General features: G+C 71.0%; 46 protein-coding genes and 1 pseudogene (1 of these 47 only partly in view). 24 read left to right on the top strand and 23 right to left on the bottom strand.

Features of this window, described 5'->3' with window-relative positions; genetic code table 11:
- Positions 1-9 precede the first annotated feature (9 nt).
- Positions 10-435: an organic hydroperoxide resistance protein gene (locus WMF24_RS01275; protein WP_437734503.1), complete on the top strand. Its 426-nt coding sequence runs from the start codon at positions 10-12 to the stop codon at positions 433-435.
- A gap of 46 nt (positions 436-481) precedes the next feature.
- Here WMF24_RS01275 and WMF24_RS01270 read toward each other — a convergent pair whose 3' ends face one another.
- From WMF24_RS01270 to WMF24_RS01260, 3 genes are all read right to left on the bottom strand, one after another.
- On the bottom strand, positions 482-2,341 hold the full coding sequence (locus WMF24_RS01270) for an ABC transporter ATP-binding protein (protein WP_437738949.1): 1,860 nt from the start codon (positions 2,339-2,341) through the stop codon (positions 482-484).
- 89 nt (positions 2,342-2,430) lie between these two features.
- Positions 2,431-4,374, bottom strand: coding sequence for an ABC transporter ATP-binding protein (locus tag WMF24_RS01265; protein ID WP_437734502.1), 1,944 nt, complete (start codon positions 4,372-4,374; stop codon positions 2,431-2,433).
- 118 nt (positions 4,375-4,492) lie between these two features.
- Positions 4,493-6,049, bottom strand: coding sequence for a hypothetical protein (locus tag WMF24_RS01260; protein WP_437734501.1), 1,557 nt, complete (start codon positions 6,047-6,049; stop codon positions 4,493-4,495).
- Positions 6,050-6,768: 719 nt separating this feature from the next.
- On the opposite strand from WMF24_RS01260, the gene WMF24_RS01255 reads away from it, so the two are divergent.
- Positions 6,769-7,680 (top strand): LysR family transcriptional regulator, encoded by a 912-nt coding sequence (locus WMF24_RS01255; RefSeq protein ID WP_437734500.1) that lies wholly within the window; start codon positions 6,769-6,771, stop codon positions 7,678-7,680.
- Positions 7,681-7,798: 118 nt separating this feature from the next.
- On the opposite strand, the gene ilvE is transcribed toward WMF24_RS01255, so the two are convergent.
- Positions 7,799-8,689: a branched-chain-amino-acid transaminase gene (gene ilvE, locus WMF24_RS01250; RefSeq protein WP_437734499.1), complete on the bottom strand. Its 891-nt coding sequence runs from the start codon at positions 8,687-8,689 to the stop codon at positions 7,799-7,801.
- A 5-nt stretch (positions 8,690-8,694) separates the two neighbouring features.
- The gene (locus WMF24_RS01245; protein ID WP_437734498.1) at positions 8,695-9,408 is read right to left on the bottom strand and encodes an IclR family transcriptional regulator; all 714 of its coding nucleotides are present in this window, start codon (positions 9,406-9,408) and stop codon (positions 8,695-8,697) included.
- A gap of 274 nt (positions 9,409-9,682) precedes the next feature.
- Here WMF24_RS01245 and WMF24_RS01240 point away from each other — a divergent pair, with 274 nt between their 5' ends.
- The 5 genes from WMF24_RS01240 to WMF24_RS01220 all read left to right on the top strand — a co-directional run bounded on the left by WMF24_RS01240 (position 9,683) and on the right by WMF24_RS01220 (position 14,719).
- Positions 9,683-10,393 carry an alpha/beta hydrolase gene (locus WMF24_RS01240; protein WP_437734497.1) on the top strand — a complete coding sequence of 237 codons (711 nt, stop codon included), beginning with the start codon at positions 9,683-9,685 and terminating at the stop codon, positions 10,391-10,393.
- Between the two features lie 343 nt (positions 10,394-10,736).
- Positions 10,737-10,865, top strand: coding sequence for a hypothetical protein (locus WMF24_RS01235; RefSeq protein WP_437734496.1), 129 nt, complete (start codon positions 10,737-10,739; stop codon positions 10,863-10,865).
- Between the two features lie 22 nt (positions 10,866-10,887).
- On the top strand, positions 10,888-11,697 hold the full coding sequence (locus tag WMF24_RS01230; RefSeq protein ID WP_437734495.1) for a class I SAM-dependent methyltransferase: 810 nt from the start codon (positions 10,888-10,890) through the stop codon (positions 11,695-11,697).
- 112 nt (positions 11,698-11,809) lie between these two features.
- Entirely contained in the window at positions 11,810-13,111 is a 1,302-nt protein-coding gene (locus WMF24_RS01225) for a hypothetical protein (RefSeq protein WP_437734494.1), read from the top strand.
- Between the two features lie 477 nt (positions 13,112-13,588).
- Positions 13,589-14,719 (top strand): sugar ABC transporter substrate-binding protein, encoded by a 1,131-nt coding sequence (locus WMF24_RS01220; RefSeq protein ID WP_437734493.1) that lies wholly within the window; start codon positions 13,589-13,591, stop codon positions 14,717-14,719.
- Between the two features lie 57 nt (positions 14,720-14,776).
- Here WMF24_RS01220 and WMF24_RS01215 read toward each other — a convergent pair whose 3' ends face one another.
- The 3 genes from WMF24_RS01215 to WMF24_RS01205 form a co-directional block, all read right to left on the bottom strand.
- Positions 14,777-16,117 (bottom strand): hypothetical protein, encoded by a 1,341-nt coding sequence (locus tag WMF24_RS01215; protein WP_437734492.1) that lies wholly within the window; start codon positions 16,115-16,117, stop codon positions 14,777-14,779.
- A gap of 24 nt (positions 16,118-16,141) precedes the next feature.
- Positions 16,142-16,780, bottom strand: coding sequence for a peroxiredoxin (locus WMF24_RS01210; protein WP_437734491.1), 639 nt, complete (start codon positions 16,778-16,780; stop codon positions 16,142-16,144).
- 226 nt (positions 16,781-17,006) lie between these two features.
- Positions 17,007-18,332 carry a S41 family peptidase gene (locus WMF24_RS01205; RefSeq protein WP_437734490.1) on the bottom strand — a complete coding sequence of 442 codons (1,326 nt, stop codon included), beginning with the start codon at positions 18,330-18,332 and terminating at the stop codon, positions 17,007-17,009.
- Positions 18,333-18,687: 355 nt separating this feature from the next.
- Here WMF24_RS01205 and WMF24_RS01200 point away from each other — a divergent pair, with 355 nt between their 5' ends.
- Positions 18,688-19,629, top strand: a complete 942-nt coding sequence (locus WMF24_RS01200) for a LysR family transcriptional regulator (protein ID WP_437734489.1) — start codon at positions 18,688-18,690, stop codon at positions 19,627-19,629.
- Here the strand turns inward: WMF24_RS01200 and WMF24_RS01195 are convergent.
- A complete protein-coding gene (locus tag WMF24_RS01195; RefSeq protein ID WP_437734488.1) occupies positions 19,587-20,804 on the bottom strand; it encodes an L-dopachrome tautomerase-related protein in 1,218 nt (405 codons plus the stop codon). The two genes, WMF24_RS01200 and WMF24_RS01195, sit on opposite strands and share 43 nt — an antisense overlap.
- A gap of 136 nt (positions 20,805-20,940) precedes the next feature.
- Positions 20,941-22,542 carry a S28 family serine protease gene (locus tag WMF24_RS01190; RefSeq protein ID WP_437734487.1) on the bottom strand — a complete coding sequence of 534 codons (1,602 nt, stop codon included), beginning with the start codon at positions 22,540-22,542 and terminating at the stop codon, positions 20,941-20,943.
- Between the two features lie 124 nt (positions 22,543-22,666).
- Here WMF24_RS01190 and WMF24_RS01185 point away from each other — a divergent pair, with 124 nt between their 5' ends.
- A complete protein-coding gene (locus tag WMF24_RS01185; protein ID WP_437734486.1) occupies positions 22,667-24,181 on the top strand; it encodes a S10 family serine carboxypeptidase-like protein in 1,515 nt (504 codons plus the stop codon).
- 286 nt (positions 24,182-24,467) lie between these two features.
- On the opposite strand, the gene WMF24_RS01180 is transcribed toward WMF24_RS01185, so the two are convergent.
- From WMF24_RS01180 to WMF24_RS01160, 5 genes are all read right to left on the bottom strand, one after another.
- Complete coding sequence (locus tag WMF24_RS01180; RefSeq protein WP_437734485.1) at positions 24,468-25,820, bottom strand: LLM class flavin-dependent oxidoreductase; 1,353 nt, start codon at positions 25,818-25,820, stop codon at positions 24,468-24,470.
- 78 nt (positions 25,821-25,898) lie between these two features.
- The gene (locus tag WMF24_RS01175; protein ID WP_437734484.1) at positions 25,899-26,672 is read right to left on the bottom strand and encodes an ABC transporter ATP-binding protein; all 774 of its coding nucleotides are present in this window, start codon (positions 26,670-26,672) and stop codon (positions 25,899-25,901) included.
- A complete protein-coding gene (locus WMF24_RS01170) occupies positions 26,648-27,667 on the bottom strand; it encodes an ABC transporter permease (RefSeq protein ID WP_437734483.1) in 1,020 nt (339 codons plus the stop codon). The genes WMF24_RS01175 and WMF24_RS01170 overlap by 25 nt, the downstream gene beginning before the upstream one ends.
- Positions 27,664-28,935, bottom strand: a complete 1,272-nt coding sequence (locus tag WMF24_RS01165) for an ABC transporter substrate-binding protein (protein ID WP_437734482.1) — start codon at positions 28,933-28,935, stop codon at positions 27,664-27,666. Before WMF24_RS01165 ends, WMF24_RS01170 begins: the two co-directional genes overlap by 4 nt.
- Positions 28,936-29,176: 241 nt before the next feature.
- A complete protein-coding gene (locus WMF24_RS01160) occupies positions 29,177-30,121 on the bottom strand; it encodes a LysR family transcriptional regulator (RefSeq protein ID WP_437734481.1) in 945 nt (314 codons plus the stop codon).
- Between the two features lie 159 nt (positions 30,122-30,280).
- Between WMF24_RS01160 and WMF24_RS01155 the strand changes: the two genes are divergently transcribed.
- From WMF24_RS01155 to WMF24_RS01145, 3 genes are all read left to right on the top strand, one after another.
- Positions 30,281-31,096 carry a dioxygenase family protein gene (locus tag WMF24_RS01155; protein ID WP_437734480.1) on the top strand — a complete coding sequence of 272 codons (816 nt, stop codon included), beginning with the start codon at positions 30,281-30,283 and terminating at the stop codon, positions 31,094-31,096.
- A 21-nt stretch (positions 31,097-31,117) separates the two neighbouring features.
- A complete protein-coding gene (locus WMF24_RS01150) occupies positions 31,118-31,774 on the top strand; it encodes a YceI family protein (protein ID WP_437734479.1) in 657 nt (218 codons plus the stop codon).
- A 798-nt stretch (positions 31,775-32,572) separates the two neighbouring features.
- Positions 32,573-34,666, top strand: coding sequence for a PQQ-dependent sugar dehydrogenase (locus tag WMF24_RS01145; RefSeq protein ID WP_437734478.1), 2,094 nt, complete (start codon positions 32,573-32,575; stop codon positions 34,664-34,666).
- Positions 34,667-34,763: 97 nt separating this feature from the next.
- On the opposite strand, the gene WMF24_RS01140 is transcribed toward WMF24_RS01145, so the two are convergent.
- Both WMF24_RS01140 and WMF24_RS01135 read right to left on the bottom strand, forming a co-directional pair.
- On the bottom strand, positions 34,764-36,077 hold the full coding sequence (locus WMF24_RS01140) for a cytochrome P450 (RefSeq protein WP_437734477.1): 1,314 nt from the start codon (positions 36,075-36,077) through the stop codon (positions 34,764-34,766).
- A 49-nt stretch (positions 36,078-36,126) separates the two neighbouring features.
- Positions 36,127-37,161 carry a zinc-dependent alcohol dehydrogenase gene (locus WMF24_RS01135; protein ID WP_437734476.1) on the bottom strand — a complete coding sequence of 345 codons (1,035 nt, stop codon included), beginning with the start codon at positions 37,159-37,161 and terminating at the stop codon, positions 36,127-36,129.
- 135 nt (positions 37,162-37,296) lie between these two features.
- On the opposite strand from WMF24_RS01135, the gene WMF24_RS01130 reads away from it, so the two are divergent.
- Positions 37,297-38,814 (top strand): xylulokinase, encoded by a 1,518-nt coding sequence (locus WMF24_RS01130; protein WP_437734475.1) that lies wholly within the window; start codon positions 37,297-37,299, stop codon positions 38,812-38,814.
- Positions 38,815-38,994: 180 nt separating this feature from the next.
- Positions 38,995-40,689, top strand: coding sequence for a recombinase family protein (locus WMF24_RS01125; protein ID WP_437734474.1), 1,695 nt, complete (start codon positions 38,995-38,997; stop codon positions 40,687-40,689).
- Between the two features lie 1,146 nt (positions 40,690-41,835).
- On the opposite strand, the gene WMF24_RS01120 is transcribed toward WMF24_RS01125, so the two are convergent.
- The gene (locus WMF24_RS01120; RefSeq protein WP_437734473.1) at positions 41,836-42,624 is read right to left on the bottom strand and encodes a DUF2971 domain-containing protein; all 789 of its coding nucleotides are present in this window, start codon (positions 42,622-42,624) and stop codon (positions 41,836-41,838) included.
- A 777-nt stretch (positions 42,625-43,401) separates the two neighbouring features.
- Here WMF24_RS01120 and WMF24_RS01115 point away from each other — a divergent pair.
- The 3 genes from WMF24_RS01115 to istB are packed head-to-tail and all read left to right on the top strand — an operon-like array spanning position 43,402 to position 46,062.
- On the top strand, positions 43,402-43,773 hold the full coding sequence (locus WMF24_RS01115; RefSeq protein ID WP_437730021.1) for a hypothetical protein: 372 nt from the start codon (positions 43,402-43,404) through the stop codon (positions 43,771-43,773).
- Positions 43,770-45,269, top strand: coding sequence for an IS21 family transposase (gene istA / locus WMF24_RS01110; RefSeq protein WP_437730020.1), 1,500 nt, complete (start codon positions 43,770-43,772; stop codon positions 45,267-45,269). Before WMF24_RS01115 ends, istA begins: the two co-directional genes overlap by 4 nt.
- A complete protein-coding gene (gene istB / locus WMF24_RS01105; protein WP_437730019.1) occupies positions 45,256-46,062 on the top strand; it encodes an IS21-like element helper ATPase IstB in 807 nt (268 codons plus the stop codon). Before istA ends, istB begins: the two co-directional genes overlap by 14 nt.
- 219 nt (positions 46,063-46,281) lie before the next feature.
- Here istB and WMF24_RS01100 read toward each other — a convergent pair.
- Positions 46,282-46,431: pseudogene (locus WMF24_RS01100) on the bottom strand (tyrosine-type recombinase/integrase); the annotation flags it as partial.
- A gap of 134 nt (positions 46,432-46,565) precedes the next feature.
- On the opposite strand from WMF24_RS01100, the gene WMF24_RS01095 reads away from it, so the two are divergent.
- A complete protein-coding gene (locus WMF24_RS01095) occupies positions 46,566-46,712 on the top strand; it encodes a hypothetical protein (RefSeq protein ID WP_437734472.1) in 147 nt (48 codons plus the stop codon).
- 592 nt (positions 46,713-47,304) lie between these two features.
- A complete protein-coding gene (locus tag WMF24_RS01090) occupies positions 47,305-48,300 on the top strand; it encodes a hypothetical protein (protein WP_437734471.1) in 996 nt (331 codons plus the stop codon).
- A gap of 376 nt (positions 48,301-48,676) precedes the next feature.
- Here the strand turns inward: WMF24_RS01090 and WMF24_RS01085 are convergent, their stop codons facing one another.
- Positions 48,677-49,435 carry a hypothetical protein gene (locus WMF24_RS01085; protein ID WP_437734470.1) on the bottom strand — a complete coding sequence of 253 codons (759 nt, stop codon included), beginning with the start codon at positions 49,433-49,435 and terminating at the stop codon, positions 48,677-48,679.
- A gap of 146 nt (positions 49,436-49,581) precedes the next feature.
- On the opposite strand from WMF24_RS01085, the gene WMF24_RS01080 reads away from it, so the two are divergent.
- On the top strand, positions 49,582-49,710 hold the full coding sequence (locus WMF24_RS01080; protein WP_437734469.1) for a hypothetical protein: 129 nt from the start codon (positions 49,582-49,584) through the stop codon (positions 49,708-49,710).
- Between the two features lie 90 nt (positions 49,711-49,800).
- Here WMF24_RS01080 and WMF24_RS01075 read toward each other — a convergent pair whose 3' ends face one another.
- Both WMF24_RS01075 and WMF24_RS01070 read right to left on the bottom strand, forming a co-directional pair.
- Positions 49,801-50,001 carry a hypothetical protein gene (locus WMF24_RS01075; RefSeq protein WP_437635562.1) on the bottom strand — a complete coding sequence of 67 codons (201 nt, stop codon included), beginning with the start codon at positions 49,999-50,001 and terminating at the stop codon, positions 49,801-49,803.
- Positions 49,998-50,558, bottom strand: a complete 561-nt coding sequence (locus WMF24_RS01070; RefSeq protein WP_437734468.1) for a sigma-70 family RNA polymerase sigma factor — start codon at positions 50,556-50,558, stop codon at positions 49,998-50,000. The genes WMF24_RS01075 and WMF24_RS01070 overlap by 4 nt, the downstream gene beginning before the upstream one ends.
- Before the next feature lie 494 nt (positions 50,559-51,052).
- Between WMF24_RS01070 and WMF24_RS01065 the strand changes: the two genes are divergently transcribed.
- Positions 51,053-51,271: a hypothetical protein gene (locus tag WMF24_RS01065; protein WP_437734467.1), complete on the top strand. Its 219-nt coding sequence runs from the start codon at positions 51,053-51,055 to the stop codon at positions 51,269-51,271.
- Between the two features lie 353 nt (positions 51,272-51,624).
- Here the strand turns inward: WMF24_RS01065 and WMF24_RS01060 are convergent, their stop codons facing one another.
- On the bottom strand, positions 51,625-52,743 hold the full coding sequence (locus tag WMF24_RS01060) for a sigma-70 family RNA polymerase sigma factor (RefSeq protein WP_437734466.1): 1,119 nt from the start codon (positions 52,741-52,743) through the stop codon (positions 51,625-51,627).
- Positions 52,744-52,970: 227 nt separating this feature from the next.
- Between WMF24_RS01060 and WMF24_RS01055 the strand changes: the two genes are divergently transcribed.
- The 3 genes in view from WMF24_RS01055 to WMF24_RS01045 are tightly spaced (at most 37 nt apart) and all read left to right on the top strand, a layout consistent with a single transcriptional unit that may run on beyond the window.
- Entirely contained in the window at positions 52,971-54,149 is a 1,179-nt protein-coding gene (locus WMF24_RS01055; protein WP_437734465.1) for a hypothetical protein, read from the top strand.
- Positions 54,143-55,804: a hypothetical protein gene (locus tag WMF24_RS01050; RefSeq protein ID WP_437734464.1), complete on the top strand. Its 1,662-nt coding sequence runs from the start codon at positions 54,143-54,145 to the stop codon at positions 55,802-55,804. The genes WMF24_RS01055 and WMF24_RS01050 overlap by 7 nt, the downstream gene beginning before the upstream one ends.
- A gap of 37 nt (positions 55,805-55,841) precedes the next feature.
- Positions 55,842-56,769, top strand: partial view of a hypothetical protein gene (locus WMF24_RS01045; RefSeq protein ID WP_061605869.1) — the 5' portion only. Its footprint extends 611 nt past the window's final position; 928 of the gene's 1,539 nt are visible here — the first part of the coding sequence; it begins with the start codon at positions 55,842-55,844; its stop codon lies beyond the right edge, outside the window.

Raw genomic sequence — 56,769 nt, 5'->3', positions numbered from 1 at the left:
AGCGCTCCGATGCCTGTCGACGTGAAGTACACGACCCAAGCCACTGCCACCGGGGGCCGGGATGGCCACGCCAAGACCGCGGACGGTGCCCTCGACGTGAAGCTCTCGACGCCGAAGGAGCTCGGCGGCGCCGGCGGCGACGGGAACAACCCCGAGCAGCTCTTCGCCGCGGGTTACGCGGCCTGCTTCCTCGGCGCCCTGAAGTTCGCGGCCGCGCAGGAGAAGGCCAAGATCCCCGCCGACGCCACCGTGACCGCGACGGTCGGCATCGGCCCCCGCTCCGAGGGCGGCTTCGGCATCGACGTCGGCCTGAAGATCGCGCTTCCGGGCCTCGATCGCGCCCAGGCCGAGCAGCTCGTCGAGAAGGCGCACCACGTTTGCCCGTACTCCAACGCCACGCGCAACAACGTCCCGGTCCGCCTCGAGGTCGTCTGACCCCCGAGCGCGCCGCGCCTGCTCTGGCCGCGGCGCGCTCTCCCGCTCACGATCGCCCGTCCCCCGCCAGCTCCCGATGGAGCGCCGCGAACGCCCCCCCGCGCGCGAGCAGCTCCGCGTGCGTCCCCTGCTCGACGACCCGCCCGTGGTCGAGCACGACGACCCGATCCGCGTGCCGGATCGTGCTCAGCCGGTGCGCCACGACGAAGCTCGTCCGCCCCTTCAGGAGCCGCCCCAGCGCCGCCTGCAGCCGGGCCTCGGTGAGCGCGTCCACCGAGCTCGTCGCCTCGTCGAGCAGCACGATCCGCGGCTCTGCCACCATGGCGCGCAGGAAGCACACGATCTGCCGCTGCCCCAGCGACAGCCCCGTCCCCCGCTCGCCGACCTCGGTGCGCAGCCCGTCCGGCAGCGCCTCCAGCACGTCGAGCACGTCGAGGCCCCGCGCCGCCTCGCGGATCTGCGCGTCCGTCGCCGCCGGGTTGCCGAGGCGCACGTTGTCGAGCACCGTCCCGCTGAACAGGAAGTTGCTCTGCAGCACCAGCCCGAGCTGCGCGCGCAGCGACGCGGACGACGTCGCCGCGAGGTCGTGCCCGTCGATGGTGATGACCCCCGCCGTCGGCCGGTAGAGCTTCGCGAGCAGGTTCAGGATCGACGTCTTCCCGCTGCCCGTGTGCCCGACGAGCGCGATCATCTCTCCCGGCTCGGCGACGAGATCGACCCCGTGGAGCACCGGCTTGCCCGGCTCGTACGCGAAGTGAACCCCCTCGAAGGCCACCCGCCCGCGCACCGGGGGCAGCGCCGGCAGCCCGCGCTCGTCGGGCCAGTCGGGCGCCGTGTCGAGCACGCGGAACAGCCGCTCCGCGCCCGCCATCGCCGTGAGGGCCTGGTTGTACTGGTTGCCGAGCACCGGGATCGGGTTGAACAGGAGGTTCGCCAGGAAGAAGAACTGCACGAGCACGCCGAGCTCGATCGCGCCGCCGAGCGCCTGATACCCGCCGACGACGACGAGGACCGCCAGGAAGAGCTGCCCGTTGAACTCGAGGAGCGGCAGGAAGACCGCCGAGTGGCGCGCCGCATCCATGTTGTAGCGGGAGTGATCGAAGATCAGCGCGCGGAACAGCCCTCCGTTGATGTCCTGCCGCACGAACCCCTGCGTCACGCGGACCCCGGTGACCGACTCGGCGAGCGTGGCCGTGACGCGGCTGAAGCTCTCCTGCGCGCGCTGGTGCGCGGCGCCGAGCCGCTTGTGGAAATAGACGATGAGCCCCCAGAAGACGGGGACCATCGCCAGGACCACGAGGAAGAGGGGGAAATGGGAATACGCCATCAGCCCCATGGCGACAGCCATCGTGCCGAGCTGCACGGTGCTCACGAACACGACGTCCTGCACGGCCACCCGGATCGCGTCGATATCGGACGTCATGCGGCCGATGAGGCGCCCCACCTTCGTCTTCACGAAGAAGCTCATCGGCATGCGGAGCAGGTGCCGCTGGAGGCTGTCGCGCAGGTCGAACACGACCGCCTCGCCGAGCTCGAGGGCGAGCCGCGCGCGGAAGTGGAAGACGACCCCGGTGACGAGGGCGAACAGCGCGAAGCCTAGGACGGCGAGCAGCGTGCCGCGCGCGTCGCGGCGGGCCACCGGGCCGCTGATGATCGCGCCGACCGCCCACGTGAGGAGCGGGAGCTGGATCGACCGCACGACGACCAGCACAAAGAGCACGTTGCGCTTCCTCGCGTACGGGCGGGTGAAGCCGAGCAGCCGCCGCAGGAGCCCGAGGTCGAGCCGCCGCTGCCCGTGGTCCCCCTCCTCGTCGCGCGAGGCGCGCGCGAGCCCGAGCCGCACGTCGATCGCCGGCGCCGGCGGCCCGGCCGGCGAGCGCGCCTCCCCCGGCGCCTCGGTGGCCACCGGCGCGCCGCGCGGCGCCTCGGCCGTCCTCGGCCTCTCGCGCGCGCCGCGCGGCGCCTCGGTCGTCCTCGGCCTCTCGCGCGCGCCGCTCACGCCGGGTCCTCCGCCGGGGTCGGCCGCGCCGGGCGCGCGCCCGCGCGGCTCGCCGGGGCGGCCTCGGCGCGCGCCGCGCCGACGTGCGCGTCGTGCAGCGCGAGCGCGCTCGCGTAGTGGCCGCGCCGCCCGAGCAGCTCCTCGTGCGTCCCCCGCTCGACGACGCGGCCCCTGTCGAGCACGATCACCTGGTCCGCGCGGCGGAGCAGGTGGGGCCGGTGCGTGGCCATGATCGTCGTCCGCCCCCGGGTGGCGCTCAGGATGGCGTCGAGGATCTCGCGCTCGGTGCTCGCGTCCACCGCGGCGGTCGGGTCGTCGAGCAGGAGCAGCGGCGGGTCGAGCAGCACGGCGCGCGCGATGGCGAGCCGCTGCCGCTGGCCGCCCGAGAGGTTCGCCGCCGACTCGCCGAGCTCGGTGTCGTAGCCCTCGGGCAGCTCCCGGATGAACTCGTGGGCGCACGCGACCGCCGCGGCGCGCTCGATCTGCTCCCGCGTCGCGTGCGGCGCGCCGAACGCGATGTTGGCCGCCACCGTGTTGCTGAAGAGGAAGTTGTCCTGGAAGACGACCCCCATCCGCCGGCGGATGAAGTCCACGTCGTGGCGCCGGAGGTCGATGCCGTCGAGCAGGACGCGCCCGGCCGTCGGGTCGTAGAAGCGGGGGATCAGGCTGAGCAGGGTGCTCTTCCCCGCGCCGGTCGGGCCGACGACGGCGACGAACTGCCCGGGCGCGACGTCGAGCTGGACGTCGTGCAGGACGGGCCTCGCCGCGTCGTAGCCGAACGTGACGCGCTCGAACACGAGCCGCCCCTCCACCTCCGCGGGGCGCGCGGGCGCCTCGGGGCTCGTGATCTCGACGGGGGTGTCGAGCACCTCGAACACGCGCCGCGCGCCGATGAAGCTCTGCTGCGCCGTGTTGACGATGGTCGCCATGCTCGCGATCTGCCCGGAGAACTGCTGCAGGATGCCGGCGAACACGACGAGCTGCCCGAGCGTCATCCGGTCGCGCGCCACGAGCAACCCGCCCATGCCGAGCAGGATGACGAGGTTGAGCTGCCCGAGCAGATCGATGGTCGGGCTGAGCACGCTGACCTTCCGGAACGTGTCCTGCTGCTGCTCGCGCACCTCGCGGCTCCGCTCGTCGAAGCGGCGGTGCGCCTCGCTCTCCCGCCCGAGCCCCTTGATGACCTGGATGCCCTGGAGCCCCTCGGTGAAGCTCAGCACCATGCGGTCCACGAGCTCCCGGTTCTGCAGGTAGGCGGGCCGCACCCACCGGGCGAAGAGCGTGCTCGCGATCCAGAGCAGCGGCGTCGGCGCGAGGCACGCGAGCGTCAGCAGCGCGTGCGCGCGCAGCATGTACGCGACGTACACGCCGAGCGAGAGGACCATGATGACGCTCTGGAGCAGCACGCCGTCGACGAACGAGCGGACGAGCTGCACGTCGCTCGTCACGCGGTTGATGAGCGAGCCGCTCTTGTTCGCGTCGAAGAACCGGAAGCTGAGCCGCTGGAGCTTGTCGTACACCCTCGCCCGGAGATCCGGGACGATCTCCATGTGGACGAGGTGGCCCACCGAGAGCGCGTACCCGTAGTTGATCACCGCGCGCGCGGCGGCCATCGCGAGGATGGCGCCGCCGATGGAGGCGACGGCGAGCATCGGCGCCCGCTCGAGGTCGACGAGCCGGCCGAGGCCGAGCGGCAGCGCGGGCGCCGGGACCGACGGGTCGAGCCGGTGGCGGAGGATGTCGATCGCGAGCCCTGTCAGGCCGAGCCCCGCGAGCCCGAGCGAGAGCAGGACGACCTGGTAGGCGAGGACGCGGGCGACCCGCCCGCGGTACGCCCAGGTCAGCTCGAGGAGCCGCGCGAGGAGCGAGCGACCGGCGCGGGGGCGCGCGGTCGCCGGGGCAGGGGGAGAACCGAGGGCGAGGCGTGAACCGGACGACATCGAAGCGGGGGCACCTGGCAGGCCGGCCACGCCGGGGGGCCGTAACCTACCGGCTCGCGCGGCGTTCGCCAGCGGCCGCGGCGCGCTCGCGCGGCTCCAGCGCCTGCCGCGCCCCGCGTCAGTACATCAGGTTACCCCGGCCGAGGCGGTAGGTGATGTTCGAGCCGAACTGATCGCGCGCGTTTCGGACCCGCGAGATCGCCGCCGCGATCCGGCCCACGCGCAGCGACCAGCGCTGCGCATCGAGGCCCGCCGCGATCTCGCCCTTCGCCAGGTGGAGGCGATCGCTCGCGATGGGGTGCAGCGGCGTGTCGGGGCGGAAGAGGACCTTCAGCGCGTCGTCGATCTCGACCTCGGCCAGCTCCATCAGGCGCCGCTGGACGTCGGCCCGCGTGTCGTGGAACCGGAGGGCGAGCACCTGGGCGGCTTCCAGGCGCTGCTTCGCGAGGTCGAGGTTGAACGCGGCGTTCAGGACGCGGAGGAAGCGCCCCATCTTGTCGATGTCGGAGTCGGGGAACGCGATCGGGCTGCCGAACCGCTTCTCCAGCTCCTTGCCGGCCGGCGAATCCCTGAAGAAGTTCAGCGTGTAGTAATGGACCGCGCCCTCGATGTCGGGCCCGAAGGCGTTCGAGTGGAAGAACGGCGGCGTGTCCACGGCCTCGATGATGGGCGGGACGTTGAACGTGCCGTCGCCGTACCCGGTGTTCCCGGTGAGGTTTCCGTCGTCGATGGTCTCGAGGACGTCGAGGTCGGGCTCGGCCTTCCCCTTGCCGCCGTAGCCGCCGTCGAACACCCCGAAGGGGTCGTTGGTCCCCGGGGCCGTCCGGGTCCCCGTGTCCAGGTTGCGGTTTCGCCCGGAGTCCAGGTGGTTCGCGCCGGCGTTGCTGTGGCACACGTTGCAACGGCCCCGGTTCGGGTCGAGGAACGCCAGCCGCCCCTCCTCCGCCTTCGGGTCGACCAGCCTGACCTTCGTCAGATCGAGCTCGTTCGTCCGGCCCAGGCTCAGCTGGTACGCCAGCACGAGGTCGAGCTCCTGCCCCGTCGGGAGCCGGAACGCGACCCCCGGCTCGCGCCCGAGATCCGTCGGGAGGTGCTGCGTGATCCCGCCGGTGAGGAACTCGCGCAACGAGCCGTCGCCCGGGGCGCCGTCGCCCGACCAGCCCGTGCGCTGGAGCGGCACGTCCGCCGTCCCGTTCGCCGGGTCCGGCGCGATGGTCGTCGCCAGCGACAGCGTGTGCTGGACCCCGCGCATCACGTACTTGCGATCGAGGTCCTCGAAGCCGTCGACGTTCTCGCGGACCAAGGCGTTCGCCTTCAGCTCGAACGTCTCGAGATCGGTCAGCTCCGGGTCCTGCTCGAAGATGAAGAGCGGGTCGAGCGGGTTGCTCTCGAGGAGCGCGTCGATGAACGGGATGTCAATCGTGAAGTTGTTTTCGACAGGATGGCAGGATCCGCAGGTGCGGCCGTTGCCCTCGAACGTCTCGCGAAAGAAGATATCAGCACCTGCGCAAATTTCCCTCGTGACGAGACCGGCAACCACCCGGGGATCCTGTTCGCACGCGATGAGCCGATCCCGGGCGGAGAGCGCGCTCGACGCGGCGTCGTGGCGCTCGCCCTCGGGCGACGGCGCGCAGGAGGCGAGGAAGGCGACAGCGGTGAGCGGAGCGAGGATCAACGAACTCAGTTTGGGACTTGGCATGGCGCTCTCACTTCCTGTTACCGTTGTTCCGTACAGCGACAAGGACACGCCGCGCGTGGATGCGGCGCGCGCGTTTCGCGGGCAATGCCCGCGAAACGCGGAAGAAACGAGCCCGACAGGGACAACGCTGCACGAAGCGACCTCAGCAGTGCCCCTTGGCGGCGAGATGGCCAGTCCAGGCCATCCGACGCCGATCCGACATCGATCCAACATCCGGGCCGACCTTCAGGCGGCCCAGGGCGCGCCGAGAGCCCGCCGCTCCGCGCCCCTGCGAGCCTGCGCGGGCCCGTGGGACATGGGAGCTCTCTGGCCGCGTCGCCGAGAAGCGTGCCGCGCGGGGGCTGGCTTTCAGGGCGATCTCAGGAAGGCGGACTACTTAGCGGACCAGACCAGGAGATCAATCTGCACCGGGCTCACAGCACGATTCTGACTGCTTCCATGCTTCTTCACAAGGACGACCACGAGACGACATGCGCCGCCTGCGCCTCCTGCAACCTGGTTGCGATCGCCGCGACGCTGCCGCGAGGAGGAGCCGGAAGCAAGGCCCCGCGGGCGTGCTCTGACGATCGGATCCAGGCATGGGCGCGGCGACCGGCGGCATCCCCCGCCTCCCGGGCGGTCCGTCCTGCCGGATCGGTGAGGAACGTCTAGGGCCTCCCATGGCGCTCCTCCAACTCATTAGTAGCATGGGGCCCATGCATCCCGTGCATCTTGCCTCGATCGACCTGAACCTGCTCGTCGTCTTCGACGCCCTGCTGGCGGAGGGGAGCGTCACGCGCGCGGCGGCGCGCGTCGGGCTTAGCCAGTCGGCGATGAGCCACGCGCTCGGGCGCCTCCGCGCGCTGATCGACGATCCCGTCCTCGTGCGCACGCCGCGGGGGATGATCCCGACCCCCCGCGCGCAGGAGCTCGCCGGCCCCATCCGCGAGGCCCTCGCCAAGATCGAGGCGACGGTCGCGCAGAGCCCGCACTTCGAGCCCGCGACCGCGCGCCGGTCGTTCTCGGTCGCCACGGTGGACTACGTCGAGCTCATCCTGCTGCCGCGCCTCGTGCAAAAGCTCTTCTCCGACGCGCCCTTCGTCGACCTCGTCGCGCGCCCCTACGCCAGCGACATGTGGAGCTCGATGGAGACCGGCAAGGTCGACCTGGCGATCGGCATGTTCCCCAGCGTGCCCGCGGGGTTCTACCGGCAACGGCTCCTGGAGGAGCGCTACATGTGCGTCGTGCGGAAGGATCACCCCGTGGTGCGGAGCAAGCTGACGCTCAAGATGTACACGAGCCTGCCCCACGCGCTCATCAGCCCGCGCGGCGACAGCGGCGGACGGGTGGACGAGGTCCTGGCCGAGCAGGGGCTCTCGCGCCGCGTGGCCCTGCAGATCCCGCACTTCCTCGTGGCCGCGCACATCGTCGCCGAGACCGATCTCGTGCTGACCGTGCCCGCGCGCATCGCGCAGGCGTTCGCCAGCACGGAGGCGCTGCGCGTCATGAAGCCCCCCGTGGAGCTCGGGGGGTTCTCGCTGGATCAGGTGTGGCACGAGCGGCATGCAAAGGACCCGGCGCACATGTGGCTGCGCGGTATCTTCGCCGAGATCGCCCGCGACTCCTGACCTGCCCCGCGGGCGCCGCTCGACGGGCGCCAGCGGGAGGGCGCGAGATGTGAATCGGTTAAGTTTTCCTTCCCCTCCCCCTCGCCTCCCCCACCCGCTCCGCGGCGCCGCCCCGCGCCTACGCCTGACCGCCGGCCGGCGGGATGATCTCGACGCCCTCGCGCTCGGCGAGCCGCCGGTGCATCTCGGTCAGGCGGGCGGTGACGGGGCCGCGCTCCCCGCCGCCGATCGTGCGGCCGTCGAGGCTCCTCATCGCGATGACGCCGGCGCCCGTGCCCGTCAGGAACGCCTCGTCGGCGGCGAAGAAGTCGAGCCGCCCGAGCGAGCGCTCGACGACCGTGAGCCCGACGCTGCGCGCGACGTCCATCACGGCCGCGCGGTTGATGCCCTCGAGGCAGCCGTCGGTCGCCGGCGGCGTCGCGAGCACGTCGCCGCGCAGCGCGAACACGTTGGCCACGGTGGCCTCGGAGACGTGGCCGCGCGCGTTCAGCAAGAGCGCGTCGTCGGCGCCGCGCTGCCGGGCCTCGAGCTTCGCGAGCGCGGAGCCCAGGTAGTTGAGGCTCTTGACCCGCATGTCGAGCGCGTCCGCGTCCGGCCGCCGGTGGCTCGACGTGATGAGATCCAGGCCGCGCCGCCGCTGCTCGTCGCTGAAGAGGCGGATCGACCCCACGATGCAGAACAGCCCGGGCCGCTCGCAGGTCGTCGGGTCGACGCCGAGCGGGCCGACGCCGCGCGTCACCACGAGGCGGACATAGGCCTCGCGCTCGCCGTGCGCGCGCGCCGTCTCCTCGACGATCGCGCGGAGCTCGGCGGGAGAGCGCGGCAGCGCGATGCCGAGCGCCCTCGCGCCGACCTCGAGCCGCGCGAGGTGGCGGTCGATCCGGAAGACCCGCCCCGCCGCGACGCGGATGCCCTCGAACACGCCGTCTCCGTAGAGCAGCCCGTGGTCGGTCACGTTCACCGTCGCCTCCGCCACGTCGACGACCCGCCCATCGATCCATGTCTTCATGCCGTTCACCTCCTGCCTTCACCCTCGAGCGCGCGCGCGACGCGCTCGGCGACCTCGCGCGTGTGGCGCACCGCGGCGTCGCGCCGCTCGCCGCGCAGGCTCTGGGCCGCCGCGGCGCAGGCGATGCAGCCGTGCAGGCTGCCGCGCGCGAGCACCGGGGCCGCGATGACCGTGAGCCCGTCGATCCACTCCCCCTCGTTGACGTCGTGGCCGCGCTTCGCGGCGCGCTGGGCGGCCCGCTGCGCGCCGGGGCCCACGGTCGGAGCGCCCACGAGCTCCGGCGCGTGCGCGAGGTAGAGCCGGCCGCTCGCCGTGACGTCGACCGGGACCTCGGCCCCGACCGTCGGCGCGGCGCGGAGCAGCCCCGTGCCCTCCGCCTTGTCGAGCACGACGAGCCGCCCCGCGCGCGCCGCGACGAGGAAGAACGTCTCGCCGAAGGCGCGCGCCGCCCGCTCGAGCTCGGGCCTCGCCACGCGCGCGACGGGGTCGAGCCCCTGCGCCCCGAGCCCGAGGCGGATGAGGCCGACGCCGAGCCTGTAGCGCCCCTCGCCGTCCTGCTCGACCAGCGCGTGCGCCGCGAGCGACGCGAGCAGCCGGTGCAGCGTCGCCTTGGGCATGCCGAGGCGCGCCGCGAGGTCCGCGAGCGACGCGCTGCCGCCGCTCTCCCGCAGCGCCTCGAGGGCGCGCACCGCCTTGTCGACCGTTCCCGAGCGTTCCATTATCCGGAATGACGTTCCGGAATATGGTATACCGCCGCGCCGGCCCGCTGTCCAGGGCGCGCCTGGTCGCGCCGCCGCGCCGCGGGGTCGCGATGCGCGCGTCGCGGTCCCCGGTGCGCGGCGGAGGGCGGGCGCCAGGGCGCCGGCGACGCGCGCGCCGGTGTCGATCGAGCGGGTCGGCTCGCGTCGCGGTCGCCGTCGTCGTCGTCGTCCGATATCGTCCGGTTGCGCGCCGCGATCCGCCGCGCGCGCAAGCAGAGGAGGCGAGGAGTTCATGAGCGCAATCCCCTCGGTCGTGCTCGTCCACGGCGCCTGGCACCGGCCGGCGTGCTGGTCCCAGGTCGCGTGCAGGCTGCTCGGCAGCGGGGTCGACGTGCGCTTGCCCGAGCTCCCGAGCGCCGGGCCGGAGGCGGGCCAGCGCGGGGACCTCGCGGCGGACGCGGCCGCGGTCCGCGCGGCGCTCGCCGAGGTGCCCGGCGAGGCGGTCGTGGTCGCGCACTCCTACGGGGGGGTGCCGGTGACGGAGGTGGCGGCCCAGACGGGCAAGGTCGCGCACATCGTTTACCTGTGCGCGTTCATGCTCGGCCCGGGGGAGTCGCTGCTGTCGGCGATCGGCGGCCAGGACCCGCCGTGGTGGATCAGCTCCGCCGACGGCAGGACGGTGACGCCCGCCGATCCGCGCAGCATCTTCTATAACGACTGCGCCGACGAGGTGGCGGCCGCCGCGGAGGCGGCCCTGGTGCCGCAGGCGAGGGCGGCCTTCGCGCAGCCGCTGAGCGCCGCGGCCTGGCAAGAGCTGCCCTCGACGTACGTGATCTGCGAGCGCGACAACGCCATCCCGGTGTCCGCGCAGGGGGCGATGTCGCGGCGCGCGAGGAAGGTCCTGCGCCTCGACGCGAGCCACTCCCCGTTCCTGTCGCGGCCAGACGAGGTGGCCGCGATCGTGCGCGACGTCCTCGCGGCGCGGGCCGGCGACGGCCGCTGAGCCGGCGCGGGCCGGCGACGGCCGCTGAGCCGGCGCGGGCCGGCGACGGCCGCTGAGCCGGCGCGGGCCGGCGACGGCCGCTGAGCCGGCGCGGGCCGGCGACGAGGAGCGCCGGCGCCGCGCCGGAGCAACTGAACGGGTTCAGTCCGTGGCCTCGCCGAGCACATCGAGCACCGTGCCGAGCGCGCCGGCACGGAGCGCGGCCGGGGCGGGCGGCCCCCCGACGTCCGCCGTGCGCCCCGGCCAGCGGCGTTGCTGAGCGGCTGCTCCCGGCGCAGCAGCCCGCGCCGCGCCCCTGCACGGCCGCGCCTGCCGCGCGCCATGTCCGCGCCTGGTACGCCCCATGCCCGTCGGTCGACGCGGCGCCCCCCACCCCGCGCCGGCGGTCTGGGACAACCGGCTCGTGCAGCACCGCGCCATCCACGATCACGGCGATCAGCGGCGAGCGCTGTATCGCGCGACGCTGGCCTGAGGCCAGCAGAGGTGCCATTGCCATGTCAGAACGCAAGCTCTTCTACCCGGAACGATTCAAGACCGCCTCGCGGTTCTACACGACAGGCCGCCCTGCCTATCCGAAGCTCCTCGGCCGCCGGGTGGCCGAGCTGGTCGGGGTCAACCGGGACGCCAGCGTGCTCGATCTCGGCACCGGGCCGGGGTTCCTCGCGATCGATTTCGCGCCGCACGCAGGGTCGGTGACCGCGGTGGATCCGTCGCCCGAGATGCTCGCCGCCGCGCGGGAGAACGCCGCGCGGGCCGGCGCCTCGATCCGCTTCGTTCAGGGCAGCTCGTACGAGCTCGGGCCGCACCTCGGCCGCTTCAAGCTGGTGACCATCGGCCGCGCGTTCCACTGGATGGACCGCGTCGAGACCCTCAGGTCGCTCGACGCCCTGCTCGAGCGCGGCGGCGCCGTGGCGCTGTTCGGCGAGAGCTACCCCGAGGTCCCGGCGAACGCGTGGCACAAGGAGTTCCAGGCGCTCATCGACAAGTACTCGACAGAGGACCCGGCGCGGCCGCAGATCCGCGAGGGCCTGAAGAACGAGGCCGTGCTGCTCGACTCCGCCTTCGGCCACCTCGAGCGCATCTCCGTGCTCGAGCCGCGGGAGACCCCCGTGGAGCGCTTCGTCGACCGCGCCCTGTCGTTCGCGGCCACCTGGCACGGCCGGCCGGGGTCGCGCGAGGAGGACCTGGCCGTCGAGGTGCGCCAGACCCTCGCGAAGTACGCCGGCGCGGACGGCGTACTTCGCGAGGTCCTCGAGGGCCACGCGCTCGTCGCCCGCCGCCCGCGCGAGGCGCTGGCCGGCTGACCCGCCGAGCTCGGACCGGCGGTCGCCCGCCGAGCTCGGACCGGCGGTCGCCCGCCGCGCGCCCGGGCGAACCGGGTTGTCGCGGGAGGGTCCGGGCCGTAGAGAGGCTTCGATGCTCCCGTCCGGTGCCGCGGGCCGCCTCCTCCGCGCCTGCGCTGCCGCCGCCGTGGCCCTCGCGCCGGCCGGATGCGTCTTCTACACGCAGCTCGCGACGTACATGCCGAACCCCACGGCCGCCGACATCTCCGGCGGGCTCTCGGACGGCGAGCTGCGGGTCCACGCGATCACGAGCTCCCGAGCGGTCACCACGGTGATCCAGGGCGTGTTCCGCGGGCCGCGCTTCGCCTACTCCGAGGAGGTCATCGCCGACAACTCGGCGCAGCGCGACCCGCGGCGCGACCTCTGCGCGCTGCTCGATCGCTCGAAGGCCGAGCTGCTGCTCGTCGCCATGGACGAGCTGACGTTCGCCCGCGGCGCGCCGGAGCGGACGTGCCTCCGCCGCGAGGCGGTGCCGAGCCGGAAGGAGCTTCCGGAGGCTCCGCTGGTCAGCGTGTGCGTCGAGCACGAGGACCTCGACAGGTACGAGGCGCGCCGGGCCAGGTACGGCGAGCTCACGTCGGTCGTCCAGCTCGTCACGCCCGCGCTCTGCGGAGGGCCGCCCGCCCTGCGCGGGGCCCCTCCCTCGCTGTCCGGCACGCCCGAGCGCGTCCGGGAGCAGCTCGAGGAGCTGCTGCCGCGCGGGGCGGTCGTCGGGGCGCGCGGCGAGCGCGCCTCGGTGCAGCGGAGCCGCGGCGCCCCGCCGGGCGAGGGCGACGAGGCCCGGGTCCTCGCGCGCGAGAGCCACGACACGAGGACGGGCGTCGTCACCGATGTGGCGGGCGGTCGCGCCGAGATCCACGGCCTCTGGCCCGATCGCCCGTTCAAGCCAGGCGAGAGCGTCGTCTTCGGGGGTCCGCTCTGGGGCGCTGCGGTCGCCCCGGAGGCGCGGGTGTCCGTGGGCAACGCCGTCTCGGCGGGCCTCGCCTTCGAGGTGTATCGCGTGCACCACGGGCCGCTCCTCGGCGGCGGCGTCCATGGAGTCGCGGGGACGGCCGGCTCGGCCAGGGCCGGCGGCTTCGGCGCGCACCTCTTCGCGGGCTACGTGCTCTGGCCCGTCCCGACGCGGCTCGGCCTGTACATGCGGGGCCAAGGCGGCGTGGGCTCCGCGAGGGCGGGCGGCGACGCCGAGACGTTCGGCTTCGTGGGGCTCGCCGCCGGGGTGAAATGGCGCGTGCCGGCGATCGTCGTGCTCGACGCCTCGGGCGGCTACGACCTCGGCCCTACCGTGACGCTCTCCACCCGGGATCCGGCGCGCACGGCGCCGTTCGCGTGGCGAGGGCCCGCCGCACGGCTGACCGTGGCGCTCGATCTCTAGAGCGGCGCCCGGACGAGAAGCCGACCGCGGCGCTCGATCTCCAGAGCAGGGCCCGGACGCGAAGGAACGAGAAGCAACGAGAGGCAACGAGAAGCAACGAGAGGCAACGAGAAGGAAACAGCCCAATGCCGCGCGCGTGTTGCCGGCGACGCCGACGACCTGGCGAATCGCGGGACCGCGCCGGGGAATCCATCGGGGTTGCAGCGCGCCGAGGACACCATTCCAGCGCTCGTTCGCTATTTCTCGCTCCCTCTTGACAGCTCGAACCTCCCTGTGGTCCGTTTATCGTGGACGACGCGTGTGCTGCGTGGAGGCCGGACCGATGGTGGGACTCGCGTGCCTGCTCTCGGTGCCGCGCACACCTACAGCGCCGGTCAACCCCGACGATGCGAGCGTCATGGGGAGCCTCCTGTCCTTCGAGGGGCAGAGTCTTCCCCGGTGACGTCGATGTCGGGCGCACAGACGAGGAGGGGTCTCATGGCGGCGATTGGACGACGGGGGATGGCGGCGCTCGGGCTCACGCTGATGACGGCGGCATGCGGTTCGAGCGATGTCCCCGGCGAGAGCAAGCGATCCACGCCCGTCCAGCGAGCGCCGACCCTCGCGAACGATTTCACGCCCGTGGAGCTCGAGGAGACGGTCGACAGCCTCGTCTCCGAGATCAACAAGAACGCCGTCCAGCCCATGCAGATGGCGATCCTGCTCAAGGAGGCCGGCGGCTTCTGGGCGACCGTCCTCAGGGCCGCGAACCGGGCCATGGGCGAGCTCGACGTCACGGGGAGCGTGATCGGGCCCATCGCACCGCTGTTGGATGACGAGGAGCGCATCGAGCTCCAGAATCAGCAGATCGAACAGGCGGTGGCGGACGGCGCGGAGGGGATCGGCATCGCGCCCTTCAACAACGACCAGACGACCGCGGTCGACGAGGCGATCGCGAGGGGCGTCCACGTGGTGACGCTCGACACGGATGTGCCGACGACGAGGCGCGCGCTCCACATCGGGACCCTCGACCGCGCGGCCGGCGCCACGGCGGGCAACACCCTGCTCGCGATGCTCCCCGCGGGGCCAGGTACGGTGATCCTCCACGGCAACGAGGACGAGAGCTGGGTCAACGGGACGGATCGAACGCAGGGCGCCCGGGACGCGCTCAAGGCAGCCGGGTACGACGTCCTTGTGCACCAGGCCAACTGGGACCAGGAGGGCGAGGCCGCGGACGTCGAGGAGATGGCGGCCATGATCGAGGCCGCGGACCCGCCCGCCGTGGGGATGATCGGCCTGTTCAACATCTCGTACCGGTGCGCGATGGCCGCGGAGGCCGCGGGCGCGCGGGACATCCCCATCGTCGCCTTCGACTTCGATCCGAGGACCGTCGACCACATGCGCGAGGGGCGCATCAAGGCCACCCACATCCAGCGACAGTACTACCAGGGTTACCTCGTGCCCTACATCCTCTACGGCATCAAGAGCATCGGCATCGACGCGACAAGGCAGATCCTCGCCCCGCAGATGGTCGACGACAGCCGGGTCGACACCGGCCTCGACGTGGTCCAGGCGGACAAGATCGACGCCTACAACGACTTCCTCGACCTCATCGGCTCGAACCAGTAGCCGCGTCGGGCGAGCCGGCGGGGCGCCGGAGCCCTTGCGTCCGCCGGGGAGCGGGCGCTACCCGTCGTCCGGCAGGTACAGCTTCACGTCGTCGAACTCGGCGGTTCCCTCGTAGTAGTTGATGTGCGGATCGCCGAAGAAGAAGTGATCCGGATAGGCCGACCCCGCCGGCCAGGTGTCGAAGGTCTCGCCGTGGTCGACCGTCTCGTTGTGGGCGGGAGGATCGTACTCCTCGGGCCGCTGGTTGTAGTGCCATGTCACCGGCGGCTCGCGGAAGCCCCTCCGCGCCGCGTACGTCGTGCGGCCGCCGTGGTGGAACCTGCCCGCCGCGGACATCGCGTAGCCGTGGCCGTCGCGCTCGACGGTGAACACGTACGCCTCCCGGTCGACGTACTTGTCGACGAAGACCGGGCCGTGCTTCCACCCGCCCGCCGTGTACGACGTGAAGCCGTTGCCGTTCCAGGGGCTCCCGAAGGCGTCGCCGCGCAGCCAGATCATGCTCACGTAGCGCGAGCCGTCCGGCTCGGCCCGGCCGGTCAGCGGGTTCCAGACCGACGACCAGGGGCCGCCCTCGCCGAAGTTGCTGTCGGTGTCCATCACGACCTTCCGGTGGTGATGGATGAAGACGTTGTTGTGCGGCGCCGGCCGCGCGTAGTCGGTGATGCAGAGAAAGTAAACACCGTTTCCGAAGACCGCGGACAGCGGCGTCGTGCTCCTGTCGCTGAACCGCCAGGGGTCGGCCGCCTCGTCGCCGTCGTAGCCGTTGACCTTGCCCCCGTGCGTCCAGCTCCCCGCCGTGGTGCCGCCGAAGTCGATGTTCGAGACGGTCACCTCGACGCGGTACCGCGCCGGCAGGGGCGCGGTGGAGCGGAGGATCGCGCCGTCGTGATGGCGGGTCGAGACGAGCCTCGCCTTGCCGCCCACCGCCTCGAAGCGGCCGCCCGTCTCGGGGACGCCGTCGCGGTCGCTGTCGCGGCCGTACAGCTCGACCGTGAGCCAGCCCCCATCGCCGTACGTGAAGGACTTCCGGAACGAGCGGAACCGCTTCAATCCCTGGCGGAACACCTCGCCGCCGCGCGCGAAGAAGAACTCGCCGTCCTCGTCGAAGGCATCGACATGGTAGGGGCTCCGGTCGCCGTAGGTGTCCTCGGTCCACGCCGCGGGCTCGCGGAACGGCGCGTCGAAGGTCTCGTGGTGCACGAGCTTCCACCGCGCGACAGACGTACCGGGCGCGACAGGCGCAACGGGCGTGGCAGGCGTACCAGCCGGGGTCGACGCGGTCCGCGCCCCCGGCTGCCCTGCGCCGGCGCTCGTCCCGGGCGCCTCCCGCGCCGGCGCGCCGGAGCACGCAGGCAGCGACAGGGCGAGCAGGACGAGCGGCCGGGCGATGCGTCTCACGCAGGTACCAGCGCGGCCCGCGCCTCAGCGGTTCGGCTGAGGGGTGAGGCGGAGGTACGGGCGGACGGCGTTGTAGCCCTTCGGGAACTTCTGCTGGAGGACCTCGGGGTCCTGGAGCGAGGGGACGATCACGACGTCCTCGCCGTCCTTCCAGTTGGCCGGCGTCGCCACGGAGTGGCTGTCCGTGAGCTGGAGCGAGTCGATGAGGCGCAGCAGCTCGTCGAAGTTGCGCCCCGTGCTCGCCGGGTACGTGAGCGTCGCGCGGATCTTCTTGTTCGGATCGATGATGAAGACCGAGCGGACCGTGAGCGTGTCGTTCGCCTGCGGGTGGATCATCCCGTAAAGGCCCGACACCTTGCGGTCGACGTCGGCGAGGATCGGGTAGTTGAGCTTGGTGCGCTGCGTCTCCTCGATATCCACGGTCCAGCGCTTGTGCGAGTCGACGTCGTCGACGCTGAGGGCGATGGGCTTGACGCCGCGCTTGTCGAACTCCGCCTTGAGGTTCGCGACCGCGCCGAGCTCGGTCGTGCAGACCGGGGTGAAGTCCTTCGGGTGCGAGAACAGGATCACCCACGAGCTCCCGGCCCACTCGTGGAAACGGATGGTCCCGTGCGTGGACTCTTGCTCGAAATCGGGCGCGATGCTTCCGAGTTGCAGGCTCATGTCAGTCCCTCCTGGCCGCGGCAATACGTCCGCTATGGCGGAGGAATCTCTGCCAAGCCGCTCATGGTGTCAAGCCGTCGCTGCGTTCTTTCACGCCGGGGCGCCGGGAGCGCGCCGTCGACGGGCGCGCCGGCGCGGCGCTGGCCCGGTGGCGTCCGGGCGGGATCGGAGGGCGCCGGGCGGCCTCGGTGGGTAAAATTCTCCTGGATCGCGCCCGGGGAGCGCCTCAGAGGGCGCCGATCTCGTGCCGGAGGCCCTCCCAGCGGATCTCCGGCGGCGGCGCGCGGCGCCGCTCGCCGCCCCCGACCGGCTGCGCGGGGGTCGAGCACTCCCCGTGCTCCAGGAGGTGCAGCGCCTCCGCGAGGGCCGTCTCGCCCGTGTCGCCCAGCTCCGCGTTGAGCGTGTCGTCGGCGGGGCAGTCCGGGGCGAAGCCGTCGTAGTAATCCCCCTCTTCCGCGGCGTTGAGCACCCGGAACGAGATCGGGTGCATGATCTTGTCGCAATAGTCCCAGCCGTGCATGCCGACGGGCTTGCCGTGCGTCGTCGAGCCGACGAGCTTGACGTCGATGTAGGGGCGGAGGCTGTTGATCAGCGTCTCGCTGGCGGAGGCCGTGCCGCCGGAGGTGATGACGACGAGCCGGGACAGGGGGAGCGCCGGCTGGTCGAGCTCCTTGAACAAAGCGCGCTTGTCCCAGTCGCCGTGCCTGTCGTTGTGCGCGGTGATGTCGAGCAGCGCGCCGGACGTCGCCGGCCGGTGGATCAGGCTCGCGAGGTGCCGCTCGACGGCGAGGCGCCCTCCGCCGTTGTAGCGCAGGTCGAGGACCAGCTCGGTCACCTGGCTCTCCCGGAAGGTCGCGAAGGCGCGATCGAGCTCCTCCTCGGAAGGCTCGATGAAGGTGGTGAGCATGAGGTAACCGACCGTCGACGCGCCGACCTGCAGGACGCGCGGGTTCAGCACCGTGGTGACGCCGTACCAGGCCTTCTGGACGGCGACCGTGAAGGCCTCCTCGCCCGGGCGCTCGATCGTCAGCGAGATCTCGTGTCCTTCCTCGTCGGGGCCGGTCACCTCGGCCCAGCGACCGTCGCGCGCGATCTCCTCGACGTCGATCCCGTTGACGGCCAGCACCCGGTCGCCGCGGCGGAGGCCCGCCGCGCCCGCGGGCGAGGCCGGGTGGACGAGGGCGAACCGGAGGCTGCCCTCCAGGTCGTAGCCCCACCGGAAGCCGATCCCGAGGGTCTGCCCCTCACGGAAGAACGCCTCGTAGTCGCTCTTGCTCGAGATGTAGCTCCAGCGGTCCCGCGACTTGTCGACGAGATCGACGAGCAGCTCCTCGGGCGAGGGGTAGCTGCGGTGGTCCAGGTCCGGCACGCCGTCGTACCAGAGATAGACATCCTTCATCAGCTTGAACAGGAACTCGTTCTGTCCGGCCGTCGAGCAGTCCGCTGCCGGCTGCGCCAGCGTCTCGTCGGACAGGGCGCAGCCTGTCGTCATGGCGGCGGACAGCGCGAGGGCACAAGGAAAGAGGACCGCGACCGACTTCGAAGCGACCATGGCGCCAGCTCACCACGAAACGCAAAGGGCGGGCAACGCCGATCGCTGGCCCGTCACCTCGCCGTCGCCCCAAGGCGCTCCGCGCCTCCTTCGAGGGCGAGGGGCCCGGACGCGCGGCTGGCAGGTCCTCCGCTGGAACGGTGCCTCGGCATGGACGGACTTCGACGGACGCCAGAGGAGCATCGACGCGCAGCAGCCCGGCTCCGACATGTGGCACATCCACGCTCACACCACGGTCGACTTGCCGCAGGCGGGGCCTTGGTCGCGACGAAGGGCGGCCGGGCCGCGGAGAGGTGAAGCGCTCCCCGTCGAGGATCTCTGCCGCCTGGAGCGCTCCTCGGGCGAGACTGTCCACGTGAGCATCGAGAACATCGACGATCTGCGCGTGCTGGTGGAGGCGGCTCGCCGCGGGACGCTGACGGCGGCGGCGCGGGTCCTCGGCGTCACGCCGGCCGCGGCCAGCGCCATGCTCAAGCGGCTGGAGGCGCAGCTGGGCGAGCGGCTGTTCGAGCGGTCCACGCGCGCGCTGCGCCTGACGCCGGAGGGCCAGATCCTCCTGGACTACGCCTCCCGCGCGCTCGAGCTCCTGGAGGAAGGCGAGGCGCAGCTCGCGTCGCAGCGCCGCTCGCTCGTGGGCACGGTGCGCGTGGCGGCGCCGTCGGATCTCGCGCGCAGCGTGCTCCTGCCCTGGCTCGACGAGTTCGTGGCGGCCCATCCGGGCGTGCGCCTGGCCCTGTCCGTGACCGATCGCGTGCAGGACGTGATGCGCGACGTGGTGGACCTGGCCTTGCGCTACGGCGATCTCAGCGATTCACGGCTGGTGGCCCGGGCGCTCTCCACGACGCGCCGCGTGCTCTGCGCTTCCCCCGCGTACCTCGCGCGGCGCGAGCCGCCGCGCTCGCCCGAGGACCTGGCCCAGCACAACTGCCTGACCTTCCACGTCAACCACAGGCGGCACGTGGCCTGGCGCTTCGAGAAGGACGGCGCATGGACCGAGGTGCGCGTCGACGGCGACCGCGAGGCCGACGACGCGGCCATCGCCCACCAGTGGGCCCTCGCCGGCGCCGGCCTGCTCTACAAATCCGAGCTGGATCTGGCGCACGATCTGCGCGAGGGCCGTCTGGTTCGCCTGCTGCCCGGCTGGCAGGGTGAGCACTATCCGCTGAACGCCATCCTGCCGAGCCATCGCTTCGTGCCGGCGCGGGTGCGCGCCCTCGTCGACTTCCTCGCGGCGAAGCTCCGCGACCTCTCGCCTCAGAAGCCCGGTGTGCCCGGCGCCAGGGGCTTGAAGCGATAGACGAGGTAGGGCGCCTTGTTCCTGGCCACGCCGTCGGCCTGGAGCGCGCCGGTGAGGGACAGCTGCGCCGCGCCGGTGTACATGGCGCCGTCGCTGTTGTAGGTGACGCCGTCGGGCCAGACCATGTCCGGGTCGCTGACCAGTCGCTCGTATTTGCGGGTGTCGGACGGGATGACGCCCACGGCGCGCTCGCCGACCTCGGTGAGGTACAGGTTGTCGTCCTTGTCGATGGACAGGCCGCCGTTGAAGGGCTTGTCCGCGTAGGTCTCCACCTTCGCCCCGAGCTGCGCGGCGGTGAGCGACGTGTCCAGGAGGTCGCTCATCCGGATACGGTACATCTTGTACGCATTGAGCGGGGCGAAGTAGAGCCATTCGCTGTTCTTGTCGAGGGCGATGCCGTCCACGCCCACGTACAGGTCGACGGACCCGCTCGTGGGTCGACCCACGTCCCAGCGGATGGGCTCTTTCACGGGCATCACGCTGTGATGGCCTTGCAAGAGGCGCCGGCTCTCGCCGGTGGAGAGGTCCACCACGACGAGCGCCGCCTTGTCGCCGACGCCGCCCGAGCCTTCGCCGATGGCCTCATCGGCGAGCACGATCACGTTGTGCTTGAGGTCGACGACGAAGTCGTTGTGCTGCGACTCGGTGAGGGTGGCTTCCGGTGAGATGGGGATAACGCGCTCGAGCTTGTTCTGGTGGGTGTTCCACCCGACGAGCTTGGGCACGAGGCCGGCGGGGCGCCCCGCCGCCTTGTCGGTGGATCTGGCCGAGTCCAGCATCCAGAGGACGCCGTTCTCGTCCGTGTGCAGGCCGAGCACCCAGTCCAGGCAGGCGTCATGGTCGGACTTCCAGCTGCCGTCGTCGTTCTTGCAGCTTTGCCACTCCGCGCTCGGATACGGTGTCGTGGACCTCCGGTCCGGGTTGAGCAGCGCCACCTGCACCTTGGGGCTGTAGAACGGGTGAAAGCCGATGATGACCCGGCCGTCGGGCATCTGGGTGATGCCGCCGACGCCGGTCGCGTCGAGCCGAGCATAGACCTCGAGCGTGGGCTGCGCGGGCCGCGCCGGGCTGGCGCCGTCGCCGCAGGCCGCAGCGCCGGCGACCAGGGCCGCGCCCGCGGCCAGCGTGAGGCTCGCGTTCTTGAGCTTGAGCTTGAGATGGGCAAACCGATGCATGCTTGTCTCCTCGTCGTGGTGGTCCTCCATGTTTGAGGAGCGCGCCCTGGCGGACAAGCGATGACACGCGGAAACAGTTTCTGCGTTTCGTTGAAGATGGCTCGCCCCGCGCGAGGCCACGGGGTCGCGACGCAGGCTAGTCGCGCGTCATCCAGCGACGGCCACGGAGCAGGGGGCGCAGCGTCGACGCGGGAGGACGGGTGGGCGTGACCCCCGTCCAGGCAGCGAGCGCGCCGAGGGCGACCGACTGATCGGCGGGCGCGAGCGCCAGGATGACGGCGCCGTGGGTGCCGCCCGGCGCGATGAAACGGTGGGAGTCCCGGGCGGCCCCGAGGTCGAAGGCAGCGGCGGTGTACGGGTCGTTCTCGCCGTAGATGAACAGGAACCGCTCGCCCTCGGCGGTGAGCCAGGCGGAGACGTCCTGCATCGCCCCGGGCTCGAAGACAGGCGTCTTGCCAGGACCGGGCTGCACGAACGAGGTGGGGACGTTCGCCCCGGGGTACACGAGGAGATCGGCGATGTGCTCCTCCGCGAAGCCGGGATAGCCGAGCTCCGCGGCGGCTTGCCAGTGGTACGGCTCGTAGGTGGAGAGGTAGGCGTCGGACCAGAGGTAGGCGGGATTCGCCTCGTCGAGGAACGCCCAGACGTCGCCGTCGCTCGACGCCGCGGTGGGGACGCGCTCGCAGAAGCTCGAGTCCCTGTATTGCCAGAGGGAGAAGACGGACTCGACGACGGCGACCTCCAGCGCCCGCTCGACGCCGAGTTGATCGTAGGTGACGCCGAGCTCCTCGGCCTCGGCCTCCATGACGTCCAGCATGGCGGGGCGGCGCAGGAGCACCTCGCGCTGGAAGCCCTGGAGCGCCTGCCGGCACGCGGGGTCGCCGCGCTCGGCGACGAACTCGAGGTAGCGCGGGTCGGAGATGCCAGCGCTGTGCGGCGCCACGTAGGCCACCGTGCCGTCCACGTCGGCGGGGTAGAAGCGGCGGTGATAGACCGAGGTCATCCCGCCCTTGCTCGTTCCGGTCGAGATCCAGCGGCCCTCGTAGAGCGGCCGGATCGCGGCGATCACGCGGTGGACGTCCGCGGCGGCCTGCTCGATGGTGAGCAGCGACCAGTCCTCGGATTCCGGGCGGGAGGGGGTGAAGAAGCGATGCTCGACCCGGATCTGGTTGGCGGCGAGCAGCTCGGCCGGCTCCTCGAGCCACTGGGACTCAGGGGAGAGCTGGTAGCCCTCGGTGACGAGCACCGTGGGCGCGGCGAGATCCCGGTGGTGCAGCACGACGCGCTGGCGGAAGCGCTCGGCGTCGGGGTGGGCGTGATCCGCGGGCTGGTCGAGATCCATGACGAAGTAGCGATATCCGGGAAAGCTCGACTCCTGCTCCGAGACCGTGAGGCCGTCGATGGCCTGGAGCTGCTCGAGGATCCCGCGGGCGCCCGCATCGCCGCCGCCCGCGCCGCTGCCGCCCGCGCCGCTGCCGCCGCCGCCGACCGCATCGCCGCCGCCTGCGCCGCCGACAGCGTCGCCGCCGCCTGCGCCGCCGACAGCGTCGCCGCCGCCTGCGCCGCCGACAGCATCGCCGCCCGTGCCGCTGCCGCCTCCGCCGTCGCTCGCGCCGGCCGCGCCGCCGTCGCCGCCGGCGCCCCCGGGTGGCGCGCCGCTGCCAGCGTCGTCGCCGCAGGCGACGGCCGCCAGGGCGGACAGGGTGAAGGCGAACCACGACAGGAGAGGAGTGCGCATGCCGGCACAAGTACCTGAGCCGGCGCTCGGCTGATCCGGAATCGGACAGGAAAAGCTAGCCCGTGTGCGCTGCCGAACGCGTTCTTTCTTTGAGAGCGAAAGCGGGGAATGTCCACCAACGGGCATGACGTCCCTTCGCGCCAGGTCTGTTGTCGCGGCAACGCTCGTCGCGCTCTTGCTCGCCGGTTGCGTCGGACCCCGCGACGATCCGGGCAGCTCCGCCGGCGAGGTCAACCGAGGCGGCGCCGACGACGGCCGCCCTGCCGCGCTGGCCGCCGAGGCCGGGTTCATCGACGTGCCGGGCTCGAAGACGCTCGGCCCGGGGTGGCCTTCACGGATGTTCTATTCGTTCTTGCCCGCCGAGGTGCGCCCGGAGCGCGCGCCGATCATCGTCTTCTTCAACGGCGGCCCCGGCGCCGCGACGACGAGCATCCTGCTGCCCTACGGGACCGGCCACCACACGCTGGATCCCGCGGGGCCCGCCGACGCCGCGCCGGTCGTGAACGACGCGTCGTATACGCGCTTCGCCAACCTGCTGTACGTGGACGCGCGCAGCACGGGGTTCTCGTACGAGCGCGCGAGCGTCCGCCCGTCGGACTGCCACGGAGAGGAGCAGCTCTACATCGCCGACGCGGCGGACTTCATCTTTGTGCTGCTCGAGTTCCTCGACGCGCACGAGGCGCTCCGGGACAACCCGGTCGTCATCGCCGGAGAGAGCTATGGCGGCACGCGCGCGGCGGTGATGCTCTACATGATGCAGCATTACACGCTCCGCGCGGACGGGCTCGAGGTGATGGGGCTCGCGCCCCCCTGGCTGAAGGGCAAGATGCAAGCGCACCTCGACGCGGCGTTCCCGGCGCGCGCGGGCGCCCCTCGGGCGCCGGCGCAGGTGGCCGAGCAGTTCGGGTGGCAGGTGCTGATCCAGCCGAGCCTCTTCGGGGTGGAGCAGGCGATGTATGAAGAGCCGCTCGCGCGGGCGGACCCGGACCTCGCCGGGCACTTCGCGGATCCGGGGGCGCGCGACCGCTTCGACGTGCGCCGCACGGTGGAGGAAGGAGAGCTCGTCGCGGAGCACGCCGCCAGGTCGATGCGCAACGCGGAGCACCTCGAGGCGCTGCTGGGCGTGGGCCTGACGGAGATCGCCGGGCTCACGCCGCCGGAGCGGTGGCCCTCCTCGCGGTACTTCTGGAGCGGCAACGAGGCGGCGACGGCGGCAGCGAGCGAGCGCGCGCTCCGGGCCGAGCTCGGCGGGCTCGGCGCGGACGACGCTTACTGGCTGGCGATGGGGCTACCGTGCCAGGGCTACCTCGGCGATCACGGCTCGCTGCGCGCGTTCGGCGAGATCCTGCCGCACACGGCGACGTTCATCACCAATGCGCGCCACGACGCGGCCGTGTACACCGAGGCGTTGCCGGTCTTCTTCGCGGAGCGCTCGATCTACGACGTCGCGATCGACATGTCGCTGCCCGCGGGCGCCGCTCGCCCCGGGGTCGTTCGCCTGACGAGCGACGGGGCAGACATCGCGCTGCGGTTCCCGACGTACGAGTCGGGGCACGCCGTCTCGGTGGGCGCCCCGCGCGAGCTCGCCGCGGACGTCGAGGCGTGGCTCGCCGAGACCGGCGCGTCGGCCCGGAGGTGAGCCCGGGCGGCGGCCGGGTTCCGGACCGGGATCCGGACCGGGGTTGAGGTTTGCCGACGACGGATGCGGCTACGCGGCAACATTGCAGCATGGCAGGAATATGACTGGGTGAGGTCCGGCCGACCGGGGTTGAGGTCCGGCCGACCGGGGTTGAGGTCCGGCCGGAGGTCCGGCCGACCGGGGTTGAGGTCCGGCCGACCGGGGTTGAGGTCCCCACCGGGGTTGAGGTCCCCACCGGGGTTGAGGTCCCACCGACCGGGGTTGAGGCCGGCTCAAGTAACGCAGGTCACTCCGCCGCCTCGACCAGATCCCGACCGGGGTTGAGGTTCGCCGGCCGCGGCAGCCCATAGCGGTCACGCAGCGTCGTGCCCTCGTAGTGCGTCCTGAACAGACCTCGCTTTTGCAGGATGGGGACCACGTGCTCGACGAACGCCTCGAGGCCCGACGGCAGCACCGGCGGCATCACGTTGAAGCCGTCGGCGGCGCCCTGCTCCCACCAGTGCTGGATCGCGTCCGCCACCTGCTCGGGCGTGCCGGCGAACGTCCGGTGGCCCCGGCCGCCGCCGAGCCGGCCGATGAGCTGGCGCACCGTCAGCCGCTCCCGCCGCGCCAGCGTCACGATCAGCGTGTAGCGGCTCTTCGCCCCCTCGATCTGATCCTCGCTCGGCAGATCCTTCGGCAGCTCGGCGTCGAGCTCGAGGTCCTCCGGCTTCACGCGCAGCGTCTGCGCGAGCTGGCGCTTCGCGTACTCCGGCTTGATCAGCCGATCGAGCTCCGCGTCGAGCGCGTGCGCCTCGGCCTCGGTCGCCCCGATGACCGGCACGATGCCCGGCAGGATCTTGATCCCCTCCGGATCGCGCCCCAGCGCGCGCACCCGCGCCTTCAGGTCGGCGTAGAACTGCTGCGCGTCCGCCAGCGTCTGCTGCGCGGTGAACACCGCCTCGGCGTAGCGCGCCGCCAGCTCCTTGCCGTCCTCCGACGAGCCCGCCTGCACGAGCAGCGGATATCCCTGCGGCGGGCGCGGCACGTTGAGCGCCCCCTCGACCTTGAAGTACCGGCCCACGTGCCGCGGCGGGTAGATCTTGCTGTCGTCCCCCCAGACGCCCCTCTCCTTGTCGCCGAGCGGGGCGTCATCGTCCCAGCTATCCCAGAGCTTCAACGACACCTCGATGAACTCGGCCGCCCGCGCATACCGCTCGCTGTGCGCCGGCAGCTCGTCGAGGTTGAAGTTGCGCGCCGCGTCCACGCCGGCCGTGGTCACGATGTTCCACCCGGCCCGGCCCCCGCTGATGTGGTCGAGCGACGCGAACCTCCGGGCCAGGTTGAACGGCTCGTTGTACGTCGTCGAGGCCGTGGCGATCAGCCCGATGTGCTCGGTCACGCCCGCCAGCGCCGCCAGCAGCACCGTCGGCTCGAGCGTCCCGGCCGGCCGGCGGCCGACGTTGTTCCAGAGCACCGGGCTGTCGGCGAGGAAGAGCGAGTCGAGCTTCCCCCGCTCCGCGATGCGCGCCAGGTTCTTGAAGTGCTCGACGTTCGTGTTCGCGAACGGGTCGCTCTCGGGCAAGCGCCACGAGGCCTCGTGGTGGCCGACGCTCATGAGAAACGCGTTGAGATGCAGTTGTCCAGGCCGATGGGTCACAAGACACTTCCTTCCACGTCAAGATTCCACGTCAGATTCCACGTCAAGATTCCACGTCTTCAACATCGAGCTTCCATCTCAGGACTCCAGCTCTGCCCCCGACTCGACGCCTCCGGCGGCGGCCGGCGCGACGCCCAGCGCGGCCAGCAGCGCCTCGCGGTGCTCGAGGAACCGGGGGTGGCGGAGCGGGCGCGGCGCCGGCACGTCGATCCGCCGCTCCTCGGCGATGCGGCCCTCGACGAGCACGAGCACCCGGTCGGCGAGCGCGATCGCCTCGTCCACGTCGTGGGTGACCAGCAGCACGGCCGGGCGGTGCCGCGCGCACAGCTCGCGCAGCAGGTCGTGCATGCGCATGCGCGTGAGGGCATCGAGCGCGCCGAACGGCTCGTCGGCCAGCACGAGCTCCGGCTCGCGCACGAGCGACCGCGCCAGCGCCACCCGCTGCTGCTCGCCGCCGGACAGCTCGACCGGCCACGCGCGCTCCCGCCCGGCCAGCCCCACCTCGGCGAGCGCGGCGAGGCCGCGCGCCCGCGCCGAGGGCTCGTCGAGGCCCAGGATCACGTTGTCGAGCACCCGCGCCCACGGCAAGAGCCGCGTGTCCTGGAACACGACCGCCCTGTTCTCCGGCACCTCCAGCTCGCCCGAGCCGGTCACGTCGTGATCGAGCTCGGCGATCGCCCGCAGCAGCGTGCTCTTGCCGGAGCCGCTGCGGCCGAGCAGCGCGACGAACTCGCCCCTCTGGATGTCGAGGTCGACGCCGCCCAGGATGGTGCGCGCGCCGAAGCGGCGGACGAGGCCGCGGATCCGCACCGTGGGCGGCGCCGCGGTCAGCCGGCCAGGATGCGACGCCATGACAGGGTCCTTCTCTCGATCAGCCGGACGGTCGCGTCGGAGGCCAGGCCGAACAGCCCGTACACGACGAGGCCGAGGAGGATGATCTCGGTCTGGCCGTACGAGCGGGCCAGCGACATCATGTGACCGATGCCGCTCGTGGCGTTGATCTGCTCGACGACGACGAGCGCGAGCCACGCGCCGGTCACCGCCAGCCGGACGCCCATCAGGAAGCCCGGCAGCGCCCCCGGCAAGGCCACCTTCCGGACGAACTGCCACCTCGACAGGCGGACCGTCTCGGCCAGCTCCACGTAGCGCGCGTCGATGGTGCGCAGCGCGGCGTGGGTGTGGACGTAGACCGGGATGACGACGCCGAGGGCGATCGTCAGCACCTTCATCTGCTCGCCGATGCCGAACCAGAGGATGAGCAGCGGGATTAGCGCGAGCGTCGGGATCGCGCGCTTGATCTGCACCGGCCCGTCGACAAGCGCCTCGCCGACGCGGGTCAGCCCGGAGAGCAGGGCCAGGGAGGTTCCCGCGCCTACGCCGAGCGCGAGGCCGAGGAAGGCGCGCTGCGCCGACGTGAGCAGGTTGGACACGAGCCGCCCGTCGGCGATCAGGTCGCGGGCGGTGGAGACGACGGTCCACGGCGCGGAGAGCACGCGCTCGTCGAGCGCGCCGGTCGCCGACGCGACGACCCAGCCGGCGAGCAGCAGCGCCGGGCCGATGGCCAGGCCGTACGGGATGCGCCGGCCGGGGCCCAGGCGGCGCCGCGGGCGGCGGCCGGGCAGAAGGCGGTCGGCCACGCCGCCCGCGTCGGCCACGCCGCCCGCGTCGATCACGCCGCCCGCGTCGACCACGCCGCCCGCGTCGACCACGCCGCCCGCGTCGACCACGCCGCCCGCAGGCGGAGCGAGCGCGCCGTCGAGCGGCGCGGCGACGTCGGCCGTCGCGGAGAGCGCGGGGAGGCGGGCGAGGCGCGGCGAGGCGGCCCTCGTGGGCAGTGCGGTCGTCATGGCGTGCTCCTTTCGGCCGTCGCCGGCCGGTCCGTCGGCGCGGCGCCCTGCGCGGCGCCGGCCACCTCCGCTCCGATCGTCTGGAACCGAAGGTCGAAGATCGTCCTGGCCTCGAAGCGCTTCTGGCCGGAGGCCTCGGCGAGCAGGTCGACGGTCTCCTGGGTCAGCGCGATCGCCTCGGCCCAGTCGCCCGGATACAGCGGCTTGCCGGCGCTCTCGACGAGGAAGCGCCCTTCGCTGGCCGTCAGCCCCTGATCCTTGACGTAATACGCCTCGGTCCAGGCGTCCGGGTGCGCGTGCGCCCAGAGCTGGGCCCGGGTCCGCCACTTCACGTACTCGCGCAGCGCCGCCGCCTTGTGGGCGTCCTCGAGCACCGCCGCGCGCACGTGGAGGAAGCTGAGGTTGTCGCGGACGCCGTGCGCGATCGACGACGCGCCCTCGGCGCCGTACTCGTTGAGGTAGCGCCGCAGGATGGTGCCGGAGAGCGGCGCGACGTCGACCTGGCGGCTCGTGAGCGCCTCCTTGAACTCGCCGCTGCTGAGCTGGACGAGCGCCACGTCCTGCGGCGACAGCCGCGCCGCCTTGAGCACGCGCTGGACGAGCGCGCCCTGCGCCTGCCCCGGCGAATAGGCGATCTTCTTGCCGCGGAGATCGTGAATCGACGACAGGCGCACGCCCGGCGCCGTGGCGAGCTCGTAGATCGGCTTTTCCCGCATGTACACCGTGACGATCTTCACGTCGAGCCCGGTGAAGGTGGCGTGGATGGGCGGCGTGTCGCCGACAGCGCCCGCGTCGAGGGCGCCGGCGCGGAACGCCTCGATCGTCGCCGGCCCGCCGCTGATGTTCTGCCAGTCCACGACGAACGGCAGCCTGTCGATGTCGCCGGAGAGCTGGAGCTGCTTCTGCACGGTCGGATCGCCGATGCTGAGCCGCGTCTCGCGCGGGAGCTCGTCCGGGATCGGGGCGTCCGGGGCGAGCCGGGCAGCGGCGCTCGCCGCGCCCTCGCGCTTGCACCCGGCCAGGGCGACGAGCGCCGCGAGCGCCAGAAGAAAGCGTTTCCTGTCGATGAGCGTGCGCAGATGGACCTCGGTGCGCGGCTGGAAGCAGGGCTGTTGCTCGGGCGCCCAGGCGCCGCCCCGCCGCCCAGCCGGCGCCGGAGAGGGGTCCCTGGGAGGTGCGGAGATGGGCGTCGCAGGGCGGCTATCGCGACCGGCAAGGCCGACGGCGCCGCGCCTTCTACGCGCCTTGCCCCGCGTGGTCAGCAACACCCATGCCGCCGCGCGACTCGCCTCCTCGGGGCAGCCCTCCGCGGCCGCGCGCCCGCCATCGCGCGGCGTCCGGCGGCGCCCGGGCGCGGCCCTGCGGCCGCGTTGCTGCCCCGGAAGCAGCCGGTGGTGATCCGCTGCTCCGGCGCGAGCACGGCCGCCTCCGTCCCGAGGGCGAGGCGGCGCGTCGGGCCGCCGGCGCGCGGGCGCGCGGTCACGCGTCGTTGCGCGTCGTTGCGCGTCGTTACGCGCGCCGGCCGCGGACGCCGAAGGCGTCGAGCAGGTGGTCGCGGAAGGCGCGGATCTTCGGCGGCAGGAAGCGCGTCCCGGAATGGACGAGGTAGAGGGGCGCCGCGCCGTCGACCGCGTGGTCCTTCAGCACGGGGACGAGCCGCTTCGCCTCGACGTCGCCCCGCACGTTCACCTCGGGGACGAGCGCGATCCCCGCCCCGGCCAGGGCGACCTCGCGGCAGAAGGAGTAATCCGAGGCCGCGATCGCCGCGCGCACGCGGAGCTCCGCGCGGTCGCCGCCGTCGCGCGGCTGGAGCGCGATCGTCGCGTGGCCGCGCGTGGTCTGGGCCATCAGCAGCCGGTGGCCGCTCAGGTCCTCGGGCCGGCGCACCGGCCTGTGCTTGCGGAGGTAGGCCGGCGCGGCGAAGAGCCCGACCTCGAGGAGCAGGAGCCTGTGGGCGATGAGCGACGAGTCGGGCAGGCTCGAGGTCGCGCGCAGGGCCACGTCGATCTGGTGGGCGTCGAAGTCGAGGAGCGCCTCCGTGAGCACCATCTCCAGCGAGATCTCGGGGAAGCGCTCGGCGAAGCCCGCCGACAGCGGCGCGAGGATGCTCAGGCCGAGATCGAACGGCGCCGTCACGCGCAGGTGCCCGCTCGGCTTCGCGCGCGCCTGCTGCACCGCCACGTTCGCGTCCTCCAGGAGCTCGAGGGCCCGGCCCACCCGCATCCTGTAGGCGAGGCCGTCCTCCGTCGCCTGCACCCGCCGCGGGCTGCGCCGGAGCAGCTCCACCCCGAGCGCCTGCTCGAGGCGCGTGATGCGCCGGCTGACGCTGCCCTTCGTCTCGCCCAGCGTCCTCGCGGCCTCCGTGATCGACCCGAGATCGACGACGAGGCAGAGGGCCCGCAGATCGGCCAGATCGGCGTCGATGGTTTCCCTCCTGACAACCTCACGTTTCATTCCGCGGATATTGTACCATTTCCGGAAACAACCTAGGGTGGGCTCATGGATCGCCGCGCTGCGCTGAGGCTCCTGCTCGCGGGCGGGGCCGTGCCCCTCGGGGGCGCATGCCGGCCCTCGTCGACGTCGAGCTCCACGTCGAAGGCCGAGAGAGGTTCCATGTCCGAGACCCAGCACAAGAACCCGGCGCGCGAGGGCCGCATGCCGGCCATCTTCCTCGCGCACGGCTCCCCCTTCCTGCTCGACGACCGCGCGTGGGTGGCCGAGCTCGGCGCCTGGGCGCAGGCGATGCCGCGCCCGCGGGCGATCCTGATGCTCTCGGCCCACTGGGTGGACGCGCCGGTCACGATCGGCGCCACCGAGACCGTGCCGCTCGTCTACGACTTCTACAACTTCCCCGAGAAGTACTACACGGTGACGTATCCCGCGCCGGGCGCCCCCGCGCTCGCGCGGCGCGTGCGGGAGCTGCTCGGCCCGCTCGGGCCTGTCGCGGAGGCCCCGCGCCGCGGCCTCGATCACGGCGCCTACGTGCCGCTCCTCTGCATGTTTCCGGGCGCGGACATTCCTGTGCTCCAGGTCTCGTTACCGTCGCTGTCTCCAGCCCCGCTCCTCGAGATGGGGCGAGCGCTCGCGCCGCTGCGCGACGAGGGGGTGCTCGTCGTGGGCAGCGGTTTCTTGACCCATAACCTGCGCGCGGCAGACTGGCGCGGTGATGCGGTCGCGCAGCCCTGGGCCACCGAGTTCGACGCCTGGTGCGCCGAGGTCCTCGCGCGCCGCGACGTGGACGCGCTGCTCGATTACCGCGCGCGCGCGCCGGGGGTGCGGATGGCGCTCCCGACCCACGAGCATTTCGTGCCGGTCGTCGCCGCCATGGGCGCGTCGATCGACTCGAGCGACGCGAGCGAGCCGGTGGCGTTCCCCATCACGGGGCTCACGTATGGCTCGTTCACGAAGCGTTCTGTGCAGTTTGGCTGACCGAAAAGGAGAATGTCTCTCATGATCACGTCCCGCATCGCTCGCATCGCGGTCCCCGCGGCTCTCCTGCTCTCGCTCGCGGGTTGCGAGGATCCGACGAAGGACAAGCCCAAGGCGACCGTCTCGTCCGCCGCGCCGGCACAGCCCCAGGCCGCCGCGCCCTCGGGCGCCGCCGAGGCGCTCCCCATCGACGCGACCGCGTCGACCATCGGCTTCGTCGGCTCCAAGGTCACGGGCAAGCACGAGGGGAAATTCGAGAAGATCTCGGGCACCATCACGCTCGCGGGCGGCAAGGCCGAGGGCGGCAAGATCAGCATCGAGGCCGACACCGCGTCGGTGAAGAGCGACGCGGAGAAGCTCGACGAGCACCTCAAGTCGAAGGACTTCTTCGACGTCGCCACGTACCCGAAGGCGACCTTCACCTCGACGCAGATCAAGGCAGGCGGCGAGAACGGCGCGACGCACACGATCACCGGCGAGCTCGATCTGCACGGGGTGAAGAAGACGATCTCCTTCCCCGCCACGATCACCGAGGGCGCCGACGCCGTGTCGGGCAACGCCGAGTTCGTGATCAACCGGAAGGATTTCGGGATCGTCTATGCGGGCAAGGCGGATGACCTGATCCGCGACGACGTGCTGCTCAAGCTGTCGCTGAAGGCGCCGCGCAAGCAGGGCTGAGCGCCGGCCAGGAGGGGTGCGCCGGCCAGGGCGCCGGCCACCCCCGGCCCATCGCTCAGCCCGCCACCCGCCCCCCGCGCGCACCCGGCACCACCAGCCGCTCCCTCATCGACGCAGGGCTGCGCCGCCGACGCGGTCCACGACATCATCGATAGCGCGATATCGCAATCGAACAGACACACGATAACCGTGGAGCTCTGTCGACACCGGCGGTCGCCCGTTTCACGGCGGAGCACCGCAATGCTACGCCGGCGCGGCGGCATCTCCGGGTGAGGCGCTTTTGCACCGCGCGGCGCCCACTGAGGCGATTTTGTCCCACCCAACGCTCGTCGCTCCGAGCGCGCCTGGCGAATCCGGCGTGAACCCACGCGTGAACCAGACGTGAACCCAGCGTGAACCAGGCCTGAATCGACGCGTCAATCACAAGGTACCAGACGGTGCCCCAAGGTGACCAGCGCTGGTACGCTCACTGCACGGATGGCAATTCGATTCTTCCGCTGGCGATGCGCAACTTCAGACATACCGACACCCGAGCGCTCGAATTTTTTTCGCTAGCTTGATCACGCGATAAAATTCATTGCGTGGCCGGTCGAGCATGATAGGAAGCAGGCTCACCGGCGTAGCCGCGCGTTCACCGTCGGTTGTCGAAGTCCGTCGCGAGCCAGACTGGACGAGATCGTACGAGATGGTTGCCGAGACGTCGCGTCAGCCACGTCTTGGGCCGATATTTCGGCGAGCACAACGGGTTGCCAACATGGATGGGACGACATGAGGACACATCGGAGACCACGGTACTTGATGACCGGAGTGGCCACGCTGGCGCTCTTCCCTGCCGGCTGCATCGACGACGCCGGCGGGGACACGGAGGTGATCAGCACCGACGACGCGCCGCTCGTGACGAACGCCCCGCTGATCGGCGTCGGATCCGGGCGCTGCCTGGATGTGCGAGGGCAGAACACCGCGCCAGGAACCGCCGTGCAAATCTACACCTGCAATGGCGGGGCGAACCAGACCTTCACGCTGACAGCCGCCGGAGCGCTCCAGGTCTATGGAGGCACCCGGTGCGTCGAGCCGTCGGGCGGTGGGACCAGCAACGGCACCAGGGTGGTGCTCGCCAATTGCAGCGGGCAAGCCCACCAGAGGTGGTCCAGGGGCAACAGCGGCGCCCTCGTCCATGAGCGGTCCGGGCGGTGCCTGGACGTCGAGGGCCGGCGGACGGCCAACAGCACCCCTGTCCAGCTGTACGACTGCCATGGCGGGACGAACCAGCAATGGACGTCGCCGGGAGAAGAGGAAGGAGCAGACACCCAGCCGCCGACGCCGCCATCCAGCGTGAGGGCGAGCAACGTGACGTGCAGCGCGGCGACGCTGTCGTGGTCGGCGTCGACGGACAACGTCGGCGTCGCGTCCTACGACATCTACCACGACGGCCAGCACATGACGTCGGTGAGCGGCTCCACGCTGTCGACGACCCTCACCGTGGCGCCGGGCGTGCAGTGGGGGGTCTACGTCAACGCGCGCGACGCCGCGGGGAACGTCTCGCAGGCGAGCGAGACGCTGCGGCTCAGCACGCCGCACTGCGAGGCAGACGACGAGCCTCCGACGGCGCCGGCCAACCTGACCGGCAGCGCGTCCGGGACCAGCGTGACGCTCCAGTGGGCCGCGGCGACCGACAACATCGCTGTCACGACCTACGACGTCTACCGCAATGGCACGAAGGTCGGCACCGTCCCCGGCACGGCCGCGAGCCCCCCCGCGACGACCTTCGTCGACAGCGGGCTCGCAGCGGCGACGGCCCACACGTACCACGTGATCGCGCGCGACGCGCAGGGCAACGCGTCGCCGGCGAGCGGCTCCATCTCGGTGACGACGGGGCGCGCCTGCAGCTCGGCGATCTGCGATGTCGTCCAGGTCGCCACGGACAACGATCTCCCGTGGGGGCTTGTCGAGCTGCCGGACGGCTCGGTCCTCTACAGCCGGAGGGACGCGGACGACATCGTCCGCCTCGACCCGAGCACCGGCGCGAAGACCTCGATCGGCACGGTGCCGAACGTCGCTGGGACGGACGGCGAAGGCGGCCTGATGGGGCTGGCCATCGCGCCGACGTTCGAGACCGACCGCTGGCTGTACATCATGCACACGTCGCCGTCGGACAACCGCGTCGTGCGGATCAAGGTCGTCGGCAACCGGCTCGACACGTCGACCGAGCAGGTGCTCGTCTCTGGCATCCTCCGGAACAAGTACCACAACGGCGGCCGGCTGCGGTGGGGGCCGGACGGCAAGCTCTACGCCTCGACGGGTGACGCGCAGAACGCGAGCCTCGCGCAGGACACGAGCCGCCTCGAGGGCAAGATCCTGCGGATCGAGCCCGACGGCAGGGTCCCGTCGGACAACCCGTTCGGGAACCTCGTGTGGAGCTATGGACACCGGAACCCGCAGGGGCTGGCGTTCGACTCCCAGGGTCGGCTCTGGGAGCAGGAGTTCGGCAACACCGTCATGGATGAGACGAACCTCATCCAGAAAGGTGGGAATTACGGCTGGCCGAACTGCGAGGGCACCATGTCGCAAGGCGGCAGCGGCTGCAGCACGGCGGGCTACATCGCGCCCAAGCTCACGTACCGGACCTCCGAGGGGTCGTGCAGCGGTATCGCGATCGTGAACGACGTCTTCTACGCCGCGTGCCAGCGGGGGACACGGATGTACCGCGCGGTCATCAGCGGGAGCAGCCTGACGAGCGTGCAGCAGTTCTTCGTGGGCACCTACGGTCGCCTCCGCACCGTCGAGCCCACCCGCGATGGCAACCTCTGGCTGACCACGACGAACACCGGAGGCACGGACAGCACCCCCAACAACAGCAACGAGAGGATCTTCAAGGTCCTCCTGGGCATGTGATGGCGGCGTCCGCCTGAAAGGCGCAGGCTCGAGCGGCGCGCGGCCCGCCGCGCTCGAGCCAGCGCGCGGTCCTGCCGACCCGACGCGCTGGCTTGCCTCAGGCCCGGTCGCCCGGAGCGGGGTTCTTCGTGGGATCCCACTGGACCCACACGTGGTCCGGGCCCCGGAACGAGATGTTGGGCACGTACTGGAAGTCCTGGCCGGGGATGAGCTCCATGTGCGGCAGCCGGCGCGTGACCTCCTCCAGGAACACCCGCAGCTCCATGCGCGCCAGGGGCGCCCCCATGCAGAAGTGTCGCCCGTGGCCGAAGGCGAGGTGCCTGTCGGCGTTCGTCCGGTGGATGTCGAACCGCTCGCCGTCCGGGAACACGGCGCTGTCGTGGTTCGCTGACGCGGTGATGACGAGCAGCTTCGCGCCCTCCGGGATCTGCACGCCCCCCACCTCGACGGGCCTCGTGGCGCGCCGCCTCCAGGCGGGGACCGAGGACTGGTGACGGAGGATCTCCTCGACAGCGTTCGGGATCAGCGAGGGATCGGCGCAAAGAGCTTCCCACTGCTCTCGGTGCTCCAGCAGGACGCGGAAGCCGCTGCCCGCCGCGTTGCTCGTCGTCTCGTGCCCGGCGAACATGATGCTCATGCAGAGGTTGGCCAGCGCGCTCTCGTCGTAGAGATCCGGGTGCTCCCGCCACCTCGTGATCACGTCGCTCATGAAATCGTCGCCGGGAGCGTCCATGAGGCGCTTGATGTGCCGCTTGCAGTAATGCCAGCACGCCCCGAGCTCCTCGACGAGGCGGACCTGCTCGTCCTCCGTGGGGCGGCCCCAGGTGAACAGCGCGCGTGGGGTGGCGAGCTCCTTCGCCAGGGGGATGTCCTCGTCCGGAGCGCCGAGGAAGGCGAAGACGGTGAGCGCGGGGATCTCCCACGCGAGCTGGCCGACGAGATCGGCCTTCCCGTGCTTCACGAAGGCGTCGATGGACTCGGTCGTCCACGCCCGCACCCTCGGCTCGAGGTCGCTCACGCGCTTCCGCGTGAAGGCCTCGGCGAGGAGCCGGCGCCGGCTCGTGTGCACGGGCGGGTCCTCGTTCACGAGGGCGGGGCCCCGGACATACCCGATCTCGATGAGCTTCTGGATCGCCCTGGGCCGCGGCGGGGTGACGGGCTCGATGGCGATCGCGGCCGAGAACGCGTCGGCGTCCCGGAAGATCCGGACGACGTCCTCGTGGCGCGTGACGACCCAGCAATCGAGCTCCCGGCTGTAGAACACCGGCGCCTCGGTCCGGAGCTGCTGCAAGATCGGGTAGGGATCCGAGAGGTACGGCTCCCCGAGCGGGTCGAACGCGGCGGCGAGCTGGCTGGCCGGAGAGCCGCTGGCCCGGCCCTGAGCGGTCCCGTCGTGCTCGATCGAGGTCATGACGCACCTTCGGACATGCTGACCATGAGGAGCTCCTTCGCTGGCCCGGTCAGAACGGCGTGTCGCCGTCCTCCGGGACGATGATCGACTTCAGCGCCCCGTCCCGGCAGTCGGCCTGCAGGCGGAAGCCCTCGGCGGCGTTCGACAGGTCGAAGCGGTGGGTGACGATGGAGTCGACGTCCACCGCCCCCTCGGCGACGAGGCGGATCGCCCGCGGGTACACGTGCCCCATGCGCCGGGAGAGCTTGATCTTCAGCCCCTTGCGGCGGCACAGCGCCGCCGGCAGCGCGTAGCGGTCGCCCTCGGGGATGCCCGCCAGCACGACGCGCCCGCCGATGCGCGCGGCCTCGGCCGCGTGGTGGAAGCCCTCGGGCGAGTTCGTCGCCTCGAGGACGAGATCGACGCCCCGGCCGCCCGTCCACGCCGCGACGGCCTCGAACGTCGGCGCCGCGTCGTGCGCGCCCAGCCGGCGCGCGGCCTCCGCCCGGTACGCGACAGGGTCGACGGCGAAGACGCGGTCGGCGCCGGCCAGGCGCGCGAGCTGGACGAGGCACAGGCCGATGGGCCCGCAGCCCAGCACCGCCACCGTCTCCTGCAGGCGCGGGCGCGCCAGGTCCATGGCGTGGACCGCGACGCCCAGCGGCTCCAGCATCACGGCGCGGCGGACCGAGAAGCCCGGGGGGAGCGGCACGACCTGGCCGGGGTGCACGGCGAGCCGCTCCGCCATGGCGCCGTGGAGCGGCGGCGCGCCAAGGAACGCGACGAAGGGGCAGAGGTTCACGTGGCCGCGCTGGCACCATTCGCAGCGGCCGCAGGAATGCGCGGGGTCGACGGCGACGAGCTGGCCCCTGGAGAGGCCGAGCTCCGGGTGGTCCTCGGCGACCCAGCCGGCGAACTCGTGCCCTGGGACGAAGGGATCATGGATCTGCGCCGCGCCGATGCCGCCCTCCAGGTAGTAATGAAGGTCGCTGCCGCAGATCCCGCAGCCGGCGACCTGGATCGTGACCATGCCCTCGCGCGGCTGCGGAGGCTCGACCTCGCCGAGCCGAACGTCGCGGATGCCGTGGATGAAGGTTGCGCGCACCGTCTCATTCTCCTTTCGCCGCCGCGCCGGTACCGCGGCCGCGCCGACCCGGACGATTGAGCCGGCGCGCTGCGCACTGTAGTCTGCCCCCGTGATCGCCTGTCAACGTCACCTTCCGGGCTGCTGACGGGCGCGATGCGGGCCGATCTCGTCCTCGGCATCGACCTGAGCACCACCGCCGCCAAGGCGGCCGCCTTCGACGCGCAGGGCCGCTTGCTGGCCCTCGGTCGGGCGCCGCTCTCGCTGGGGCGGCCGGCGCCCGACCGGTTCGAGCAGGATCCCCGGGACTGGTGGGGCGCCCTGTGCCGGGCGGTCGCGGAGGTCACCGCCGCGGTGGACCCGGGCCGCATCGCGGGCCTCGCCGTCGCGCACCAGCGCGAGACCTTCGCCTGCCTCGGCCCCGACGGCGAGCCGCTGCGCCCGGCCATGCTGTGGCTGGACGGGCGCGCGCGCGGGCACCTCGGCGCCCTGGTCCGCCGCATCGGGGAGGGCCGGCTGCGGGCGCTGTCCGGGAAGGCGGCGGATTTCGGCCCGGCGCTGCCCAAGATCGCGTGGCTGGCCGAGGAGGAGCCGGAGACCCACCGGCGCACCGCCATGTTCTGCGACGTGCAGGCCTACCTCGTGCGGGCGCTGACCGGGCGCGCCCGCACGAGCTGGGCGAGCGCCGATCCGCTCGCGCTCTTCGACATCGGCGCGCACCGCTGGTCCGAGGAGCTCTGCGGCGCCGTCGGCATCACGCCCGACCGGCTGCCGGAGGCGCTCGCCCCGGGCGCGCCGCTCGGCGCGGTGACGGAGGCGGCCGCGGCGGCCACGGGGCTGCGCGCGGGCACGCCGGTGCTGGCGGGCGGCGGCGACGGCCAGGTGGCCGGTCTCGGCGTCGACGCGCTGGACCCGCGGCGCGCCTACCTGAACCTCGGCACGGCCGTCGTGTTCGGGGTCTCGTGTCCGGAGCCGCGGCAGGACCCGGCCTTCCGCACGATGACCAGCGCCACCGGCCGCGGCTATGTGCTGGAGAGCAGCCTGCGCAGCGGGGCGCTGCTCTCGGACTGGTTCCTGCGCCGCCTGCTGGGCGTCGACCCGCGCGACGGCGCGGCGATGGCCGCGATCGAGGCGGAGGCGGCGTCGCTGCCGCCCGGCAGCGGCGGGCTGCTGCTCCTGCCCTACTGGGAGGGCGCCATGAACCCGCACTGGGACCTCGACGCGCGCGGCGCGATCCTGGGCCTGTCGGACGCGCACGGGCGCGGGCACGTCTACCGCGCGCTGATCGAGGGCGTGGCGCTGGAGCAGGCGCTGGTGCTCGACCTGATGCGCGGCCGGGCGGGGATCGAGGTCGCGGAGTTCGCCGCGGTCGGGGGCGTCGCCGCGAGCGACCTCTGGTGCGCCGTCATGGCCGACGCGACGGGCGTGGTCCTGGAGCGGTCCGGGACGGTCGAGGCGGCGTGCCTCGGCGCCGCCATGTGCGCGGCCGCCGGCGCCGGGCTGGTCGGGAGCATCGAGGCGGCCGCAAAGGCGATGCGCGGGACGGCGACGGCGACGTTCGAGCCGGATCCCGCGCGCCGGGGGCGCTATGCGGCGCTGCTGGAGATTTACAGGGACGTGTATCCGCAGCTCTCGGGGCTGCTGAGGCGGCTGGCGGCGTTCACCAGGGAGTAGGTGCGGGGCCGCGGAGCTGCCGCAGGCGCGGAGTTCCTGGTGGGCGGCGTCGCTGGCGCGGAGATCCAGAGCTGCGGAGCTTTTGGTAGACGCAGGAGAGGCGGAAATTCCGGCTTAAACCGGCGATTTGCTCAGCTTGGCCGGCCGGAGTAGGATCAACCTTTTGGACAGGCGCAACAAATGAAAGACGCAACCCCCAACACCGCGATCCGTCGGACCCTCGGCTACCCGCGCGTGTCAACGAGGGAGCAGGAAATCGCGGGCGTCTCCCTGGACGCCCAGACCGAGAAGATCGGCACCTACTGCCGGCTCCACTCGCTGCCGGAGCCGATCCTGTTTCCGGAAGTCGAGAGCGGCGGCGAGGAGAACGAAGCGAACAGGAAGAAGGTCGCCGCGCTCCTGGCCGACGTCCGCCGCGGCGACATGGTGATCGTGACCGACATCGACCGCTTCGGGCGCGACGTGGTCTTCATCGTGAAGAACGTCCGGCAGATCATGCGCAAGGGCGCCGTGTTCGTCGCCATTGACAAGGGCTTCGATTCGCGCTCGCCGATGGCAGAGGACACGCTGGCCAACTGGGCGGTCGGCGCGGAACAGGAGCGCCGCCGGATCAAGGAGCGGACCGAAGGGGGGCGCAAGCACCTGCGCGTCCAGGGGTACTTCGTCGAGGGGCAGCCGCCGTTCGGCTACGAACGCCAGCCGAAGCCCAAAGGAACGAAGACGCCGCTGCCGCTCCGCGTGGTTCCGGAGCACGCCGCGGTGGTGCGCCGCATGTTTACGCTCTCGCTGGAAGGCTGCAGCGTGTTTGAGATCGCGAAGCGGCTTCGCCAGGAGTACGGCAACATCAAAGCCTTCGGACGCGCCTGGGTGGTGATCGCTCTGCGGAACCGCGTCTACACGGGCCGTATTGCAAAGACCGCCGTGCGGCCGAAGGCCACACGCGGCGCCGTGCAGCTTCCGGCGGAATGGATCCCCGCTCACGAGGCGATCGTCGACGATGAGACCTTCAACAACGTCCAGCTCGCACTGAGAGACCGACGCCGCGGGAGAAAGCCACAGGCCGAGTCTGCGACGGCGAACCACTTGCTGCGCAGCATCTGCCGCTGCGCGGAATGCGGCGGCAGCGTCGCCGCGATTCCGCCATCACGCAGCGGCCGGCACAAGGTAGGCTACTACGTCTGCCGCGGCCATGTTGAGCAGAAAGAGAAGGGCGTGCGGTGCAAGTCCTCCGCATACCTCCGCCAGCCGGACGCGGACGCCGCTGTGGGAGAGCAATTCCTGGCGTTTGCTCGATCGCTACTCACCTCGCTCACCAGGCCGCCGCGCCAGATCGAGAAGCCCGATTTCGCCGCCCAGCGGCGGGAGATCAAGATCGCGCGACAGCGCGTCGTGGAATTTGTTGCGAAGGGGCTCTTCACGGTCGAGGACGTGAAGGTAGAACTGAATCGCCTCGATGACGCGCTCGCAGCAATCGAGGCAAAGGAAGTCGAGTTCAAAGAAACGGCGGGCAACGACACCGTCGAGACTCGGAAGCACGCGCATGCGTATGTTCAGCAGATAGTCGACGAGTGGAGCGTTCTGCCGATCGACGTCAAGCGAGCGCTGATCCGCGCGTTCTCCTCGAAAGTCGAGGCAATGAAGGACAAACAGATCAGGATTACATGGCGCGATCCATCGCAGATATCAGCGGCGCATGGTGCGCAGGAGCTGCCTGCGCTCCGCCCTGCTCCGATCGCCGCTGCGCTGGCCGCGCCCTCGCCGGTCGCCTCGCCGTCCCCGATCGTCGCCGCGCTCCCCGCGCCGTCGATATCGGCGCGTGACTATCTCGGCACGATGGATGGTGCTTCCACTCCGGTCGAGCGTTCGCAGAGCTGACCGCTGCGCTCCACCGCGGGGAGAGACGCGGGAAGCGGCTGGCAGCCCCCGCCCCTCGCCGATCATCGCGGTGCCCCCCCGCTGCCTCGCCGATCGCCACCTTCACGCGATCTTGGCTGCACTTCCTGCGGCCGCTGAGCCTGGACGTGGTTACATCGGACTGACGGAAAGTGCACCGCTCCGGTCCAGCGTGCGTCGTCCTCCGGCGGTGAGGTAGCCTCTTCTCCGAGCGCTCCCCCACCAGAACGCTACTCGGCCGGAGCTGGGCAGGTCGCCGTGTGGGAGTCGCATACCCTAACGAATCAGCTTCCTATGTGCTTGTTGCAAGATCTCGCATTTCGCACGCTTGTTCACGAGAGAGCGAAGAGCTTGCCAATCGGAGTCATCCGGAACCCACTTGTGAGATCGCTGAAGGTTCCTGATTTCAAACTTTTCCGAGGCGTCGACGACGTTGGACTCCGGCCCCTTCTCTTCTGGCGATCGAAGCAAGCTAGGGAACTGACGCATAACAAGACTCATCGACTCGTATCGGTGACTCACATCAATCGTTCGGTTCGAGCACACGCGAACGATCATACAATCAATCCTGAGTACGCCCTCAGCCTTCCTGTTGGTCATCTCAACGAGTACGGTAGCAACGCACACCGGTCCCTCGCCTTCGATGATACCCTCAGGCAATGGATGCCCTTGGTGATAAAAGAGCTCGAATGCCTTGGTCGACAAAGGTCGAAGCTCGCCGGGCGCAAGTCGCACGTAACACCACATTCCCATGTGTTCTTATTGCCCGATCGCCTGCTTGACGTCAAGAGTAGTACACGGACGACCGAGCTGATATGGTACCACGCCCCGCCAGGTGGCTCGGGTGCGCAGCCTGTGACGCGATCCGAACACCGCGGCAGCACCGGGGTGTCCCGTAAACCGCTCCCTGACCGCGCGGTCGGTGTCGACCCCTGAGTAGGTGAGATTACGGCGCTTGGTCTCCGGGGCGGCGTCCTTGCGCTGCCGTTCGGTGCGAGCGCGGTCCCTCACGGCGGCGCCGTGGCCACGCCGCTGACGGCGTGCGAGCGGCGGCGTGCTTAGAGGGGCACGACGTAGCCCGTGCGCCAGCGTCGCCCGCAAGCGCGGTCCGCCCGCGGCTGGGACGCATCAACGGTAGGTGGCCACCGACTTCCGGACCGGAACATCCGGAAGGCCTACCGATGCAAGAAAACGCTGCACAACATCGACATGAGAGTCGTTCTTCGGACCGAGAATTATCTCCGATATTGCGGTATCATATCGCGGTCCCAGACTCAATTCATAGTACTCACGAATTCCTGCGTCAGTCGGCCGGTGCTTGAGTTTTGCGCTCGCGCCGCTGGGCAATGCGACATCTCGAGCGCCGGGCAGTGACGTCAGAATCAGTCTGTACTCATCCTCCTCCGCAAAGGCGCTATTCTTGATCGCCCACATCACCTTGGCCGCGCTCTGCTTGAACTCAAGACCGGGCTCGCCCTTCCTCGTCAGCAGAGCTTTCATGAGCGACTTCGTTTCTACGGTCAGGTCCTCAACCTTGTCTGCATACGCAACCTTTTGCAGCAGACATACACTGCCCCCATCGATAACGCCAATCAAGCTCGAAGTGTTAAATCCGATAGATACGCCGGTGCCATTATTCGCATAGCCACGCCACTGGCTCAGCATATCTCCCTTTGAACTAAAGCAGCTAACGTAAGACTCAAACGACGCCAACTCCGCGAGAACACGCTCAACGTTCGAGCCGTCGAGCGACTCCGACTCCGCATAGGATTGGAGATGCCTGCGGAAGACGGCGCCCTCGTCTGTGTCGTTAAGGTTCCAGCGACCACTAAGCCAAATGCATCGAGACTGAAGGATGCTGATCAGGGCGTGTGATGACGTGTAGTGATACAGTATACCAGGCCATTCTTTCGGCATCAGGATCACCTATATGGTGGACGGCACTCGTGCAATCATGTTCGAATGGAAGGTCAGTCTCATGATGTCGGTCCGCCCAACTGTTAGTCAATTGGTCAACCCAAGCCGCCGGACCAGGTCTGTCTAGATCGTCGTCTTTTGTGACCTCCCCCATGGGGGATCTCACGGATCGGCTTTGCGCCGCAAGACCCAGTGTAGACGGCCACCCCGATCCGCAGATTTGTGACCCTCGCGTCGTTACGCCTGGGGCGAGCGCCGGCGGCCGGGAAGTTCGCCAGCGCGAGGGGCGGCGGTAGAGATCGCGCCCAAGCAGCGCGCCGAAAAGACGAAGGCCCTGGGTAGCGACCAGGGCCTTCCGGGGATCGGCGACAGACCGATGTTCGGCCTGTCTCGCACGACCCAGCCGCCGAGGGCAACTTCTCGGCGCGCTCGTCCGGGGACTCGTGCAAGGCAGCTTCCGGCTCGCCCGTTGTGGGCTCTGCGCCGCCATCTTCTTCGTCTGCGGGCGGTGTGATCGAGGGCAGATGTACTGCGGCAGCGGTTGCCGCGACGCGGCTCGCCAGCGGGCCCAGCGCGCGGCGCGGCTGCGGCACCAGCGCTCCCCCGAGGGGCGCCTCGATCACCGCGATCACCAGCGTGCCTACCGCGCCCGACAAGGCCGGCGCGTGATGGATACGGGTTCCGATAACTTGCCCCCGTCCGCCAGCGTGTGCCCGCGGGCCGGCGCGCCGACGTCGAGGGACGACGTGGCCGTCGCCGGCCCGCAGGAGTCGAGGGATGGACGAGCTGGTGATGACGATCTCCGCGACGCCGCGGGAGACGCGGGTGTTGCTGACGCAGGGGCCCGACGAGGTGATGAAGGCCCGGCTGCGGTCGGTGGCCACGCCGGCGCATCGGTTCGCCGGACCCATGCTGTGCGAGTCGATGGCGCTCTGGCACGATCAGAGGGTCCGCGCTGTCGTTTCTGCGGAGTCCGAGGACGTCTTGTTCGCCCTGGGTTTGTGCGACGGCCTCGGCGTCGCGCGCGCGACGCTTCACTACGTTGTCGAGCCTCTGTTCATGGACGCCCCGCCCCGCCGTGGTCAACGGCTGCCGGGGATCGGTAACTTCCGTGGCGAGCATCGCCTTCGCAGGAGCCTCGGTCGATGACGATCGACCAGGCCAAGGAGGCGGAGATCCGCCGCCTGCACTTCGCCGAGCACTGGAAGGTCGGCACCATCGCGACGCAGCTCGGTCTGCACCACGACACCGTCGAGCGCGTGCTCGGCCTCGGCAAGGGGGCGCGCTCGCTGCCCATCGTTCGCGACGCGGAGGCCGCGATGAGCGAGGTGCCTTTGCCGCTGCGCGGCTACGAGGCCTTCGTCATCGAGACGCTGACGCAGTATCCCCGGCTCCGCGCCACGCGCCTGTACGACATGCTGGTGGAGCGCGGCTACGAGGGCAGCATCCGCACGGTGCGACGGCATGTCCGGCTCGTGCGCCCGGCGCCTCAGAGCGAGGCCTTCCTCCGCGTCGAGCCGCTCATCGCCGAGCAGGCCCAGATCGACTGGGCCTATATCGGCAAGCTGTGCGTCGCGGGAGGCACGCGTCAGCTCTGGGCCTTCGTCATGGTCCTGTCGTACTCGCGCGCGATCTGGGGCGAGCTCGTGCTCGATCTGTCCGCGAGCTCGCTCCGCCGCTCGCTCGTGCGCGCGTGCTGCTACTTCGGCGGCGCGACCAGACAGTGGCTCTTCGACAACCCCAAGACCGTTGTCATCGAGCGCCACGGCGACGCGGTGCGCTTCCACCCGGACCTGCTCTCGCTCGCCGGGCAGCTCTGCGTCGCGCCGCGGCTCTGCGCCGTGCGCAAGCCGCAGCACAAGGGCAAGGTTGAGCGAGCGATCCGCTTCCTGCGCGACCGCTTCTTCGCCGCGCGGACGATTCGTGACCTCGATCAGGGCAACGCCGAGCTGCTCGCCTTCCTCGACGAGATCGCCAACGTGCGCCCGCACCCGCGGTGGCCTGAGCGGCGCGTCGACCAGGTGCTCGCGGAGGAAAGGACGCGGCTGCTCGCGCTGCCCGACCCGCTGCCGGAGACCGACCTCGTCGAGCCCGTGTCCGTCGACAAGACCGCCTTCGTGCACTTCGACGGAAACCGCTATTCGGCGCCGTCGATCCACCACGGCAAGACGCTGACGCTCGTCGCCAGTGACAGGACCGTGCGGCTCTCGGACGGCAGCACCGAGGTAGCGCGGCACGCGCGCTGCTGGGGACGACGCCAGATCATCGAGGCGCCCGAGCATCGTGCCGAGCTGCTCGACCACAAGCGCGCCGCGCGCGAGGCCAAGGGGCGAGATCGGCTCGGCGCCGCGATCCCCGGCTTCGAGATCCTGCAAGCGCGCTGGGTCGAGGCCGGTCGCAACGTCGGCTTCATGACCGCCAAGGCCCTGCGCCTTCTCGACCTGTACGGCGTCGAGATCCTGGGCGCTGCGGCGCGCGAGGCCATCGCCCGCGGCACCCACGATCCCGGCGCCCTCGCCGTGCTCTGCGAGGAGCGCCGCCGCGCCGCCGACGGCCCCGTCCCCATCGACATCGATCTCGGAGCCCACGTCCCCGATCGCGACGTGATCCCCCACGACCTGGAGTCCTACGATGCCCAACGATGACGTCGCCGAGCTGATTCGCTCTCTCGGCGTACGCGTGTCGCGCGAGGCGCTGCTCGCGCTCATCGCGCACGCCACCACGGCGCGCCTGTCGCCGGTGCAGACCTTCGAGGAGCTCGCCGCCATCGCCCGCCGCGAGCGCGCGGAGCGCAACCTCGCCGCGCGCGCCAAGGCGGCGACCCTCGGCGCCTTCAAGCCCCTTGAACGCTTCGACTGGAACCACCCGCGCACGATCCAGCGTGAGCTCGTCGAGGAGCTGATGACCCTCGACTTCATCGCCAAGGGGCACAACGTCCTGCTCCGAGGTCCGAGCGGCGTCGGCAAGACCATGCTCGCCCAGAACCTCGGCATGCTCGCGCTCCAGCGCGGCTACACCGTGCGCTTCACGACGCTGTCGGCCGCGCTCGCCGATCTGCTCAAGCAGGAGTCGCTGCCGGCCCTGGAGCGGCGGCTGCGGAAATACACGGCCCCGTCGCTGCTGATCCTGGACGAGATCGGCTACCTGCCGTGCAGCCGTCAGTCCGCCGACCTGCTCTACAACATCATCAGCCGCAGGCACGAGAGCCGCTCGCTCGTGCTGACGACGAACTTGCCATTCAAGCAGTGGAGCACGGTGTTTCCAGGCGCGGCGTGCGTCTCGGCGCTGATCGACCGCTTCGTCCAGCACTGCCACATCCTCGACATCGATGCCGACTCGTGGCGGCAGAAGGAGTCGCTGGCCATGAGCGAGGCGCGCTCCAGGCCGAGGGCGGAGGCCGCAGAGCCGCCTGCGCCCGCGGCAACGAAGCGGCGCTGACCCGGGCGAGATCGGGTCAGATTTCCGCGGCGCCCAGGGTGAGATTCCCGCGGGCGCCGCGGTCATTTCTCTGCGGACGCGAGGGTCACGTTTCCGCGGATTGTCGCGGTCAGATTCCTGCGGATTTTCGAGGCCATCTACAGACCCAGCTGCTGTCCAGCGCCATAGGGTAGGTCACGCGGCGCGGTCGCCTCATCGTGACGTTGCCGGACACACACCCTCGATCGTGCGGATGTCGTAGCCGGCTTCCAGCAGGTGCGTGGCGAAGGAGTGGCGCAGGGTGTGGCAGCTCGCGCGCCTCGACAGACCGGCGGCGAGGGCGGTCTCTCGCACCGTGCGCTAGAGCACCGTCGCGTGCAGATGATGCCGCCGGAGCTGCTCGCCATCGCGCTAGCGTACACGATGCCTGAGCGGAGAGCAGCGCCGTGTCGAGGAGCACCGCGGCGTGGTCCGCACCTTCCGGCGGACCGGAGCAGGCGGTTTATGAGAGGATGGGCTGCCTGATGAGGAGAGCGTGTTCTCCCGGGTGCGGCCTGGAGGCCGTCTCCTTTAGCTCGGATCCCCTGGATTGGGCGTGGGTCGGCGTGGCCCTGCTCGTGCCCGTCGGCATGGGCGCCGCGCTCGTCCTCGGCCTCCGGCGCCGTCGCTGACGTGGTAGGCTTGTACCCCGCGGGGGGGGCGCCGATTGCTACGGGCGGCGCGAGGCGGGGGAGCGGCCGCGGGCGTCAAGGTGGATGGATGCCGACGAGTTCGGGGACGTCAATGTCCACCTGGTCGAGAGCGGAGGGGCCGCGTCGATGTCCGCCTGGATGTCCGCCTGGTTGAGGGCGGAGCGCCGCCGTCGAGCTACCCGAGTTCGTGCCGCGCCGCTCGGCAAGGGGCTCGAGGCGAGCTTGGCGGCTTCTCCCGCGGCGGCGCGGGCGCGAAGGTCGAGGCGCACATCGGCGAGTTTGGGGCCATGGTCCGCCACTTGGTCGAGCCCGGCCACATCGCCGCCGAGGGCGGAGCGGCCGGCGTCGGCGGTATGGGCGCGCCGCGGGGCGCCCCTCGGCCAGAAGAGCATCTCCTCCAGCTGCGCGCAGCGCCGCTCCAAACGACGCTTGAGCCCTCCTTTGCTGAACGGCCAACTCTGCAAAATGTTTCGGCATCCGGCCACGATCACGCTGATGAGGCGGTCGGTTTACGCCGTCGTAAACCGGGTATGGAGTCGACCCGGCCGCGTCCATCGGTACGGTGGGATAGATGGCCTCCCCTGACCGGCAGCCCCCGCGGGGCACGCAGCCGCCACAGCCGCCGCAGGCCCCTCAGTCGCCGCAGCCCTCCCCGCATCCGCCGCAGCCCTCGCCGCTGGTCCAGGCCCTCACTGCTGCCGCGCCCGCGCTGGCCGTGGGCTTGCCGGTGATCGTTAAGCTGCTCACCGAGGACCGCACCGATCCCCACGCGCAGGAGATGCAGGTCGCCCTGGAGCGCCATCAGCTCGAGCAGGAGCGGCGGGAGCTCGCGCGAAGGGAGCGGGCGCTCGAGCGCCGGGCGGCGGAGCTGGAGCGGGAGCACAAGCGCCTCCAGGAAGAAGCTGCGCGCCTGGAGCCCACGCCGGGCGGCGATGGCGGGCGCTTCCAGCGCCGCAGGAGGCCCCCGCCGCCCCGCTTCGTGACGACCTACGGCTTCGACGAACGTCACCAAGAGAGGCTGCTGGTGCCGGAATTCATAACCTATGCCTGGTGCGCTGCCTTCTGGTACCAGACGCCGTCGAAGGTGCGTGCGCAGGTGTCGAAGGCGCGCCGGAGCCAGTACGCACGGATCGCGCGGCTGCCGCCCCTTCTCGGTGAAAAGCTCGATAGGGCCGGCGTCCCGTTCTACGCGCTGCGCTTCGTGGCGTACGCTGAGACGGCCGTGGAGCAGGAGGAGAGGGCCCGCAAGATCCTCGCGGGCGAGCGTCCGCCACGCCGGATGCCGCCACCGCCGGAAGAGCCGAAGCCCTCCAGGGCGACCAAGCGCCCGAGGGGACGCCCCGCCTACCCCCGCGCACAGCCCCGCGACAAGAACAAGCCCCGAGCCGATGAGCAGAGCAGCCCCACCGCGCAGCCCTACGGAGACGAGGCCGCCGAGCAGCAGGACACCCAGCTCCGCGAGCTCATGTCCCTGTTGACCCTCCACTTCGCCAGCAAGCTCGAAGGCAACAGCGACCCCGACAACGAAAGCGCCGGCGAAGACCTCGACGAGGACGCGCCGCTCTAGGGCGCACAGCGGTCGCGCTCCGGGCGCTCGAGGAGCACGAGCTCGACGTCAGCGCGCTCGATGAGTTCGCGCTCCAAGGGCCTCCGGCCGCGGCCGTGCTCAGCGCCTTCAACGCCGGCGCGCGCCACCGCGGCGGAGCTGTTCATGGAGCGCGAGGAGCTCCAGGAACTCGGCGCCGAGGCGCAGTACGCGGCGATCCTCGCCTGGGCGGAGCCGCGCGCACGTCTTGCTCGGCGCGCGCATCGCCCGGTCCGTGCGCCCCGGTCTCCTCGCGCACCAAGGACTGCCAGCCGCTCCGCTCGGGCCGCCTGCTCCCCGAGAGGGGAACAAGGGCGGACGTCGCCCGTGCTGGCCCTTCGCGCCCCGATTGCCGATCCTATTCAGGGAAACGGAGCGTCTCGACCTTGTTGCCGTCCTGCCCCGTCACCATCTCGTCAGACCAATACCAGCTCGTGCCGCCCTTGCCCGGTGGTCCCAGCTCGTACGTGACCCCCTCGAGCTCGAGCTGATCCTTGTCCAGGTAGGCGATGCCGATCGAGTCGCCGCCACGCCCGGGACCGCCGTAGCCGCCGGGGCCACCGGGGCCACCGTCGGCCCCCTGACAGGACCACATGCCGTCGCCGAAGGAGCCGCCCGGCGCGCCTCGGCCGCCGTCGCCGCCGTCCTCGGGGGGCCCGCCTTCGCCGCCTGGGCCTGCGTCGAGGGTGGTGATGAGCGTATCGCGCACGGTCACCTTGGCATGCAGCGCGACGATGCCGATGGCCGGGTGCCCGTTTCCGCCCCCTCGGCCGCCCCTGCCGCCGCAGCCGCCAGCGCCTCCGGAGCCGCCGCCGGCGCCTCCCTTGGTGGCCACACCGCACAGCGCGCATCCGCCTCGCTGACCGCCCCCTCCGCCGCCGCCCTGGCCCGGCGTGCCCCTTTCGCCGTCGCCGGCCTTGCCCCCTTCCCAGCCTGTCTCGGTGATGCGCCCGATGCCCTCGCCGATCGCGCCCACCGTCCCCGGGTTCCCAGCGCTCCCGGGGTCCCCCTGCTCACAGCCGAAGTTTTCCCGCTCCGCACGTCCACCGCGTCCTGTGCTCGTGGGGTTCGACGCCGCGGGCGAGCCGGTGCCCCCGTCCTGAGCGCCGTCGGGCATCCCGTCGCCGCCTTTGCCGCCGAAGCTCGGGATTCCTCCGCCGCAGCGCAAGTACGAGCTCACCAACAATGGGTGCGAGACCGGCGACAGCGGTGGGCTTCACGTCAGACCGGCCAGACCCGGCGATGGCGCGCGGATGTCCAGGCATGCCGATCCAGCGGGCGCACGGCGACGCTGAACGCGGGCACCACATCGGGGCCCTGCGCACGCCGATCGAGCACGAGACCATGGGCGCGCCGGCCGACATCGCAGGCGCCGCGACGTGGAAGACGTAGAACCAGAGGGTGACGCACGGGTCGGCGGGCTCGGTGACCGGCCGACGCTGACGGCCTCGAACCCCGGTCCGCCAGCGCCGAGTTCGACGCCTATTCTTCGCCCAGAAGCGCGCGCATCTTGTCGAGCAGATCTCGCCTGACCCGCTGCCGGTTCAGGTCGTCCTCGTAACCGGCCTCGACGGGTGACACCTTGACGACGCCTTTGATCATCATAAGAGCGTCGATCATTCGCTCCGCCTCATGGTCATCCAAGTCACGCCGGAAGTGAACAACCAGACCCTTGGCGCTCATTGCAACCGCGCTCTCCGCGTGATGGTCTCCCCGGATTCCCGACACCCGATGATGTCGCGTAGCGCGCCAATGGCCCTTGTGCGTCGCTTGTATATCGTGGAGAGAGGCACCCCTGCGTCTTGGGCTACCTGGGCCATCGGAACTCCGTTCAGGTCGTGTTCTACGAGAACAAATCGCAGCTCCGGAACGAGCTGATTCACCGCATCGATGGTGCTGGCCCTGACGTTGTCGGACTCGAGCACAGCAGCAGCATCCGGCGCCGGATCAAGCACCTCGATCAGATCGACCAGCTCCTCCCTGCGGTGCTGCGCACGCTCGTGGTAGTGCGCGGCAACGTGTACGGTGATCGTGTTCAACCAGCGCTCCGGCCTGCCGAGCTTCGGATCGAACCTGTGCCAGCTCTCGCAGACATTGAGCCAGACTTGGCCCGCGACGTCGCCACGGTGGCACCGTGGGACCCCCAGCCTCTCCAACCAGCGCAGCACGGAGCGAACCAACATCGGGCAAAACAAGCGCGCGTACGCCTCAGCGCGCTTGCCTTCGCTGGGACGATCCATGGCCTTACTCCCCTTGGGCAATCGCACCTACGATGAGCGCGAGGCACGGCTACGCTCACCCATGGCTCCCTACTCCCGGAGATGTCTTGTTCAGAGGAGAGCGCTCGGCCTCCTCCGAATCGGACGCGTCGGCAGAGCTCGGCCCCGCTTCGTCACGCTGTAGCGGGAAGCTCGTCAGCGTCCCCGCGCGCCGGGCGAGCTCGGCCCCCATGGCGGCGCGGACAGGCAGCGGCGACCGAAGCCGCGGCAGTGGAGGCGGCGGTAGCTTCGCCCGCGGGCTTCTGGCCGCAAGCTCGGGAGACGGCACCACAGGCGGAGGAACGTCGGGCGCGCGCGGAGGTATCGTCGGCGGAGTCAGCGGCGCCGACTCCGCGCGACGCGCCGAGCTCTCGCGCTTGGTGACGGGCTCGCCGACCTGCATCATCACGGTCTCCTCTGCGTCCGCTCGACGATCGTCGTGTAGCCGCCACAGGCGCTCCCAGTACCGAGCAGGCGTGCCGGTGAAGGCCTCGAGCTGCCGGGCGAGGCCGGGCGTCATCGGGAGGTCGCTCCTCAGGAGCCGCTCCACCTCGCTCGGCTCCAAGCCCGTGCTCTCGGCCAGCTTCCTCCTCCACGAAGGCATCGTCGCGCAGCACGACTCGAGGACCCTTCCTGGCGAGGGGACGGGGCGCGCGCGGACGTCTGTCAGCGCGGCGAGCACCGCATCGACGTGACAGTCCAGAAGGCGCCGGTATCGGTCCCGCTCCGCCGCTGCCTGGTCCTTCGCATCGGTGAGGGCGGCCTCCTCGTCATCATGAGCGAGCTCGCGCGCCTCGCGAAGCCCTCGCGCCCGTCCCAGCGCTTCGCGCGCGGTGACCGCGTAGCCGATCGCGACGCAGGCTATCATCGCGAGCCCGAGCGGCGAGATGAGCCACATCGCACCAAGTAGATCCTCCATCGTATTCATCGCGTTTCGTCTCCTGGACGTGAGCGTTCTTGTCGGGGCACAAGGCGGATCTTCGCCTTATGCCGTCCGAAGACGTCACCAGGGTCACCGCCTGCTAGCTGCCGAAGGACGGCCGAGGATTCAGCGAAGCTGCCGGAGGAGCGCTTCGCGCTCGGCGACAAGCCGCCCACGGGGGAACTCCCGCGCGTGGGTGTTCAGCAGCCGGAGAGCCTCGACATTCGCCGTGGCGTTGCGGGCCTCGACGGCCCTCCGAGCCTGGGTGATCAGGCTCATCTCGCGCTCGCTGCGGGTCGGTCGAACGGCGCTCACCGAAGACGCGGGCCGGCGCTCGGTCGTCGTCGAGGGAGCGGGCCTGCTGCTCGCCACCACCTGCGCGCGCGCGCTTCCTTGCTCCGTCGACGACGAGATCTCGCGCGCGATCGTCGCGGCCAGTGGCGCCGCGCTGTGCGCGCGTTCTCCGCCGGTGGGCGCCGAGGCGCTGGGCGCGCCGTCTCGCGCAGGGAACGCGGCAGCCTCCTGGGCAGCGTGCGGGGTGGCAGGGACCGCAGCCGCCCCGAGCCACGATTCCGGGTCGGGCAACGATGCCGCCGAGGAGACGAGCGCGCCGGTCAGCACGACGAGCCCGCCCTGGACAAGGATCCTCACGCCCAGACGGCGCAGCAAGGCCACCCACGACACGCGACGGCGGAAGCCCAGTGCAAGCGGCACGCAGGCGCTGTCGTCCCATCCCCGAGAGCGCTGCTGCTGCTGCCACCGCTCCCGCTGCACCCTGAGCGCCTTGTGCGCCCGCCAGTGTCGCGTTCTCACCGTGTCCAGCGGAAGTCCCTGCTCGGCCGCGATCTCGGCGAGTGGAACCCCTTGGAGGTCGTGCTTGATCAGAACATCTCGGTACTTGGGATCGAGTCGGTCCAGAAGCTGCCGCGTGATCTCTTCCCGCTGCCGTCTCCGGAGCAGTTCTTCCGGCGTGGGGCACTCATCTTGGATCTCGCACCCATCGAACGATGTCAGCACCTCGCCGCGGCGGTGTGCGTCACGGACGTGATTGCGCGCCTGGTTGATGGCGATCGTGACGCGGTACGGGGCTGGGTCTGCCCCCGGGTCGAGCCGCTTGTCGGCCTCCAGGCCCCGCAGCAGCGCGTCCTGGGCCACATCCTCGGCGTTTCGCGCCGGCACACCGTGGCGCCGGGCGAGGCGTCGGAAGAGCTCGAAGCCGGGGGAGACGCTCGCTGGCTTGTCCACGGTAAGCAGCACACTTGAGCCAACCCAAACGCTTCAGAGAAAAGAAGCAACGAGCGATTTTTGGTCGGATAGAGCGCGCCAAATGCCACATTTGACTACACTGAAGCGGTCTTATCAGGACGGCCGAGCTTGTTGCGTCATACGGCCGCCGATTCTCACCCAAACGGCCGACTTGTCGCGGCCCCCGCCGGTTGACGCCGAACGGCCGGCGGAAGTACCGTCGCCGGATGCGTTGCATTGCGCATTCGCTCTCGATTTCTCTCCTGCTCGGGGTCGCAACGGGCTTCCCGACCTCGGCCAGCGCCAAGGATGGCCCCCCGAAGGCGCAACAGGCTTCACGAAGTCTGCCTGCTCCGCCGATCTCCGCCCCACAGGCAAGACGGCGCGACAGCGCATCGGTCAAAGACCATGTTCGCCGTGGTCAGAGAGCGCGCCATGCCGGGCGGTGGATGGACGCATACGCTGCCTACAAGGCTGCTTTCGAGGCCGCAGACCCGACGACCAGCACCGAGCGGGAGCGGGCGGAGATCGCCGGCGAGCTCGGCCTCTGCGAGGTCGCGTTGCACAAGTATCGCGATGCGGCCGAGCACCTTGCCAAGAGCCTCGAACAGCGCGAAGCGCTCCCGGACGCGCTCGAGCGGCGATTCGAGGCAGGCCAGCGCGAGGCAGTGAAGCGCGTCGCCACGCTCGTGCTCTCGGTCGATCCGCCCGACGCCGAGGTGCTCATCGGCGGCGAGCGCATCGGGAGGACCGCGCGGACCTACACGCTCTTCTTCGAGCCGGGCAAGCACGTCATGGTGCGGGCTCACGCACCGGGCCGCACGGAGGCGTTTCAGAGTTTCCGCAGCGTGGTGGGCGCGGAGCACGAGATGACGCTGGAGCTGCTCCCCCTTGCGGTGGCGAGCAGCGCCCACGAGGCGAGCAGCGCCCAGGACACCGCACCAGCGACGCCGCCCCCCTTGCGCACGTTGCCCGCTGCGCGCGCGCAGACTCCCAGCCCGCGGGCCTCCTGGCCGGGGACGCTGCGCATCACGGGGATCGCCGTCACGACGGCTGGCGTGACGGTGGGCACCATCCTCATGGTCCGGGCGGGCAAGCTCGACGACGATCTGAGCGCCCGGCGAGCTCGGCTCCAAAGTGAGCCGTCATCGAGCGCGTCGATGTGCTGGCAAGCGCCTCGGGACTCGCCGTGTGGCGAGCTGGCGCGCCTGCTGGACGCGCGCAACATGCACGGTCGCGCCGGTCTGGCCGCGGTGATCACCGGCGGTGTCGTCGGTGCCGTGACCGCCGCGTCGTTCCTCACGGACTTCTCCTTCCTGCGATTCACGCCGGCTCAGGACCATGTCGATGTCTCACCCGTGGCGAATGGGAGCGAAATCGGCGCGCGAATCCAGGGGGTATGGTGAGCGCGCGGGGGGCCGAGAGAACGGGTTCGCTGGCGGGCCGAAGCGCCGTGACGTCGGTCGCCGCTCTCGCTCTCTGCGTGTGGGGAGCTAGCACGCTGACAGCTTGCGCGGCGTATCCCGATGATTGCTCGGCAAAGATGGCGTGTGCTCCGGATCCGGAGCACACGCCCGACCCGTGCGCGGGAGAGCCCGGCACAGCGCCAGCGCTCGACAAGTGCGGGGTGTTCGTCAGCGAGGAGGGCGACGACAACAGCGCCGGAACGAAGGGCGCGCCCGTGAGGACGTTGCAGCACGCGATCGGGCTCGCCGCGCACGGGCGAAGCCACGGCGAGTTGCCGACCCGGCGCGTGTACGCGTGCGGCGGGTTGTTCGAGGAGGAGATCGCGCTGCCCTCGGGGGTGGACCTGTGGGGCGGGCGCCTCTGCGATCACGGCGACGATTGGTCGTATGACGGGTCGTTCGGCGGACCGGATCACCCGACGATCATTGCCCCGCCGGTGGGGATCCCGCTGCGGGTGATCACGGGAGAAGACGAGGACGGGCCGTCGACGATCTTCGGCGTGCGCGTCGTGGCGGCGGATGCCTCGGCGAGCGATGGCAAGTCGTCGATCGCGATGATCTTGAGCGAAGGGACCAAGGCGAACCTGGTGTCGAGCAAGGTCGTCGCGGGCGCAGGCAAGGAGGGTAAGCCGGGCGATGACGCGCCGAGCTTCCGCGCGAACGCCGGCGTGGTGGGGAACGACGGCGCGGACGCCTGCACCGCCGACGTGGCGATGGGCGCCCTTCCTGTCGTGACGGCGTGCGGCGATGGGATCGAGTCGACGGGCGGGTACGGCGGAGACGGCGGGATGGAGACGGGCGGGGATGGTGCTCCAGGGCTGCCGGAGCCGGCCGGCAATCCGGACCACCGCGGTCTGGCTGGCCGCGGCGCGTCCGGCATGCCGTGCACAAACGGGGGCCGCGGAGCAGACGGCGCCGATGCGGAGCACGCTGCCGGAGCGGTTGGCGTTGGTCGTCTGGGCCTTGACGGATGGATCGGCGTCCGCGGCGAGGACGGCAAGCGGGGCGGCGTCGGCCAAGGCGGCGGCGGGGGTGGCGGCAACAGGTCGCGCAGCTTCACGTTCGCATGTCCGACAGGCCGGCCCCAGGGCGGTGCGGCCGGAGGATCAGGGGGCAGCGGCGGCTGCGGTGGCAAGGGAGGCCAGGGGGGCGACTACGGCGGCGCGAGCATCGCGATAATGGCGTTGCAAGGGAGCGCCCTGACGGTCAAGGCCAGCGAGGTCCTCGGAGGCAAGGGCGGCGATGGCGGCGTCGGCGGAACGGGCCAACCCGGCGGTGGCGGGTTTGTCGGGGGTTCCGGTGGCACGCCCCCCGCGGGTCTCGGTGATATGTGGCGTGGGTGCAGCGGCGGAGCCGGAGGCAACGGCGGCCGCGGGGGCGACGGCGGCGGCGGTCTCGGGGGCGCGTCCTTCGGCATCGCCTCCATGAGCGCCTCCGTGAACCTTCTGGAGGATGCGATCGTCTTGCCCGGACAACCTGGCCAGGGTGGTCGTCCTAGCAATGCAGTCACCGACGACGCACCAGGCCGGGGGCAAGCGGGACCTGCGCTGTTCTGGTACAGGTTCGATGCGCCAGATCCCGAACCGCCTCAATGAGCCGCCCTGCGCTGGCGACACACCTCAAGAGACGCACATGAGAAAGTCCACTGCTGCTACGCTGTGCCTTCTGTTGTCACCGTGGGCGACCGGCTGCGGAACTGTGCCCGACGTGAACGACCCTGGCGCGCCTTGCGAGGGCACCTCGTGTGATGACGAGCCGCCCCCGGAGTCGGTCTGCATCGAGCACGTCGCCGCCCGTATCGTCGACGACGGCTGCGGCGTGTTCGTCGCTGGAAACTACGGTGGCGGCGACGACAGGAACCCCGGCACGAAGGCGAAGCCGGTGTACACCGTCGCGCGTGCCATCGAGCTCGCGCGCGCTGGACGAGGGCGCGTGTTCCTCTGCAACGACATCTTCGAGGAGGAGCCGATCACGTTGCCTTCTGGCGTGGACATCCTCGGCGGCTTCAACTGCCGGAAATGGGTGCCCGACTCCACGCGCCCGCGGTCCACGCTATATTACAGGCAGTTCTACGATACCCTGATGACGATCGAGCCCGCGGGCCCCGACGACCAGGGGGCAGCGGACGGCGTCTCGACGCTCGCCGATCTCGATTTCCACACGTCAGCCACGATCGGCGTGATCGCTCAGTCCAACACGGCGGTGGAGATCCTGCGGAGCGAGATCCGCGTACTCAGCGGAAGGGGAGGCAGCGATGGCGAGAAGTGGCCCTTCTACAGCCCCCCCGACGGACAGGACGGCACGTTCGCCGCGGAGGCGTGCTCGGCGGCCATCGTCGCCGGCGGGGCTGCCGCCGTGAACCGGTGCGAGAGCGGGCTCACGAGCATCGGCGGCAAGGGAGGGGACGGGCTGGCCGACAGCGCCGAGGATGGAGGCGACGGTGAGCCCGTCCCGGAGCGACAACCATCGCCCTCGGGCATCGGTGGTACGGCGGAGCAGGAGAATGTCCGCTGCTACGACGGGTCCGACGGGGGCCCCGGGGCTCCGGGAACACAGGGCG

This window comes from Sorangium sp. So ce1335 (genome assembly GCF_051521615.1).
GTDB lineage: Bacteria > Myxococcota_A > Polyangia > Polyangiales > Polyangiaceae > Sorangium.
Note: the sequence above shows the minus strand (reverse complement) of the source record. Positions and strands in the feature narration are given on the sequence as shown.

Excerpts from the sequence above, each read along its gene's own strand:
- WMF24_RS01275 (WP_437734503.1), top strand. The coding sequence starts at position 10 with ATGCCTGTCGACGTGAAGTACACGACCCAAGCCACTGCCACCGGGGGC.
- WMF24_RS01265 (WP_437734502.1), bottom strand. The coding sequence starts at position 4,374 with ATGTCGTCCGGTTCACGCCTCGCCCTCGGTTCTCCCCCTGCCCCGGCG.
- WMF24_RS01255 (WP_437734500.1), top strand. The coding sequence starts at position 6,769 with ATGCATCCCGTGCATCTTGCCTCGATCGACCTGAACCTGCTCGTCGTC.
- ilvE (WP_437734499.1), bottom strand. The coding sequence starts at position 8,689 with ATGAAGACATGGATCGATGGGCGGGTCGTCGACGTGGCGGAGGCGACG.
- WMF24_RS01245 (WP_437734498.1), bottom strand. The coding sequence starts at position 9,408 with ATGGAACGCTCGGGAACGGTCGACAAGGCGGTGCGCGCCCTCGAGGCG.
- WMF24_RS01240 (WP_437734497.1), top strand. The coding sequence starts at position 9,683 with ATGAGCGCAATCCCCTCGGTCGTGCTCGTCCACGGCGCCTGGCACCGG.
- WMF24_RS01235 (WP_437734496.1), top strand. The coding sequence starts at position 10,737 with ATGCCCGTCGGTCGACGCGGCGCCCCCCACCCCGCGCCGGCGGTCTGG.
- WMF24_RS01230 (WP_437734495.1), top strand. The coding sequence starts at position 10,888 with ATGTCAGAACGCAAGCTCTTCTACCCGGAACGATTCAAGACCGCCTCG.
- WMF24_RS01225 (WP_437734494.1), top strand. The coding sequence starts at position 11,810 with ATGCTCCCGTCCGGTGCCGCGGGCCGCCTCCTCCGCGCCTGCGCTGCC.
- WMF24_RS01220 (WP_437734493.1), top strand. The coding sequence starts at position 13,589 with ATGGCGGCGATTGGACGACGGGGGATGGCGGCGCTCGGGCTCACGCTG.
- WMF24_RS01210 (WP_437734491.1), bottom strand. The coding sequence starts at position 16,780 with ATGAGCCTGCAACTCGGAAGCATCGCGCCCGATTTCGAGCAAGAGTCC.
- WMF24_RS01205 (WP_437734490.1), bottom strand. The coding sequence starts at position 18,332 with ATGGTCGCTTCGAAGTCGGTCGCGGTCCTCTTTCCTTGTGCCCTCGCG.
- WMF24_RS01195 (WP_437734488.1), bottom strand. The coding sequence starts at position 20,804 with ATGCATCGGTTTGCCCATCTCAAGCTCAAGCTCAAGAACGCGAGCCTC.
- WMF24_RS01190 (WP_437734487.1), bottom strand. The coding sequence starts at position 22,542 with ATGCGCACTCCTCTCCTGTCGTGGTTCGCCTTCACCCTGTCCGCCCTG.
- WMF24_RS01185 (WP_437734486.1), top strand. The coding sequence starts at position 22,667 with ATGACGTCCCTTCGCGCCAGGTCTGTTGTCGCGGCAACGCTCGTCGCG.
- WMF24_RS01175 (WP_437734484.1), bottom strand. The coding sequence starts at position 26,672 with ATGGCGTCGCATCCTGGCCGGCTGACCGCGGCGCCGCCCACGGTGCGG.
- WMF24_RS01170 (WP_437734483.1), bottom strand. The coding sequence starts at position 27,667 with ATGACGACCGCACTGCCCACGAGGGCCGCCTCGCCGCGCCTCGCCCGC.
- WMF24_RS01160 (WP_437734481.1), bottom strand. The coding sequence starts at position 30,121 with ATGAAACGTGAGGTTGTCAGGAGGGAAACCATCGACGCCGATCTGGCC.
- WMF24_RS01155 (WP_437734480.1), top strand. The coding sequence starts at position 30,281 with ATGTCCGAGACCCAGCACAAGAACCCGGCGCGCGAGGGCCGCATGCCG.
- WMF24_RS01150 (WP_437734479.1), top strand. The coding sequence starts at position 31,118 with ATGATCACGTCCCGCATCGCTCGCATCGCGGTCCCCGCGGCTCTCCTG.
- WMF24_RS01145 (WP_437734478.1), top strand. The coding sequence starts at position 32,573 with ATGACCGGAGTGGCCACGCTGGCGCTCTTCCCTGCCGGCTGCATCGAC.
- WMF24_RS01140 (WP_437734477.1), bottom strand. The coding sequence starts at position 36,077 with ATGACCTCGATCGAGCACGACGGGACCGCTCAGGGCCGGGCCAGCGGC.
- WMF24_RS01130 (WP_437734475.1), top strand. The coding sequence starts at position 37,297 with ATGCGGGCCGATCTCGTCCTCGGCATCGACCTGAGCACCACCGCCGCC.
- WMF24_RS01125 (WP_437734474.1), top strand. The coding sequence starts at position 38,995 with ATGAAAGACGCAACCCCCAACACCGCGATCCGTCGGACCCTCGGCTAC.
- WMF24_RS01120 (WP_437734473.1), bottom strand. The coding sequence starts at position 42,624 with ATGCCGAAAGAATGGCCTGGTATACTGTATCACTACACGTCATCACAC.
- WMF24_RS01115 (WP_437730021.1), top strand. The coding sequence starts at position 43,402 with ATGGACGAGCTGGTGATGACGATCTCCGCGACGCCGCGGGAGACGCGG.
- istA (WP_437730020.1), top strand. The coding sequence starts at position 43,770 with ATGACGATCGACCAGGCCAAGGAGGCGGAGATCCGCCGCCTGCACTTC.
- istB (WP_437730019.1), top strand. The coding sequence starts at position 45,256 with ATGCCCAACGATGACGTCGCCGAGCTGATTCGCTCTCTCGGCGTACGC.
- WMF24_RS01095 (WP_437734472.1), top strand. The coding sequence starts at position 46,566 with ATGAGGAGAGCGTGTTCTCCCGGGTGCGGCCTGGAGGCCGTCTCCTTT.
- WMF24_RS01090 (WP_437734471.1), top strand. The coding sequence starts at position 47,305 with ATGGCCTCCCCTGACCGGCAGCCCCCGCGGGGCACGCAGCCGCCACAG.
- WMF24_RS01085 (WP_437734470.1), bottom strand. The coding sequence starts at position 49,435 with ATGCCCGACGGCGCTCAGGACGGGGGCACCGGCTCGCCCGCGGCGTCG.
- WMF24_RS01080 (WP_437734469.1), top strand. The coding sequence starts at position 49,582 with ATGCCGATCCAGCGGGCGCACGGCGACGCTGAACGCGGGCACCACATC.
- WMF24_RS01075 (WP_437635562.1), bottom strand. The coding sequence starts at position 50,001 with ATGAGCGCCAAGGGTCTGGTTGTTCACTTCCGGCGTGACTTGGATGAC.
- WMF24_RS01070 (WP_437734468.1), bottom strand. The coding sequence starts at position 50,558 with ATGGATCGTCCCAGCGAAGGCAAGCGCGCTGAGGCGTACGCGCGCTTG.
- WMF24_RS01055 (WP_437734465.1), top strand. The coding sequence starts at position 52,971 with ATGCGTTGCATTGCGCATTCGCTCTCGATTTCTCTCCTGCTCGGGGTC.
- WMF24_RS01050 (WP_437734464.1), top strand. The coding sequence starts at position 54,143 with ATGGTGAGCGCGCGGGGGGCCGAGAGAACGGGTTCGCTGGCGGGCCGA.